Origin of the sequence: Cohnella sp. GCM10027633, assembly GCF_042675445.1 — a bacterium.
GTDB lineage: Bacteria > Bacillota > Bacilli > Paenibacillales > Paenibacillaceae > Cohnella.
This window is the reverse complement of record NZ_JBHTGV010000012.1, coordinates 115343-172302: the sequence shown is the minus strand read 5'-3', so window position 1 is coordinate 172302 and position 56960 is coordinate 115343. Positions and strand designations below refer to the sequence as shown.

At 58.8% G+C, this 56960-nt stretch carries 55 protein-coding genes (2 of these 55 running past the window's edge); 44 read left to right on the top strand and 11 right to left on the bottom strand.

Going from position 1 to position 56960, the window contains the following annotated elements:
* Window positions 1-143 carry the end of a hypothetical protein gene (locus ACFQZG_RS22135; RefSeq protein ID WP_378156504.1) on the top strand. The gene continues 274 nt to the left of window position 1, outside the view, so 143 of the gene's 417 nt are visible here — the last part of the coding sequence; its start codon lies off the left edge, out of view; the stop codon is at window positions 141-143.
* Between the two features lie 21 nt (window positions 144-164).
* Here the strand turns inward: ACFQZG_RS22135 and ACFQZG_RS22130 are convergent, their stop codons facing one another.
* Window positions 165-2126, bottom strand: coding sequence for a methyl-accepting chemotaxis protein (locus tag ACFQZG_RS22130; protein ID WP_378156530.1), 1962 nt, complete (start codon window positions 2124-2126; stop codon window positions 165-167).
* A gap of 191 nt (window positions 2127-2317) precedes the next feature.
* Here ACFQZG_RS22130 and ACFQZG_RS22125 point away from each other — a divergent pair, with 191 nt between their 5' ends.
* The 9 genes from ACFQZG_RS22125 to ACFQZG_RS22085 all read left to right on the top strand — a co-directional run bounded on the left by ACFQZG_RS22125 (window position 2318) and on the right by ACFQZG_RS22085 (window position 14545).
* Window positions 2318-4132 carry a cache domain-containing sensor histidine kinase gene (locus ACFQZG_RS22125; RefSeq protein ID WP_378156502.1) on the top strand — a complete coding sequence of 605 codons (1815 nt, stop codon included), beginning with the start codon at window positions 2318-2320 and terminating at the stop codon, window positions 4130-4132.
* 41 nt (window positions 4133-4173) lie between these two features.
* Window positions 4174-5502 (top strand): response regulator, encoded by a 1329-nt coding sequence (locus ACFQZG_RS22120; protein ID WP_378156500.1) that lies wholly within the window; start codon window positions 4174-4176, stop codon window positions 5500-5502.
* 104 nt (window positions 5503-5606) lie between these two features.
* Window positions 5607-6518, top strand: a complete 912-nt coding sequence (locus ACFQZG_RS22115; protein WP_378156498.1) for a carbohydrate ABC transporter permease — start codon at window positions 5607-5609, stop codon at window positions 6516-6518.
* Complete coding sequence (locus ACFQZG_RS22110; protein WP_378156496.1) at window positions 6518-7399, top strand: carbohydrate ABC transporter permease; 882 nt, start codon at window positions 6518-6520, stop codon at window positions 7397-7399. The genes ACFQZG_RS22115 and ACFQZG_RS22110 overlap by 1 nt, the downstream gene beginning before the upstream one ends.
* 146 nt (window positions 7400-7545) lie before the next feature.
* Window positions 7546-8994 (top strand): ABC transporter substrate-binding protein, encoded by a 1449-nt coding sequence (locus tag ACFQZG_RS22105; protein ID WP_378156494.1) that lies wholly within the window; start codon window positions 7546-7548, stop codon window positions 8992-8994.
* A gap of 114 nt (window positions 8995-9108) precedes the next feature.
* Entirely contained in the window at window positions 9109-11865 is a 2757-nt protein-coding gene (locus ACFQZG_RS22100) for a discoidin domain-containing protein (RefSeq protein ID WP_378156492.1), read from the top strand.
* 202 nt (window positions 11866-12067) lie between these two features.
* Complete coding sequence (locus tag ACFQZG_RS22095) at window positions 12068-12490, top strand: phage holin family protein (protein ID WP_378156490.1); 423 nt, start codon at window positions 12068-12070, stop codon at window positions 12488-12490.
* A gap of 121 nt (window positions 12491-12611) precedes the next feature.
* Window positions 12612-14036 (top strand): NAD-dependent malic enzyme, encoded by a 1425-nt coding sequence (locus ACFQZG_RS22090; protein WP_378156488.1) that lies wholly within the window; start codon window positions 12612-12614, stop codon window positions 14034-14036.
* Window positions 14037-14170: 134 nt separating this feature from the next.
* The gene (locus ACFQZG_RS22085) at window positions 14171-14545 is read left to right on the top strand and encodes a cupredoxin domain-containing protein (protein WP_378156486.1); all 375 of its coding nucleotides are present in this window, start codon (window positions 14171-14173) and stop codon (window positions 14543-14545) included.
* A gap of 69 nt (window positions 14546-14614) precedes the next feature.
* On the opposite strand, the gene ACFQZG_RS22080 is transcribed toward ACFQZG_RS22085, so the two are convergent.
* The gene (locus ACFQZG_RS22080) at window positions 14615-14866 is read right to left on the bottom strand and encodes a hypothetical protein (RefSeq protein WP_378156484.1); all 252 of its coding nucleotides are present in this window, start codon (window positions 14864-14866) and stop codon (window positions 14615-14617) included.
* 179 nt (window positions 14867-15045) lie between these two features.
* Between ACFQZG_RS22080 and ACFQZG_RS22075 the strand changes: the two genes are divergently transcribed.
* From ACFQZG_RS22075 to ACFQZG_RS22025, 11 genes are all read left to right on the top strand, one after another.
* On the top strand, window positions 15046-15333 hold the full coding sequence (locus ACFQZG_RS22075; protein WP_378156482.1) for a Dabb family protein: 288 nt from the start codon (window positions 15046-15048) through the stop codon (window positions 15331-15333).
* Between the two features lies 1 nt (window position 15334).
* Window positions 15335-15475, top strand: a complete 141-nt coding sequence (locus ACFQZG_RS22070) for a hypothetical protein (protein ID WP_378156480.1) — start codon at window positions 15335-15337, stop codon at window positions 15473-15475.
* A 19-nt stretch (window positions 15476-15494) separates the two neighbouring features.
* Window positions 15495-15938 (top strand): DUF86 domain-containing protein, encoded by a 444-nt coding sequence (locus ACFQZG_RS22065; RefSeq protein ID WP_378156478.1) that lies wholly within the window; start codon window positions 15495-15497, stop codon window positions 15936-15938.
* 105 nt (window positions 15939-16043) lie between these two features.
* Window positions 16044-16703: a helix-turn-helix transcriptional regulator gene (locus ACFQZG_RS22060; protein ID WP_378156476.1), complete on the top strand. Its 660-nt coding sequence runs from the start codon at window positions 16044-16046 to the stop codon at window positions 16701-16703.
* Between the two features lie 633 nt (window positions 16704-17336).
* Window positions 17337-17831, top strand: coding sequence for a hypothetical protein (locus ACFQZG_RS22055; RefSeq protein ID WP_378156474.1), 495 nt, complete (start codon window positions 17337-17339; stop codon window positions 17829-17831).
* Between the two features lie 13 nt (window positions 17832-17844).
* The gene (locus tag ACFQZG_RS22050; RefSeq protein WP_378156472.1) at window positions 17845-18168 is read left to right on the top strand and encodes a YtxH domain-containing protein; all 324 of its coding nucleotides are present in this window, start codon (window positions 17845-17847) and stop codon (window positions 18166-18168) included.
* Between the two features lie 167 nt (window positions 18169-18335).
* A complete protein-coding gene (gene racE / locus ACFQZG_RS22045) occupies window positions 18336-19148 on the top strand; it encodes a glutamate racemase (RefSeq protein ID WP_378156471.1) in 813 nt (270 codons plus the stop codon).
* 123 nt (window positions 19149-19271) lie between these two features.
* On the top strand, window positions 19272-20168 hold the full coding sequence (locus ACFQZG_RS22040; protein WP_378156469.1) for a M14 family metallopeptidase: 897 nt from the start codon (window positions 19272-19274) through the stop codon (window positions 20166-20168).
* Between the two features lie 75 nt (window positions 20169-20243).
* Window positions 20244-20486: a hypothetical protein gene (locus ACFQZG_RS22035; RefSeq protein ID WP_378156467.1), complete on the top strand. Its 243-nt coding sequence runs from the start codon at window positions 20244-20246 to the stop codon at window positions 20484-20486.
* An 89-nt stretch (window positions 20487-20575) separates the two neighbouring features.
* Window positions 20576-20878 (top strand): iron-sulfur cluster assembly accessory protein, encoded by a 303-nt coding sequence (locus tag ACFQZG_RS22030; protein ID WP_378156465.1) that lies wholly within the window; start codon window positions 20576-20578, stop codon window positions 20876-20878.
* Window positions 20865-21110 carry a YuzB family protein gene (locus ACFQZG_RS22025; protein ID WP_378156463.1) on the top strand — a complete coding sequence of 82 codons (246 nt, stop codon included), beginning with the start codon at window positions 20865-20867 and terminating at the stop codon, window positions 21108-21110. The genes ACFQZG_RS22030 and ACFQZG_RS22025 overlap by 14 nt, the downstream gene beginning before the upstream one ends.
* A 38-nt stretch (window positions 21111-21148) precedes the next feature.
* On the opposite strand, the gene ACFQZG_RS22020 is transcribed toward ACFQZG_RS22025, so the two are convergent.
* Window positions 21149-23122, bottom strand: a complete 1974-nt coding sequence (locus tag ACFQZG_RS22020) for an LTA synthase family protein (protein WP_378156461.1) — start codon at window positions 23120-23122, stop codon at window positions 21149-21151.
* 119 nt (window positions 23123-23241) lie between these two features.
* Here ACFQZG_RS22020 and ACFQZG_RS22015 point away from each other — a divergent pair, with 119 nt between their 5' ends.
* The 6 genes from ACFQZG_RS22015 to ACFQZG_RS21990 all read left to right on the top strand — a co-directional run bounded on the left by ACFQZG_RS22015 (window position 23242) and on the right by ACFQZG_RS21990 (window position 30087).
* Window positions 23242-23883, top strand: a complete 642-nt coding sequence (locus tag ACFQZG_RS22015; protein ID WP_378156459.1) for an O-methyltransferase — start codon at window positions 23242-23244, stop codon at window positions 23881-23883.
* Window positions 23884-24395: 512 nt separating this feature from the next.
* Complete coding sequence (locus tag ACFQZG_RS22010) at window positions 24396-26093, top strand: peptide ABC transporter substrate-binding protein (protein ID WP_378156457.1); 1698 nt, start codon at window positions 24396-24398, stop codon at window positions 26091-26093.
* A 137-nt stretch (window positions 26094-26230) separates the two neighbouring features.
* Window positions 26231-27160, top strand: a complete 930-nt coding sequence (locus ACFQZG_RS22005; protein ID WP_378156456.1) for an ABC transporter permease — start codon at window positions 26231-26233, stop codon at window positions 27158-27160.
* 3 nt (window positions 27161-27163) lie between these two features.
* Window positions 27164-28078, top strand: a complete 915-nt coding sequence (locus tag ACFQZG_RS22000) for an ABC transporter permease (RefSeq protein WP_378156455.1) — start codon at window positions 27164-27166, stop codon at window positions 28076-28078.
* Window positions 28079-28091: 13 nt separating this feature from the next.
* On the top strand, window positions 28092-29123 hold the full coding sequence (locus ACFQZG_RS21995; RefSeq protein WP_378156453.1) for an ABC transporter ATP-binding protein: 1032 nt from the start codon (window positions 28092-28094) through the stop codon (window positions 29121-29123).
* Window positions 29116-30087 carry an ABC transporter ATP-binding protein gene (locus tag ACFQZG_RS21990; RefSeq protein WP_378156451.1) on the top strand — a complete coding sequence of 324 codons (972 nt, stop codon included), beginning with the start codon at window positions 29116-29118 and terminating at the stop codon, window positions 30085-30087. The genes ACFQZG_RS21995 and ACFQZG_RS21990 overlap by 8 nt, the downstream gene beginning before the upstream one ends.
* A gap of 39 nt (window positions 30088-30126) precedes the next feature.
* Here ACFQZG_RS21990 and ACFQZG_RS21985 read toward each other — a convergent pair whose 3' ends face one another.
* Complete coding sequence (locus ACFQZG_RS21985; RefSeq protein WP_378156449.1) at window positions 30127-31335, bottom strand: MFS transporter; 1209 nt, start codon at window positions 31333-31335, stop codon at window positions 30127-30129.
* 190 nt (window positions 31336-31525) lie between these two features.
* On the opposite strand from ACFQZG_RS21985, the gene hemE reads away from it, so the two are divergent.
* The 13 genes from hemE (at window position 31526) to ACFQZG_RS21920 (ending at window position 45981) form a co-directional block, all read left to right on the top strand.
* Entirely contained in the window at window positions 31526-32581 is a 1056-nt protein-coding gene (hemE, locus tag ACFQZG_RS21980; RefSeq protein WP_378156447.1) for a uroporphyrinogen decarboxylase, read from the top strand.
* Window positions 32578-33507, top strand: a complete 930-nt coding sequence (gene hemH, locus ACFQZG_RS21975) for a ferrochelatase (protein WP_378156445.1) — start codon at window positions 32578-32580, stop codon at window positions 33505-33507. The genes hemE and hemH overlap by 4 nt, the downstream gene beginning before the upstream one ends.
* Window positions 33504-34958, top strand: coding sequence for a protoporphyrinogen oxidase (gene hemG / locus ACFQZG_RS21970; RefSeq protein WP_378156443.1), 1455 nt, complete (start codon window positions 33504-33506; stop codon window positions 34956-34958). Before hemH ends, hemG begins: the two co-directional genes overlap by 4 nt.
* A 106-nt stretch (window positions 34959-35064) precedes the next feature.
* Complete coding sequence (mobA, locus tag ACFQZG_RS21965; RefSeq protein ID WP_378156441.1) at window positions 35065-35676, top strand: molybdenum cofactor guanylyltransferase; 612 nt, start codon at window positions 35065-35067, stop codon at window positions 35674-35676.
* Window positions 35677-36924, top strand: a complete 1248-nt coding sequence (locus ACFQZG_RS21960) for a molybdopterin molybdotransferase MoeA (RefSeq protein ID WP_378156439.1) — start codon at window positions 35677-35679, stop codon at window positions 36922-36924.
* 33 nt (window positions 36925-36957) lie between these two features.
* Window positions 36958-37482: a molybdopterin-guanine dinucleotide biosynthesis protein B gene (mobB, locus tag ACFQZG_RS21955; RefSeq protein ID WP_378156437.1), complete on the top strand. Its 525-nt coding sequence runs from the start codon at window positions 36958-36960 to the stop codon at window positions 37480-37482.
* Window positions 37483-37704: 222 nt separating this feature from the next.
* Complete coding sequence (locus tag ACFQZG_RS21950; protein ID WP_378156435.1) at window positions 37705-39558, top strand: cache domain-containing sensor histidine kinase; 1854 nt, start codon at window positions 37705-37707, stop codon at window positions 39556-39558.
* A gap of 4 nt (window positions 39559-39562) precedes the next feature.
* Window positions 39563-41203 (top strand): response regulator transcription factor, encoded by a 1641-nt coding sequence (locus ACFQZG_RS21945; RefSeq protein WP_378156433.1) that lies wholly within the window; start codon window positions 39563-39565, stop codon window positions 41201-41203.
* Between the two features lie 59 nt (window positions 41204-41262).
* Window positions 41263-42855: a beta-N-acetylhexosaminidase gene (gene nagZ / locus ACFQZG_RS21940; RefSeq protein WP_378156431.1), complete on the top strand. Its 1593-nt coding sequence runs from the start codon at window positions 41263-41265 to the stop codon at window positions 42853-42855.
* A gap of 140 nt (window positions 42856-42995) precedes the next feature.
* Window positions 42996-44297, top strand: a complete 1302-nt coding sequence (locus ACFQZG_RS21935) for a CapA family protein (protein WP_378156429.1) — start codon at window positions 42996-42998, stop codon at window positions 44295-44297.
* The gene (locus tag ACFQZG_RS21930) at window positions 44278-45114 is read left to right on the top strand and encodes a glycerophosphodiester phosphodiesterase (protein WP_378156427.1); all 837 of its coding nucleotides are present in this window, start codon (window positions 44278-44280) and stop codon (window positions 45112-45114) included. The genes ACFQZG_RS21935 and ACFQZG_RS21930 overlap by 20 nt, the downstream gene beginning before the upstream one ends.
* Window positions 45115-45119: 5 nt before the next feature.
* Window positions 45120-45746: a fumarylacetoacetate hydrolase family protein gene (locus ACFQZG_RS21925; protein ID WP_378156425.1), complete on the top strand. Its 627-nt coding sequence runs from the start codon at window positions 45120-45122 to the stop codon at window positions 45744-45746.
* Window positions 45747-45789: 43 nt separating this feature from the next.
* On the top strand, window positions 45790-45981 hold the full coding sequence (locus ACFQZG_RS21920; RefSeq protein ID WP_378156424.1) for a DUF6954 family protein: 192 nt from the start codon (window positions 45790-45792) through the stop codon (window positions 45979-45981).
* Between the two features lie 68 nt (window positions 45982-46049).
* On the opposite strand, the gene ACFQZG_RS21915 is transcribed toward ACFQZG_RS21920, so the two are convergent.
* The 3 genes from ACFQZG_RS21915 to ACFQZG_RS21905 all read right to left on the bottom strand — a co-directional run bounded on the left by ACFQZG_RS21915 (window position 46050) and on the right by ACFQZG_RS21905 (window position 48601).
* Window positions 46050-47171: an HD domain-containing phosphohydrolase gene (locus ACFQZG_RS21915; RefSeq protein WP_378156423.1), complete on the bottom strand. Its 1122-nt coding sequence runs from the start codon at window positions 47169-47171 to the stop codon at window positions 46050-46052.
* A 144-nt stretch (window positions 47172-47315) separates the two neighbouring features.
* On the bottom strand, window positions 47316-47882 hold the full coding sequence (locus ACFQZG_RS21910) for a TetR/AcrR family transcriptional regulator (RefSeq protein WP_378156421.1): 567 nt from the start codon (window positions 47880-47882) through the stop codon (window positions 47316-47318).
* The gene (locus ACFQZG_RS21905) at window positions 47879-48601 is read right to left on the bottom strand and encodes an MBL fold metallo-hydrolase (RefSeq protein WP_378156419.1); all 723 of its coding nucleotides are present in this window, start codon (window positions 48599-48601) and stop codon (window positions 47879-47881) included. The genes ACFQZG_RS21910 and ACFQZG_RS21905 overlap by 4 nt, the downstream gene beginning before the upstream one ends.
* A gap of 245 nt (window positions 48602-48846) precedes the next feature.
* Between ACFQZG_RS21905 and ACFQZG_RS21900 the strand changes: the two genes are divergently transcribed.
* From ACFQZG_RS21900 to ACFQZG_RS21885, 4 genes are all read left to right on the top strand, one after another.
* Window positions 48847-50238 (top strand): extracellular solute-binding protein, encoded by a 1392-nt coding sequence (locus tag ACFQZG_RS21900; RefSeq protein ID WP_378156417.1) that lies wholly within the window; start codon window positions 48847-48849, stop codon window positions 50236-50238.
* A gap of 81 nt (window positions 50239-50319) precedes the next feature.
* Window positions 50320-51198 (top strand): carbohydrate ABC transporter permease, encoded by an 879-nt coding sequence (locus ACFQZG_RS21895; RefSeq protein ID WP_378156415.1) that lies wholly within the window; start codon window positions 50320-50322, stop codon window positions 51196-51198.
* The gene (locus ACFQZG_RS21890) at window positions 51198-52034 is read left to right on the top strand and encodes a carbohydrate ABC transporter permease (RefSeq protein WP_378156413.1); all 837 of its coding nucleotides are present in this window, start codon (window positions 51198-51200) and stop codon (window positions 52032-52034) included. The genes ACFQZG_RS21895 and ACFQZG_RS21890 overlap by 1 nt, the downstream gene beginning before the upstream one ends.
* A gap of 102 nt (window positions 52035-52136) precedes the next feature.
* Complete coding sequence (locus ACFQZG_RS21885) at window positions 52137-52634, top strand: DNA-deoxyinosine glycosylase (protein WP_378156411.1); 498 nt, start codon at window positions 52137-52139, stop codon at window positions 52632-52634.
* A gap of 499 nt (window positions 52635-53133) precedes the next feature.
* On the opposite strand, the gene ACFQZG_RS21880 is transcribed toward ACFQZG_RS21885, so the two are convergent.
* The 4 genes from ACFQZG_RS21880 to ACFQZG_RS21865 form a co-directional block, all read right to left on the bottom strand.
* Complete coding sequence (locus ACFQZG_RS21880) at window positions 53134-53817, bottom strand: hypothetical protein (protein WP_378156409.1); 684 nt, start codon at window positions 53815-53817, stop codon at window positions 53134-53136.
* A 501-nt stretch (window positions 53818-54318) separates the two neighbouring features.
* A complete protein-coding gene (locus ACFQZG_RS21875; protein WP_378156407.1) occupies window positions 54319-54858 on the bottom strand; it encodes a YfiT family bacillithiol transferase in 540 nt (179 codons plus the stop codon).
* Window positions 54859-54890: 32 nt separating this feature from the next.
* The gene (pepF, locus tag ACFQZG_RS21870; protein ID WP_378156528.1) at window positions 54891-56684 is read right to left on the bottom strand and encodes an oligoendopeptidase F; all 1794 of its coding nucleotides are present in this window, start codon (window positions 56682-56684) and stop codon (window positions 54891-54893) included.
* A gap of 238 nt (window positions 56685-56922) precedes the next feature.
* Window positions 56923-56960: the final stretch of a hypothetical protein gene (locus ACFQZG_RS21865; protein ID WP_378156405.1), read on the bottom strand. The gene runs 136 nt beyond the window's last position; 38 of the gene's 174 nt are visible here — the last part of the coding sequence; the start codon falls outside the window, past its right edge — the gene reads right to left on this strand; it ends in the stop codon at window positions 56923-56925.

Sequence of the window (56960 nt, the reverse complement as noted above, 5' to 3'; positions counted from 1 at the left end):
GATCTTATTCAAGTCAAGATAGTAAAAGAATGATTGTAATGGACCCCGGGATTCTACAACGTGTAAACGAGTTATTGCCCGCTGCTAGCATGCCAGTAAGGAAAATGCTTCAAGATTTCCTTTCGAAAATTCATTCAAAATAATAATTTCATCGGCAACCTTACCTACTCCCCCGCCTTAAACCCCGCCAAAGTCTCCCGAAGCGACCCCGACAAGCTCTCCAGCTCCTTGGCGATGCCGACGACTTCCCGGCTTGATTGCAGTTGGCCCGTGCTGAGCGCGGCCACTTGCTCGCTCGTCGCGGACGCCTCCTCCGAGAAGCTGCTGACGGCGGCGATCGAGGCGTTCAGCTTCCGCTGCTTGTCCCCGAGCAAGCCGACGTCCTGCTGGATGCGCCCGACGTCGAGGGCGAACGCCTCGGACTTCTCGTACACCGACGCGAACAAGGCGTTCGCCGTCTTGACCGACTCGATCTGCGACTGCAGCAGCGGGAGCGCAGTCTTGAGCGCGCGTACCGTCTGGACGATCTCCTCCTGAATGACGTCGGTCATCTGGTGGACGGTGTTGATCGACTCGTTCGTCTGGTCGGACAGTTGACCCATCTCCGCTGCGATGACCTTGAAGCCGCCGCTCGCTTGACCGGCCCTCGCCGCCTCGATTCCCGCGTTCAGAGACAATATCTTCGAATCCTTCGTGATCTTGTTCAACATGCCGAGAATGCGCTGCATCGCCTCGGTGCTCTCCTCGAGCTGGCCGACGCGGCTGACGAGGTTGTCGATCGATTGCTCGGACGCAATCGTGCTCGCCACGATATCTTGCATGAATTGCTTGCCTTCGCCCGACGCGCTCCGAACCTCGAGAGACGAGGCGTTGATCCGGTCGGCCGCTTGGATGACGCTGCCGAGGTCGCCGTTCATCGAATCGACGATGCTATACACCGTCTCCGCTTCGGCGGCCAATTGGGAGGAGCCGTCCGCGATCTCGCCGGTCGCCACCGAGATTTCCCCCGCGGCGTTCGCCGTATGCTGCGATACGCCCAGCAGCGTCGAAGACGTCTGCAACACTTGGTGCGCGGACGCGCGGGTCTGCTCGATGAGCCGCGTCATCTGTCCCATCATCTGATTGAAGCTGTCCGATACTTCTCCGATCTCGTCGCGCCGCTTCAGCTTCGTCCGAACGCCGAGATTGCCGCGCGCGCCTTCGTTCAGCATGTTGCGGATGTGCAGGAGAGGCTTGCCGACGTGTAGAATGATGAAGTAACCGAGCAAGATCGCGACCGCGGCGGCGACGATGCACATGACGATCGTGATGTCGCGAATGGCCTTCGTATCGGCCACGAGCTCTTCGAGCGGCGCGATGCCGGTCAGCGTCCACGCCGTCCGCGGAAGCGGCTCGGCGACGACGAGGTTATCCCGCTTCAGCATGTCCGCGGCGAACGCTTGTCCGACGTCTTCGGCGAAGGACGAGAGCAATACCGTGCCTTGCGCGTCCGTCAGCACCATGCGCGACGTCTCGCTGAACTTGATCGCCTCGAGCGTCTGCGTCAGCATCGCGGCGTCGATCTCGAAGACGATCATCGACTTGCCGATCATCCGGGCGAGCGCGAACAGATTGCCCTTGGCCATCGCGGTGTAGCCGTCTTCGCGCACGGGAAGCCACGACGCCTTACCCTTGCCTTCGACGACCTGCTTGAGCCAATCCGCTCCGCGGTCGATCTGGATCAATCCGGTCGACAGCGAATTGATCGTCTCGCCTTCGTTCACCGTATCGAGCAGCGTGATCGACTTGATGAACGCGTTCGTGCGGGCGAGCTGGTTGAGCGTGTCCTGAATGTCGGCTTTGCCGCGCACCTTGTCGGCGGCGTCCGCGTTCGGGTTGAACGTAGCGGCAAGGCTGTCCTGCAAATCACGGCTCGTCGAGAATTGCAGCGACATGTCCTCGAATTGCTTGAGCATCAAGCCGATTTTCTCGGTCGCTTCCTTGACGGTTTGGTGGGATACCGCTTCCATCTTCCCCTTGATGATGGACTGGGACTTGTTGTAGGAGATCATGCCTACGAGGAGTACGGACACGAATGTAGAAACAAATAGAAGCAGGAATAACTTTGTTCCAACCGATCGCAGCATGGCCACACGGAACACTCCCCTTAGGTCGTTGGTCTTAAGCCTATATCAATCATTGTAATCGCCGGAGATTCCGTGATAATGTGTCGTTCTACGAATTCTATGTGCGCTTGTACGCGAATCTATGTAACCGCTCCACAATCCAGCCCGATGCTGGGATACTACGTAGTAGAGAGATTCGACGGGGGGCCCCTATGAAGATTTCCATTCGCAATCCGTTGACCAAAATGAACGTAAGGCAGCAGCTCATCCTCCTGCTCCTCGTCCTGGTCAGTCCCGTGTTCATCCTGAACTGGTACGCGAACATGATGGCAGAGCGCATTCTGACGTCCCAGGTGACGAGCGCCTACGAGGAGCTGAACAAGCAGAACCACTTCCTGCTCAATCGGGACATCGACACGATCAACCGGATCATGTCGACGATTATCCAGAATCCGGTCGCGCAGAAAATGATCATCGAACCCGGAGACGAGCAGATCGATCTCGTGCGCAAGGATTCCGATATGACGAAGCTGCTCCGGAGCAACTCGGTCGGGATTTTCGGCGGCGAAGCCGTCTATTACTTCCTCTTCGTGTTCGACCCGAACGATCGGTTCGACTTCGCGCCGAATAACGTGAACATCGACAAGATGGACACCTCGTCCAACGTCTTCTACTACTCGGACGCCAACAAGCTGCCTTGGATGGAAGCGGCGCTGGCGCAGAAGGGCAAGGGCGTGTTCGCGTACATCGACAGCCTCGGGCCGAAGGGCGACCAGGAGACGCTGGCGTACATGCGGACCGTCAATAACATCTCCCGCGGCAACAGCGTCATCGGCATCCTCGTCGCGACGAAGATGGAGAAGAAGATCGAGGAATCGTTCGGCACCGTATCGTTGCCCGAGGGCGGCGAGATGTACTTGACCGATTGGAATAACCGCGTGCTGTCGTCGACGACCGGCATGATCGGCCGGACGATCCGGCTTCCCGAGCCGATCGGCACGGAGAGCGAATTCGAACGAACGACGAGCGTCATCTCGGACGGCTTCATCTACGTCATGCACGCCAAGTTATCGCTTAACCAGAAGCTGATCTATAAGATCCCGGCGAGCTCGCTGCTTCAGAAGCAGGACGAACTGAAGCGGGTCATCCAGCTCGTGTCGATCGTCTACTCCCTGTTCGCCCTCGTCGTCATGATGTACTTCTGGCGGTCGCTCATGAATCCGCTGCAGAAGCTGGCGACGTTCTCCCGTTCGTACGAGCCCGGCAGGCCGCTGCCGAAGGCGCCTCCGAACGAACGCAACGACGAAGTAGGCGTGCTTATCTACTCGGTTCATAACATGACCCGGCGATTGAACGACATGATTCACGATCAATACGTCATGGAGATCAAGCAGAAGGAATCGCAGCTGCAACTGCTGTATCAGCAGATCAATCCGCATCTTCTGTACAACACGCTGGAGAGCATCTATTGGAAGAGCTCGCTCGAAGGGAATACCGGTTCCGCGGAGATGATCAAGGAGCTGTCCAAGCTTATGCGAATCAGCTTGAGCCGGGGACGAGAGCTCATCACGATCAAGGAAGAGCTGGAGCATGCCAACGCCTACGCCAGCTTGCAGCAGATGCGTTACGAATACGGGTTCCAGGTAATCTGGCGAATCGACGAAGAGGTGCTCGCTTACGAGATTCCGAAGATTACGCTGCAGCCGCTTATCGAGAACGCGATCATCCACGGCGTCATGAACATGGGCGAGGACGGCGAGATCGTCGTGTCGGCCGAGAAGACGGGCGACATGATTCGCTTGGCGGTCGAGGACAACGGCTACAAGGAAGTCGATTACGAAGCGATCAACCGGCTCATTCACGACGCGGACTCCACGTCGGGCTACGGCATCCGGAACGTCGAGCAGCGCATTCGGCTTCACTTCGGCGCCCCGTACGGACTGACGTACGAACCGAGAGAAGGCGAGGGTACGAGGGTCGTCGTGCTGCTGCCGCTCCGTCTGCCCGAGGCTAACGAACCGACGTAACGAACCTATTATCAATATTCCATCCGAGGAGGCAATCATCCATGTACAATATTCTGATCGTCGACGACGAACCGCTCATTTGCCGCGGGCTCGCCAGCCTGCTGAACGCCTCCGGACTCAATATCGAGAACATTTACACGGCGCATAACGGATACGAGGCTTTGGACTATTTGCGCATGGAAAATATCGATCTGCTCGTCACCGACATTCAGATGGGGTCGATGAGCGGCATCGAGCTGATGCAGCAAGCGAAGATCATCAAGCCGTGGGTGCAAGTCATCATCATCTCCGCCCACGAGACGTTCCAATACGCCCAGCTCGCGATCCGGCTCGGGGCGAAGGACTACCAGATCAAGCCGCTTAACAGCGAGCAGTTCCTCTCATCGGTCCGGCACGTGCTGCTCCATATGGATAAGCCCGCCCGCGACCAGGATGAGATGATGTCGGATTTGCGCGAGCACTTCCATATGTCGGAGCCGTATCCGAAGCGGACGGAGCTCATGAACGCGCTGCTCGCGGAAGGAACCGACCGGCGCGAGGCGATCGCGGCCGAGCTGTCCGAGCAGCACGGCATCGCGCTCGCCGGTCCGTATTTCGCCGTGTTGAAGCTCCGGCTCGATCTCGCGTCCGGCGGACGGCACGTGTCCGATAAGGACGGCGTGCTGCTGCAATACGCGGTGCTTAATATCGCGAACGAGCTGCTGGACAAGGAATGGGACCATCAGGCGTTCTATTCGCACGACCGCGAGATCGGCATCGTCATTCAATGGGACGAAGCGCGCTACGGCGACTCGAGCGTCGACAAGATCAACCAGCTCGAGATGATCGGGCGAAGCCTGCACTTCAACGTGCACAAGTTCCTCGGCTTCAACAACGTCGTCGGCATCAGCCACATCCTGAAGGGGCACGCGTTCCTGGGCGAGCTGGGCAAGCAAGCGACGAAGGCGATGCTCTGGCAGCGCGAGCACAAGGACCATCACGTGTTCTATTACGGGGATTTCAAGTGGGGCGTCCTGTCCGAGGAGGATCCGACCGAGGAAGAGATGACCGCGCAGAACAACCTGATCGTCGAGCGGGCCAGCGAATACATTCACCAGAACTACGCGCAGAAGGGCTTGACGCTGAACGAGGTGGCGCAGCGCAATCACGTCAGTCCGAACTATCTGAGCTATCTGTTCAAGAAGAACACCGGGTTTAACTTATGGGAATACGTCATCAAGCTGCGGATGGAAGAGAGCAAGCGGCTCATCCAGAATTCGGACCTGCGCCGGTACGAGATCGCGGAGCGGGTCGGTTACGAGTCGCCGGAGCATTTCAGCAAAATATTCAAAAAATATTTCGGCATCAGCCCGAGCGAAATGAAGAAATAAGATCGAAGTAAGATCGCCTATCATCCGAATAGAACTGCACATGTTCACGAACGGCCTCTTTTTCTACAATTAGGTCAGATAGAAAAAGGAATGAGGGACATCAAATGGAGCAAACAACGGCCGTTCCGATCCAATTGCAGCCGCAGCCGCGAAGAAAATTCAAGCGGCACATCTGGGGTTTCCTGTTCGTGCTGCCCGCGATCGTCACGTTCACGCTATTCTTGTGGTGGCCGATCGGCAAAGGGCTGCTGGACAGCCTGTACAAAATCGACTTCGTCAAAGGCAATTCCTACGTCGGCTTCGATAACTATCGGACGATATTCGACGATCCGGACGTGTGGACGTCGGTCAAAAATACGATTAAGTATATGGCGCTCGGCTTGGCCATCGGCTTCTGGGTCCCGATCCTGTTCGCGATCGCCATCTCCGAGATGCGCAAGTTCCAAGGCTTCGCCCGCGTCGCGGCCTACTTGCCTTACGTCGTGCCGTTCGTCGTCCTGTACGGCGTATGGAGATGGCTGTACGATCCGGTCGGTCCGATCAACGCCTTGCTGAAGGAGCTCGGGTTCGACCAAGTGCTGTTCATGACGGATAAGTCGTGGTCGATGGCTTCGATCGTCATCATGGAGACGTGGCAAAGCTTCGGCTCCGCGATGTTGATCTACCTGGCGGCCGTGCTCAGCATTCCGCGCGACTGGTACGAAGCGGCGGAGATCGATGGCGCCGGCATCTGGCAGCGCATTCGCCACATTACGCTCCCGGCGATCAAGAACCAGATCCTGCTGCTTCTGATGCTGCAACTGATCGCGACGTCCCAGGGGTTCCAGACGCAATACGCGATGCTGGACGGCGGACCGAACAACGCGACGCTGACGTATGCCTTGCTGCTAACCCGCTACGCGTTCGTCCGTCAAGATTACGGCGTCGCTTCCGCGATGGGCGTGCTCATGTTCTTCGCGCTTAGCGTTCTCGCCATCGTCCAATACAGACTGAACAAGAAAGGCGGGATCGACTAATGAAGACGACGCAATCGTTCGATAGAGGGATCCTGTCGGCTTACGATCACAAGAAGCTGTCGACCAAGCTCGGCTACTACTTCATGAACCTGATCATCCTCGTCATGATGTGCTGCATGGTGTATCCGCTCGCCATCTCGCTGTTCAACGGGTTGAAGGTCAACAAGGAAGTGGTTACGTTCCCGCCGACATTCCTGCCGAGGGACGGCTGGCACTTCGAGAATTACAAGAAGGCATGGGAATATATCGACCTGCCGAAGTACTTGAAGAACACGTTGCTCATCTTCGGCGGCAACATGCTGATTACCGTGCTCGTGCTCGGTTTCGCCGCGTTCGCGTTGTCGAAGATGAAGTTCCCGTTCCAGAAGGGCATCTACTACTACTTCCTGCTGACGCTGTTCGTGCCGGCCACGACGTACGCGATTCCGAACTTCGTCAACCTGAAGGAGCTCGGCCTCATGGGCTGGTTCTGGGCGATCTGGCTGCCTGCCGGCGCCAACGCGTTCTTCCTGCTCCTGCTCAAGACGTTCATGGACGGCATCAACAACGAGACGTTCGAATCCGCGCGGATCGACGGCGCTTCCGAGGTGCGAACCTTCTTCCAGATCGCGTTCCCGCTCTCGATACCGATCTTCGCCACACTCTCGATCTTCGTGTTCGCGACCGCTTGGAACGACTGGTTCTGGCCGAACTTCATGCTCGGCCAAGACTATAAGCCGCTGTCGGCGGCGATCAAGAATTTCGTCATCGACGCACGGAGGCTAGATCAGAACATTAAGTTCGCGATCCTGACGATGGTTATGATTCCGCCGGTCATCATCTTCCTGTTCTTCCAGAGATTCATCTTAAGAGGTCTCTATCTGGGTGGCGTAAAAGGATAATGAAGGAATTATTGTAACAAGTTGATAAATTACGACAGAGCGTAAAACTGCACACGATCGAAATAGAACTACACATCGCCCTAATGAATACGCCTCCATTATGATGAGCGTGTAAGCTAAAATCTTAAACGAAAAGGGGATTTACAATGCGTAAGAGCTCACTCGTCATTACTTCTCTGCTCGCGCTCAGCACCGTGCTGGCGGCTTGCGGCGGCAACAACGACAACAACAATACCGCTTCGCCGAGCGCCTCCACTCCGGCGGCTTCGTCGGATGCGCCGGCCGAGAGCAGCGCGGCTCCTTCCGAAGACATCACGCAGAAGAAAGTCACGATCAGCATCTACTATCCGACGCCGGACCGCGTAGAAGACCGCAAGCTCGAAGACGACAAGATCGCCCGCTTCAACCAAGTGTATCCGAACGTCGAAGTCGTCAAGAGCGACTGGCAATACAACCCGAACGAGATCGGCATCAAGATGGGCGCGAACGAAGCGCCGACGCTGTTCAACACGTATGCGACGGAAGGCAAGTTCCTGGCGGAAAAAGGCTGGGCGGCCGACATCACGGACCTGTGGAACGCGTACGAGAAGAAAGAACAGTTCAACCCGATCCTCGCGAACCAATTCATCCTCGACGGCAAAGTATTCGGCATTCCGCAGCGCGGCTACGTCGTAGGCACGGTCGTCAATACGAAAATGCTCAAAGACAAAGGCATCGCGGTTCCCGCTTTCAACTGGACTTGGGACGACATGCTGAACACGGCTAAAGCCGCAACCGACGCCGGCGCCGGCATCTCCGGCATCGCGCCGATGGGCAAAGGCAACGAAGCGGGCTGGAACTGGACCAACTTCCTGTTCGAAGCGGGCGGCGAGATCCAAACGGTTGCAGACGGCAAAGTAACGGCGGCGTTCAACTCCGACGCGGGTCTGAAAGCGCTCGAGTTCTACAACAAGCTGCAATGGGAAGCGAAAGCGATCCCTGCGGACTGGGCACTCGGCTGGGGCGACGCGGTCGGCGCATTCGCTCAAGGCAGAACGGCAATGGTTATCGCGGGTCCGGACGGCCCCGTCGACCAAGGCCTGAACCAAGGCGGCATGAAGCCGGAAGATCTGGCCGTCTATCCGATGCCAGCGGCGCAAGCCGGCGGCAAGCACACGGGCGTTCTCGGCGGCGACTTCCTCGTCATCAACCCGAACGCATCCAAAGACGAGCAACAAATCGCGTTCGCTTACGCCGTATTCGACTACTTCTCGGATAAAGGCCTTGCTTCCCTTGACGCGAACATCCAAGCGCGCAAAGGCGAGAACAAGTACTTCATCCCGCCGGTCATCGAGTACTTCAAGATGGATTCCGAATACGGCCAGAAGGTCAAAGCCGTATACGACAAGTACGACAACGTATACCAATACAGCCCGGACATCATGACTTTGTTGGACGGCAAGCCGGAAGCGCAATACAACACGCAAGACTACTACGCCGCGATGACGAACGTCATTCAAGAAGTGTTCTCCAAAGAAGGCGTAGACCTGAAAGGCCAACTCGACGCTGCCGCGAAGCTGGTACAAGAGAAGTTCTACGACACGATCCAGCCCTAATAATTGAATGAACGCCGAGAGGAGGGTTGCCCGAGAGTAGATGGATCCATCATCTACGGGGGCAATCCTCCTTTCTTGCGAACGGACAGTCCATATCGAACGGGTGGTGTTCACGTGCTCCAAGTGTCCAAGCGCAAGCTGCGCAGCAAGTGGGTTTACGTCGTCGCGAGCGCCGTCATCGTCGTCGTGCTCGGCGCGGTCGCGCTCTTCACGGATTTATTCGGCGGGAAGGAAGCGAACGCGAAGCTGGCCGAGAAGGACGGCTTGCTCGTGCTCGGCAACTCCGATTACGAGATCGCGTTCGATGCCGGTCACGGCGGCATCGCGTACTTGAAGGACAAGACGGCGACCGGCGACTTGACGATCGGCAACCGGCAAGGCGCGCTCTGGTGGGCGATCTTGAAGGACGATACGTCGGTCAACAGCGCGAAGACGACCGACTTCTCCTATGAGTGGGACAAGGGCAAGAGCGAATTGACGTTCCGGTACGGCGGCGACGTGAAGGTCGACGTCACGACGAGGTTCGGCGACGACAAGCGGATCTATATGAACGCATCGCTCGCGAACGGAAGCGCGCAGACGATCAAGTCGTTCCGGTTCCCTTACGAGCTGAAGGTCGAGGCGGACGGCGTCAAGGACGCGATGCTGCCGATGCTGCCGGGCGCGAAGCTGAAGGATGCCTTCTTCAAGGAGAGCAACTCGTTCGCCGATCAATATCCCGGCGTCATGTTCGCTTCATACCTTGCGATGCGCACCGGAGCGGGCAACTTCGCGATGTACGACATCGGAGGCGCGACGACTGTACTGACCGAGATCGGCTACAAGAACCAGGTGAACGAACCGGGCAAGACGTCTTTCGTCCACAACTACAAGACGTGGATCGATCCGTCGAAGCAATGGGCGAGCCCGACGGTCGTGCTCGAGGTCGGCGGGGATTATCCGACTTCGATGACGAGCTACCGGACGCTGAACGCCATCGACAAGTACCGTTCGCTCGCCGACAAGCTCGGAGACAAGGCGAAGCAGTATTACGAGCTGCCGCTCTACAAGACGGACATATCGGCCATCGTGGACGGAAGCTGGAGCAATCTGACGGATAACTATATCAACAAGATGAATTATCCGGGCATGATCCATCTCGTCGGCTTCCAGACCGGGGGACACGACGAGAATTATCCGGACTTCATTCCGCCGGATCCCAAGTGGGGCACGGACGCGATTTTCCAACAATTCGTAACGAACGCGAAGAAGAAAGGCAACATCGTCGTTCCGTACACGAACATGTCTTGGTGGGGCAAGAGCTCGCCGACGCTCGCGAGCTTGCCTTCCGGGACGACGCTCGATAGTCTGGTCGTGCAGAAAGAGAACAAGACGATCGCCGTCGAATCCTATGGCATGCACGAAGGCTACGTGGTCAATCCCGGAGATCCGTTCTTCCTGAAGCGGACGGCGGAGGAGCACGAGAAGCTGACGAAGGTCGCCGGCTTCGACGGCGTGTTCGAGGACCAGTGGGGCATTCGGAACTCGCCTTACGTGTACAACGAGAACAAGCCGGCGGGCACCGATCCGTCGACCGCGTATTTCCAAGGCGTGCGCGACTACTTCAACGGCTTGAACTTCAATATGTACATGGAGGACGGCACGGACGTGCTCGCCGACGATTCGATCGGCTTCATGGGCGCGACGTACTTGTGGGACATTCTGGGCTACCGGAAGAATACCGCGACCTATACGGAGTATTATCCGTTGTCCGGCATGCTCGTGCGGGATAAGGTCATGTTCTACCAGCACAACCTCGCAGGCGAGACGATGACCGACGACCAGGACATGCTTCGTTGGAACATCGCGATGGGCTACAACTTAAGCGCCGACTTCTACAACGGCGTGAGCAGTCCATGGGTGGACGCGATCGGCATCTTCCAGAAGCACGTGCTGTCCGGTTACGCGGACGCGCTCGTTCAAGGGTTCGAGCAAGTGACGCCGTCCGTGACGAGGACGGACTTCGGCGCGCGCAAGGTGACGACGAACTGGGACAAGGAGCAGCCGTACGCGCTCGATGCGGACACCTCGCTGTCGCCGGGCGGCTTCGACGTCAGCGCAGCGGACGGGTCGGTCAGGGCGGGCAACTATTCGCGATACAACGGACTCGATCTGGACTTGGGAGAGCACGATCTCGTGGAAGTACGCTCCGCGGATTCGGTTCGGGTCTACCAGCCGATCGGCTCCGATACGACGCTGCGGATCAAGAAAGGCGACAAGTGGCCGCACGCGGTCGCCGCCGCGTACGAGGCGAACGGCACGAAGATCGCGGAGCTGGTCGTGAAGGAAGACGGAGACTTCGCGACGTTCGACTACGTGGCAACGATCAAGGAGAAGAAGGTCGGCTACGTCGAGCTGACGAATTCCGAGCAGCCAAGCTCCGCGACGGAGACGTTCGCGAAGGTGAAGCTCGAGACGAACCTGGCGATCGGAGCGACGGCGACGGCGACGTCCATGACGGCGGACGCGTTCGATCCGAAGCTGACGCTCGACGGCGATCCGTTCACGTATTGGGAGAGCACGGCGAAGAAGTTCCCTCAATCGCTTACGATCGATCTCGGCGAAGAGAAGAAGTTCGCGAAGCTGAAGCTGAGACTGCCCCCGCAAGACGCTTGGGGAGCGCGCGACCAGGAGATCGAGGTGCTCGGCGGCAACGACGGGGAGACGTTCGCCACGCTTCTCGCGGCTAAGCCGTACACGTTCGATCCGAAGGACGATAATATCGTGGAAATTACGCTGGACGGCGAGGCAAGCCAACGCTTCGTCCGCGTGACGATCACTTCCAACACGGGGTGGCAGGCGGCGCAAATTTCGGAATTCGAAGTGTATTGAGAGGTTTCGAATCTATGAATTCCGAGTAATAATCAAGGAGATCTTCGCCCAGCCGAAGGTCTCCTTGAATCGTCTCAAGAGGCGACGCCGGAAGTCCTCGAACCCGCGCCCCGCTTGAAAATCGTGCGATTGCACATGGTCATCCACCGTCACAGTCTTGTCCTCCTAGCATACGATAATGCGAGAATAGGAGGAGGTAGAATTGAACATCTATTTAGCTTCGATAAGCATCGTATTAGGATCCGTAATCACGTTCGCGTATGGGTCATGGTCGGAACCGCTCACGTTCCTCTTGGTCGTGATGGCGATCGACTACTTGACGGGGATTACGGCCGCGATCCGGGAAGGCACCGGGCTCGACAGTTCGGTCGGATTCTGGGGATTGCTCAAGAAGGGGTTCATCTTGCTCGTCGTGCTGCTCGCCCACCGAGTGGACTTGCTGGTGGGTCAAGAGCTCGCGATGGGCGGCGCGATCATGTTCTATACCGTGAACGAGCTGTTGTCGGTCATCGAGAACATGGGGCGCATGGGTTTGCCGATGCCTCCGCAATTGCTCGCCGTCGTAAGGGTGCTTCGGGAGCGGTCGGCGGGGCAGGAGAAACCGGGCGACGACTCGAAATCCTAATCTGAGAGTAAGCCAGTCCACGGTTACGTAACCGCAACCTCCGAAGCGCCGCTATTCGGGGGTTGCGATGCTTTGCCGTTGGACAAGCTTATACATAGCATGGAAAGGTGGATGGTTGCGCATGCGTCTAGAGGGCGGTACGAGCGTCATTCTGCGCGTTGAGATGGACAAGCATACGGTTACGTTCGGCGAGCTCGTCTCGGTCATCGGCGACAACGGAGGAGACATCGTCGCGATCGACGTCATCGGACCGGGTAAGCGCCACGAAACCCGCGATCTAACGGTGAGCGTGCAGGAGCCTCAAGTGGTGGAGCGGTTGTCCGAAGCGGTGCGGGCGATTGCGGGCATACGGCTCGTGAACGTATCCGATCGCACGTTCCTGCTTCATCTGGGCGGGAAAATCCAAATCCAATCCAAAGTTCCGATCAAGAACCGGGACGATCTGTCTCGGGTATATACGCCTCACGTCGCCAACGTCTGTCTGGCCATCCAAGAAGACGTCTCCAAGGCGTTCACGCTGACGATCCGCCGCAATACGGTCGCCGTCGTCTCCGACGGCACGGCGGTGCTCGGGCTCGGCGATATCGGGCCTCACGCCGCGATGCCGGTTATGGAAGGCAAAGCGATGCTGTTCAAGGAGCTGGCGGGAGTAGACGCGTTCCCGATCTGCCTCGACACCAAGGACCCGGACGAGATCGTCGCCATCGTGAAGGCGCTCGCGCCGACGTTCGGAGGGATCAATCTCGAGGATATTTCGTCCCCGAGATGCTTCGAGATCGAGAGCCGACTGAAGGAGATGCTCGACATCCCGGTATTCCACGATGACCAGCACGGCACGGCGGTCGTATTGCTGGCGGGCTTGATCAACGCGCTGAAGATAGTCGGCAAGCCGATCGACCGGATCAAAGTCGTCGTCTGCGGCATCGGGGCGGCGGGCATCGCATGCTCCCGGATTCTGCTGAGCGCAGGCGTGACGAACTTGATCGGCGTAGACAAGGAAGGGGCCATTCACCGCGGGGTTACGTACGACAACGAGGTATGGAACGAATACGCCATACGGACGAATCCGAACGGCGAGACCGGTCGCTTATCGGACGTCATCCAAGGCGCCGACGTGTTCATCGGGTTGTCACGGCCGAAGGTGCTGACGGCAGAGGACGTGAAGCGAATGAACGCCGATCCGATCGTATTCGCCATGGCGAATCCAGAGCCGGAAATTTCGCCGGAAGAGGCAATGCCGCTCGTGCGCGTCTTCGCGACAGGCCGTTCGGATTACCCGAACCAGTTGAACAACGTGCTAGTGTTCCCGGGTATTTTCAGAGGCGCGCTGGACGCGCGGGCGAGAACGATCAACGAGGAGATGAAGCTGGCTGCCGCACAGGCGATCGCGTCGATCGTCACCGAGCAGGAGCTGAACGAAGATTACATCATCCCGAGCGTGTTCAACGACAAAGTCGTGCCGGCCGTCCGCAAGGCGGTCGTGCAGGAAGCGATCCGCACCGGCGCGTCGCGCAAAGTGCCCGGCGATTTTCGCGTCCGCGATTGAACGCGCAATCGTTCAACATTTTGTCATAAGTTTGATAAAGTTGTCCGTATACGCTTTCGAACCACTTGAGTTGTATCGCGGATTTTAGGTATTATATGAGGTAGACAATTCGTAGGAAGCAGGGGAGCAGACAAATGCAAAAATGGCTCATGTCCACGTTACTCGTAATCGCGTGCGCGTTCGGCGTGTACTTGATGGCGACTGGATTGCCCGAGAAGCCTGAGAGCGAGACGGCAGGCTTGGCGGAAGGTCAGGAGCTGCTCAAGATTACGATGACGAACTTCGAGTTCGACAAGAAAGAGTACCACGTCAAAGCGGGTACGCTGTACAAGGTTAAATTCGCGAACAAGCTCGGTAATCACGGCGTAAAGGTTCAAGACGTTGACTTGTCCAAGGACGTTCCGGAAGCGGATATGACGTTCGACACGCCGGGCGAATACGAGATCCGTTGCGAAATCCAATGCGGTCAAGGTCACGGCAACATGATTGCCAAGATTATCGTAGAGTAAGGCATACGCGCGCAAAAGGAGCCGAACCGGCTCCTTTTTTACCATTGGCGACGTATTGGGGACAGGTTATCACAGGTGGCGCCAGGTGCGGATGCGGGCGACGCCGAGATCTCCGAGATACCCGATCAGCATCCAGCTTAGCACGGTCAGAACGTACATGAACCATACGTTGACTTTGTGGATGTCCGTGAACAGCTCCACGAACCAAGCCGGCACGCTGAACATGAATAGGAACAAGTTATGGGGATCGTAGCCGCTGGCGTTGAACAGGCATAACGCGACGCCGATCAACGTGCATGCCATAGTTATGGGATAACGCATGCTGTACTCCCTTCCGCCTCTTATCGTGACAACCGAATCGCGACGTCTGAGACGCGCACATTCGGTTGCACAGTGTTCGTATTATGCGCGGCGGACGCGCTTCTCATGCGGATAGGACACGGCAGGGCAGTACGAGGCAGACAGCGCCAATTCATCACCCGAAAGGATGGAATCGTATCATGATTACGCACATCGTTATGTTCAAGCTGAAAGATCGCAGTCCGGAGAGCGTCGCCCGCACGGCGGCGGTCCTTCGCGACATGGAGGGCAAGATCGACGTGCTTCGGCACCTCGAAGTCGGTACGGACGTGCTCCATTCCGAGCGTTCGTTCGATATCGCGCTGTATACGAAGTTCGATTCGATGGAAGACTTGAATGCTTACCAAGTCCATCCGGTGCACAAGCTCGTCATCGCGCATATGGCCGAAGCGCGCGAATCGTCGTTCAGCGTCGACTATGAGAGCTGATATGCTGTACGCGGCTGCGGAGAAGGATCCGCAGAATATGGGCGACGTATACGAGATGATGACGTACTTGCTCGTCATTATTCTGAGCGCGTTCATCATGGTTGTCTGGTTGAAACGCCGAGCGAAGCGCAAGCGCAAATGAAAGGGGCTCGTATTCGCCCATGTATGACGTGAACGAAACATTGATTCAGGAGCGGTTGGCTTGCCTGCCGGAGCTTGCGGACGCGCTGAGCGGAGCCGCTCGGTCGTGGGGCGGGACGGTAACCGAAGGGCTCGTCCAGGAACGCGCCTTGCACCTTGCGGCGGAGATCGTGACCGACGTCGGCCACGCGCTGATCGACGGCTTCATCATGCGCGACGCCAGCAGCTACGAAGACATCGTCGACATCATCGCGATGGAGAACGTCATCGAGGAACGGCTGGCGGCCCCGCTAAGGGAACTCGTGCTGTTACGCAAGACGCTCGTGCAGGATTTCGCGAATTGGCCGCGGGGAGAGCTGCATCGGTTAACGCCCGGATTGCCGGCGCTGCTGGCCGAATTCACGGCTCGGGTGAATGACTATTTGGACAGGGAACTTCGCGGGCAGACGAGCGGTAACCAATAGGTGCCGATTTACGTCCTCTGCCGATTCCGTTACAATAGACCCATACGGTTATCGCCGAGGGCTGGCGTAACGTCAATCGCGCAAGGGACGAGGTGGAGTGACATCATGGCTATGCCGAAGGAAGAAGGTTCGACGAGAAGCCGGTTGCTCCATCTGCTCCGAACGGGCGGCTCTTGCGCCGTGAACGAGCTTGCCGGCGCGCTTGGCATTACGGAGATGGCGGTACGGAAGCATCTGAACGCGATGGAACAGGACGGTCACATTAGCGTAACCGCCGTTCGCCAGACGATGGGCCGGCCGATCTACCGGTACTCGCTGACGGAGAAGGCGGACGATCTGTTCCCGAAGAACTACTCGCAGCTGACTCTCGACCTGCTCGCGGAGCTGGAAGAGGACGCGGACGGCGCGGCGGTCATCGATCGCATGTTCCAAGGCAGGCGCGACAAGCTGGCCGCGCGGTACGAGGAACGGATGAAGGAGCGGCCGCTCGAGGAACGCGTGCGCGAGCTCGCCGTGATCCAGAACGGCGGAGGATACATGGCGACATGGGAGCGGACGGAGGACGACGGCGGCTATGCGCTGCACGAGTACAACTGTCCGATCGCTCACATCGCGGACCGGTTCCGGCAAGCGTGCCATTGCGAGAAGCAGCTGTTCGCGCAGCTGCTGGACGCCGACGTCGAGCGTACCGAATGTTTGGCCGAAGGCGGCGGACGCTGCACGTACGCGATCAAGCCGCGGCACGAGGCCGCGTCGGCGAAGTGAATACTGTGGGTAGAACCGTCTTGCGCGTTGCGCTGGTCGGTTTTCGTATTATCAGGTCAACCGGAGTTTTCTGGTTGGCCTATTTTTATAGGCGTTCTATTGTGTTTGTTTGTGGGGCCGCGTCGCCCCGGTGCGCATGCAGCGGCACGTGGCGCCGTTGGAGCGCGAGAAGCCGGGAATGCGAGAGTGTAACGGTGCGTGGTACCGTTAGAGCGGGAGATGGTGCGCCAACTCGCTGAATAAGACCCTCTGAGGCCTCTATCCGCACGAAACTCATCAATTATCCGGAATAAGGGCCTCTGAGGCCTCTAAACCGCATCCAACTCACCAACTCGCCGGAATAAGGGCCTCGGAGGCCTCTATACCGGAACCAACTCTCCAACTCGCGGGAATAAGGGCCTCGGAGGCCTCTATACCGGAACCAACTCACCAACTCGCCGGAATAAGGTCCTCTGAAGCCTAGGCCCCTATTTGATGCGCCGCATTTTCCATCATTCACGCCCCCCGCCGCAAAAATCTACCCGTCCGCAGTGTCAAGCCAAGCCCATGCTTCTTATACTATCTTAACCGCATGGGCATTCGCCCGGGTACCGCAAGCCGGCTGCGCGCAAGCAGCTGCGAGGAGGGATTCGCATGGCTTGGAACATTGCCGCGTACGCGATCGCGCTGTCCGTGCTCGCCGTGGCGTTCGCCGTCGTCTTCGGCGTCGTCCGCGCCGTTCGGGCGCTCGGCAGAGCGGAACGAACGCTGGCGCGAGTCGGAGACGAGACGGAAGCTTCGCTTCGACAGGCGAGGCGACTGGCGGAGGAAGCGACGGCGATTACCCGCAGCGGCAGGGAGACGTTCGAGAGCATCGCGGCGTTCGCGGAGGGGGCGCGGGCGCTAGGCGAGGCTGCGCAGGCGGCAGGGGATGCGGCGGCGCAGGTGACGTCCTTCTGGAGAGACCGACTGATCTTCAAGCGCAGGACGGAATCGGATTCGGCCGAGGAAGAAGAGCGCGCGACGGAAGCGCGAGCCGAATGGCCGGACATCCTAAGGCAGCTGTGGAAGGCTTGGAAGAGCCGTCATGCGGCCGAAGCCGACGCGGAAGGCTCGCGGTACTCGGGAACGAGTGCGGATCAACATTAGGAGAGTGAATGCAATGAGCAAAAAAGCATTCCTGTTAGGCGCGTTGACGGGCGCTGTCACCGGTGCCGTTACCGCTCTGCTGCTGGCGCCGAAATCCGGCCGCGAGCTGCGCAAGGATATCGGAGATACTGCGGTTAAAGTCAGCGAGAAAACGGTCGATCTGAGCCGCCAAGCCGGCACTGCCGTGCAGTCTCTGGCGAAGCGCGCGTCCGGTTTCGCTTCGGATACGAAGGAAGCCGCCGGCAAGCTGTTCCAATCGCGCAAACCGAACGGGGCCGCGGCGATCGAAGAAGGAACCGAAACGACGTACGAATACGAGGATTCCGCGACGCAATAATCCATCGATAGCGTTCGAATAGCGAAGAACCGCCCGCTCCCGCTCGGCGGTTCTTTCGCTATGCGCGACGACTCGTCCGAAATCGGGCCGGCCGGAGGTACCTTTTCCTTCGGACGCTCATAATGTATAGAGTCGATCTCATCAACGATGAAGAAAGCGGTGTTCTCGTGCAGCGAGCGATTGCGGTTCTAGACTCCGGCGTGGGTGGACTGACCGTTGTCAAGGAACTGATGAGACAGCTCCCCCGGGAAAGAATCTGTTACTTTGGCGACACCGCGCGTACGCCTTACGGACCAAGACCGGCAGAAGAGGTTATCGCGTTCACCCGCGAACTCGTGGATTATCTCGTGCAATACGAGCCGAAAATGATCGTCATCGCCTGCAACACGGCGACGGCGGTCGCGCTCGAGGATATACGCCGCCGGGTAGGGTTGCCCGTCGTCGGGGTCATCGAGCCGGGAGCCCGCGCGGCGATCGAATTGACGAATACCGGACGGATCGGCGTGATCGGAACGGAAGGAACGATCAAAAGCGGAGCTTATGCGGCCGCGCTTCGGCGGTTGGCGCCAGACATCGAGGTCGTCGGACTCGCGTGCCCGACGTTCGTGCCTCTCGTCGAGAACGGAATGTTCCGGTCCAGAGAAGCCTATCGGGCAGTCTCCGAGGCTTTGCAGCCGCTGCTCAGGAGCGAGATCGATTGCTTGATTCTCGGATGCACGCATTACCCGTTCTTGGCGGCGCCGATTTCGGAAGCGATGGGCGGCGAAGTATCGCTCGTCCATTCGGCGGAAGAGACGGCGAGGGAGATCTCGTCCATTCTGAGAGCCCGCGGTCAATTGTCGGAAGAGGACGTTACGCCGATTCATCGTTTTTTCTGCAGCGGAGATCCGGTGAAATTCCATCATATCGCGAACGATTGGCTCGGCGATCCGATTCGCCTGACGCCCGTCGTCTGGCAAGTTCCCCACATACGGGCTTAACCGACGAGCAAGGCCATGCAACGCCGACACCACGCGGCATGCATGGCCTTCTTCCGTTGAAGGCATAAGGACGGGCCGAGCGTCATACATGAATACAACCGCACCGGAAGGGGAGGGAAAGCCATGGGCAGGAGCAAGACCTTATACGGACCGGCGCGTCTGTCCGAAGACGTGCGCAGGCTGGCGAGAGGCTATCCTTTCGTCGAGGCCGGCATGATCGGGCGCAGCGTGCTGGGCAAGCCGATCCATGCGATTCGAATCGGGGACGGTCCGTTCCGTTGGCATTTCAACGGCGCTTGTCACGCGAACGAATGGATCACCTCGCTATTGCTCATGAGGTTCGCGAACGATTATGCCAAGGCATGCCGCGGCCGCTCGCAGATCGGGGGCAAGCCGGCGAGGGAGCTATACGCGAAGTGCACGCTATGGATCGTGCCGATGCTCAATCCCGACGGCGTCGCGCTCGTTCAGGAAGGCGTCACGCCGAAGCATCCGTTCTATAAGGAGCTGATCGCGTGGAACCGCGGGACCGATCTGTTCCACCGCTGGAAGGCGAACGTGCGCGGCGTCGATCTGAACGACCAGTTTCCCGCCTATTGGGAGGAAGAACGGGAGCGCCGCGGCGTGGAACGTCCGGGACCGCGGGATTACGGGGGGGCAGGCCCGCTGACCGAACCGGAGGCGATCGCGCTCGCGGAGTGGACGGAGCGGATGGACTTGCACGCCGTGCTGGCGGTCCATACGCAAGGCGAGGAGATCTATTGGAACTACCGGGAACAGGAGCCGCCGGAATCGTCCGATTGGGCGAAGAAGCTGGCGCAGGCGGCGGGCTACCGCGCGGTATGGCTGGAAGGGAGCGACGCGGGCTATAAGGATTGGTTCATCCACAAGTTCCGACGCCCCGGCTTCACGGTCGAAGCGGGGTGGGGACACAATCCGCTTCCGCTGGACGGCATCGAGGAGATGTACGACGACTTGAAGAAGCTGCTCGCGGAAGCGCTGGACTTGTCTCCGTCATAATCGGAAGGGTATACTGACGGAACAAGCCCATCGCTCCGCCGGACAGTCCCGGGCGGGAAAGGACGTGAGACCGGCATGCGCAAGTCGAAGTTCGTTACGCTCTACCGTTGGCGGCGCCTGCCCGCCCGATTATGGCGAGTGCTGCGCTCGCGGAAAGTTCCCGCGAAGTATAAGCTGTCGTTCATCGTTCCGGTCGCGCTCTACTGGGTATTGCCCGACCTGATGCCCTTGCTGCCGATCGACGACTTGGCGGTTACCGCGATCGCCGCGAATTGGTTCGTCGGTTCGATGGAGAGCAAGTATCGAATCGAAGAATGAGCGGCCGCGGAGCGAAAACGAATGTTGCATGACGCATACCGTTACCTTACAATAGCGTATGAGGATATTGACGGGAGTGGACAGCCGATATGAATTGCAAAATCACGCGCAACGCCGCGAACGTGCTTCGCCGCGAATTGGACAAGCCGGAGAACGCCGAACAGAAGCTTCGCGTTTTCATTACGCATAGTCACGGAGACCATGCGCATTACGGCATGGATTTGACGACGCCTACCGAAGCGGACGAAGTCGTCCCGACGGACAAAGGCATCGACGTCGTATTGGCCAAGGGCCAAGAACTGCTGGACGGCGTGAAAATCGATTACTTGTATTTCCCGAAGGAAGGGTTCGTCATTACGAATCCAAGCAAGGGCAATCATGGAGACCACTGAGGTTCCCGCGCAGGCGAACGATATTCGCATCTGCGACAAGTGCAAGCATACGCGGGTCAAGACGATGCTGCCGAAGCTGAAGAAGCTGGATCCGGCGGCCGACGTTAAAGTCGCCTGCAAGTCTTATTGCGGTCCTTGCTCCAGATACGCGTTCATCTACGTCAACGGCCGTTACGTTACCGCGCCGACCGAAGACGAAGCGATCGAGAAGGCGCGCAAATACTTGAAATAAACGAAAGGCTGTCCCTGCGAACAGGGCAGCCTTTTCGTTTATTCATCGTCGTTCCGGAACGACGCGATCAGATCGTTCTCGATGACGCGGTCGGAGATCGACAGATCGTTCCTTGCCGATTCTGCGCCGGCTTTGCACGAGTTCGCGTCCGCTTGCTTCTCTCCCGAAGGGAAGGCGTAGCAGGATCCATGGTCGATGATACCGTCGGAGCTTGGAACGAAGTAGACGTTGCCGTCGGTGAAGCCGCCGTTCCGGAAGACGACCGACTTGTTCGCCTCGGACAGCATGCTTACGCCCATCAAGTATTTGTCCGAGGCGGAGATACCGAGCAGATGCATGAGCGTCGGCAGCGTATCCATCTGGCCGACGGCCTTCTCGTTCACTCCGGCATGCTCGTCGTTCGGCAAGTGAACGAAGAACGGCACCTTGCGAATGATCGCGTCCTTCTCCATGTCGTTCAGCGGACGGCCGTAGAATTGCTCGTACGTCTTCATATCGTATAGCGAGTTGTCATGATCGCCGTAGAAGGCGAGTATCGTGTTCTCCCATAGGCCGGCTGCCTTCAGATCCTCGATCAGTTCGCCGACGGCCGCGTCGACGTAGTGAGTCGCCTGCAAGTAATCGCCGAATGTCGTTCCAGCGAACGGCGCGACGTTAAGCGGCTTATGCGAGGACGGCAAGCGGAACGGGTGGTGGCTGGACAGCGTGATCGCCATCGCGTAGAACGGAGATTCGTCGCGCGTCGTCAGCTGGTTGACCGTCTGCCTGAAGAACGACTTGTCGCCGATCGACCAACCGAGCGGTTCGTCGTTTTTGAAACTTTTCAACTCGTAGAACTGGTCGTATTCCATGTTGTTGTACATGTTGTACCGGTTCCAGAAGCTGCCGTCGTAGGCGTGGTGTATCGTCGTATCGTAGCCTTGCGTCTTCAGGATCGACGGCGCGCAGTCGAACTCGTTGCTCGAGAACCGGATGAACACGGAACCGGTCGGGAGCGGGTGCATCGAACAGCTGGTCAGGAAGTCCGCGTCCGACGTCCGTCCCTGCGCGGTCTGATGATAGAAGTTCGGGAAATAGACGCTTTGCCCGATCAACTTGTTCAGGTTCGGCGTAATCTCCTCCCCTCCGATCGATTGGCCGATGACGAATTGCTGGAACGCCTCCGCCTGAACGACGAGCACGTTCTTTCCTTTGTACTCGCCGAACAGCGGTTCGGATTCCATCTGCTCCTGCAGCTTCCTGCGGTTGTCGTACCAATCGCTCGCTTGCTGCTTCTCTTCCTTGGAGATGCCGCCGCCGAACCAATTCTCCTTCGCGTACCGCCAGGTGTCGTACCCGTGGAACCCGAGCAATCCGGTTACGTTATAGATCGGAATGTTCCACCAGTTGCCTACGAACAGCCCGCGCGCCCATCCGTCCTTCTGTTCCTCGACGGGGAAGTAGACGAGCGACCATCCGATCGAGAAGGCGATCGTAACGGGAACGAGCCGGAGCAGATACCGGCGCTTCCGCGATGGCGCGCCGACTCTCGTCAACTGACGCTCCCTGCGCTTGCGCCAGACGATCCAGGCGATGCCCGCAAGGCCGATCGGAATGTCCGCGAACAAGACGAAGTCTCCCGCGCGGATCAAGTTCCAGATGCTGTCGCCGAGCGCGCCGACTTGCCCGGCTTGGAACAGTACCGGAATAGAGATGAAGTCCTTGAAGTAGCGGAAATAAATCAAGTCCGAGAAAATCAGCGCGGATAAAGCCAGGTCGAGCGCGACGAGCGCGATCCAACGCGCCCGGCGCCCGAGCAACAGCGTCCAGAAGGCGGTCAGGATGACGGCTCCGTAGATGACTTTCTCCTTCCAATCGTTCATGGCGCCGACGTTGAACTGGCGATCCAGCCATTCTAGTTTATAGTACATCGACGCGACGAACAGCATGAAGCCCCAATAAGGCCAATTCCTAAGCCCGACCCAGATCCAGCGGCCGGCTTGTCGCGCGGTATGCTTCCACCGCTCCCCCATCTTGCGTCTTCCCCTCGTTCTTCATATATAAATAAGGTTTAGTATAGCTCTCTATTATGGCGATTTCAAATGAAGATCAAGGTAAGGTAAAATGGTACGCATATACGGAGGTGTTGACGATGGAGCGAGAATTATCGCCGGATGATTATTTCGAAAGTTTGTTCCCCCCGGACGAAGCGCTTGCGCGCGTGAACGAATCGATCGCCCGGGTGGGGATGCCCTCGATCTCGGTGGCGCCGGGCTACGGACGCCTGTTGACGATGCTCGTCCGGATATCGGGCGCGGCCAGCGTTCTCGAGATCGGAGCGCTTGGAGGCTATAGCGGCATATGCTTATCGCGCGGGTTGCCGGAATCGGGGCGCCTCGTATCGCTCGAACTGCGCGAGGACTATGCCGCGGTCGCGCGGGCGAACGTAGCCGCGGCGGGCTACGGCGAGCGATCGGAGTACGTCGTCGGGGACGCGGCGGAGAGCTTGGCGAAGCTGGAAGCCGGCGGGGAGAGGTTCGACTTCTTCTTCATCGACGCGGACAAGGAGAACTATCCGAACTATCTGGAAGCGTGCATCAGGTTGGCGAATGACGGCGCGATCATCGCCGCGGATAATACGCTATTAAGAGGAAGGACCGTCGATCCGACTAAGCAAGGGCCGTCCGTGCAAGCGGTGCGGGAGTTCAATCGATCGATCGCGACGGATTCGCGCTTGACAGGGGTACATCTCCCGGCTTATGATGGACTAGCGCTGGCACGCGTTAAAGCATAGCACCTGCACAGAAGCAGAGCGATTCAGGCCGAATTTTTCGCTATGAACCACTTATATAGAAGCCTCCAACAATGACTATTAATGTCGTTTTGGAGGCTTTTTTAGGTATGTATATCCAATACAGCGCTTATCTGAAGATTTGCTTAGAATCATTCAAAAAAATTTACCAATTTCGCGTATCTTCAGGTATCGCATTCCAAAATTTCAATCAGAAATGAACAGAATTTCAACTAGAAAATTATGGATTGAACAACGCTATCAAAATCGGTGAATACTTATTCATCGAATTCAAGGAAAATCGCATAATGAAAGCGTTACCTGTCACAGATGAGTTATATTACATAACCCTTAACGTTATTAAAGCTTACATTGGCAATATCTTTCATTGCGAAATCCGAACGACGCATTGTAAGATGTGTGATGTTATCGTTCTCGAGATTGATCAACCTTGAATTGGGACAATGTAAAGGGAGCGAAAGACACAATTTTATAGAAATCGGGGAGGCAACAACATGAAGTTGAAGAAAGTTCTAACTTCGGCAATGGCGGTAACGCTCGTTGGTTCGGTACTGGCGGCTTGCGGCAACAACAACGAGAACAACGCTTCTTCGCCAAGCGCTAGCCCTAGCGCGAGCGCAACCGCTACGAACAGCGGCGAAAACAGCAACAGCAAGCAAGAACTAGTGATGAACTACCGTGCCGATCCTCCGGCTCTGGACGTATCGATCGCGGAAGCGGCCGCATCGTTCACGATCCTCGGCGCAGTCAGCGAAGGTTTGTACCGTCTTGACAAAGACATGAATCCGCAACCTGCGCTCGCGGCCGAGCTTCCTCAGATTTCCGAAGACGGCCTCACTTATACGATCAAGCTTCGCGACGGTCTGCAATGGGCGAACGGCGAACCGCTGACGGCCCAAGACTTCGTGTACTCCTACCAAAGAACGCTCGATCCTGCTACGAAAGCTTCCTACGCGTTCATTCTGACGTGGCTCAAAGGCGGACAAGCGGTACAAGACGCGAAAACGCCTGAAGACCTCAAGAAAGCGAAAGAAGAACTCGGCGTTAAAGCAATCGACGAGAAGACGCTTGAAATCACGCTTGACCAACCGCGCGCTTACTTCACGGCACAGCTCGCGTTCTTGAACTACTACCCGCAAAACGAGAAGTTCGTATCCGCCCAAGGCGAAAGCAGCGGCGGCGACGCGGACAAAGTGCTCGGCGCAGGTCCGTTCGTTCTGACGAAGTGGGATCACGAGCAACAACTCGTTCTCGAGAAAAACCCTAAATATTGGGACGCTGCCAACGTGAAGCTCGACAAAGTCACGCTGAACATCGTTAAAGACCAAGCTACGGGCCTTAACCTGTACGAATCCGGCAAAACCGACTACGCCGACATCAGCGGCGACGACATGGCGAAATACGACGGCAAGCCAGAACTGACGATGAAGAGCGAACTCGTAACGGGCTACCTGAACTTCCAACAAAAGAAAGTTCCGGCGTTCGCCAATATCAAAGTTCGTCAAGCGCTTAGCATGGCGATCGATCGTTCCCTGATTCCTAACCTCGTCCTTAAGAACGGTTCCGTACCTGCTACGGGTTACGTTCCGAACGGTAACGGCGACGGCAACAACCAAGAGTTCCGTAAGCTGGTCGGCGACACGGAAGTGGCGTTCGACAAAGAGAAGGCAAAAACGCTTCTTGCCGAAGGCTTGGCCGAAGCAGGCATCTCCGCGCTGCCTGAGCTCGAAATCATCGGCGACGACACGGCGAAGGGCAAGCAATTGCTCGAGAACCTCGCGATCCAATGGAAAGCGAACCTCGGCATCACCGTTAAGCCGCAGCCGTTGCCGCACGCAACGCGTCTGGAGCGCGAGCTGAACAAAGACTACCAAATCGTATCCACGCTGTGGGGCGCCGACTACAACGACCCGATGACGTGGCTCGACATGTACTTGACCGGCGGTCCGTTCAACACGCAAGACTGGTCCAACGCCGAGTACGACCAACTGGTGAAATCCGCTCAGAAGAACCTCGACAACGCGAAACGCTCCGAAGAGCTGCAAAAAGCCGAGAAAATTCTGATGGACGAAGCCGCGGTATTCCCGCTGTACTTCCGTTCGTCTCCGTTCTTGATCAACCAAAAAGTACAAGGCATCATCTTGCCTCCGTACGGCGTTGACTTCGAACTGAAATGGGCTTCCATTAAGTAAGCGAGTTAACCGCAACGATACGACCAATCGACTATACATGGAAGAGGCCGTTGTCCAACGGCTTCTTTCATGTCGATTGTCGTTTAAACGACTGCATGCAAATGGGAAATAATTCATTCCTGAAAGGAGGATCCACCGTGCTGAAATACGTGCTGCGCCGTTTTATCTACATGATCATCACTCTCTGGGTAATCGTCACGGCCACATTCTTTCTCATGAAATTGCTGCCCGGAAATCCTTTTGGTGAAGTGGCTGCGAAACTGCCTCCCGAGAATCTGGCGATCTTGAAGGCGCAGTATGGGTTAGACAAACCGGAGTGGCAACAATATTTGATCTACCTAGGCAACGTCGTGCAAGGAGACTTGGGCGTATCGTACCAATTCCCGACGCGTTCCGTCGTGAGCGTCATCAAGCAATCGTTCCCGGCTTCCCTGGAGCTCGGCATCGAATCGCTGATCCTCGCCATCATCTTCGGAATGACGTTCGGCATCATCGCTTCGCTTCGCCATAACAAATGGCAAGACTATTCCGCGATGTTCATCGCGCTGATCGGCATCTCCATTCCTTCGTTCGTTATCGCGCCGTTGCTGTCCCTGTACGTGGGCAACAAGTGGGGGATTCTGCCTCCGGGTTTGTGGGAAGGTCCGGAGAACCGGATACTGCCCGCGATCGCGCTCGCATTCGGTACCATCGCCATCTTGGCGCGCATGATGAGAGCTTCCATGCTCGAAGTAGGCAGCCTCGACTACATTAAGACCGCTAAATCCAAAGGCCTATCGACAAGCACGATCGTCTGGGGCCATATGCTACGCAACGCCATTCTGCCTGTCGTGACGATTCTCGGACCGATCGCGGTCAACGTCATCACGGGTACGCTCGTCGTCGAGAACGTATTCGTCATTCCCGGACTCGGCTATCAGTTCGTCAGCTCCATTACGACCTTGGATTACACGATGATTACGGGCCTCACGATCTTCTACGCGGCAATCCTGATCGTCGTTATGTTCCTAACCGATATTGCTTACGGCTTTATCGACCCACGAATTCGCATGTCGGGGAGGAGGTAAACGATGGAATCTCTCTCGAAAGAAATGTTCCAACCGGCTGAGAAAACGACAAACGCCGAAGCCATCGTTCGTCCTTCGCTTACGTATTGGCAGGACGCTTGGCGGCGTTTGAGAAAAAATAAAATGGCGATGATCGGCTTGTTCGTGCTCGCCGTCATTACGCTTCTCGCGATCTTCGCGCCGATGTTCAGCAAGCACACCATCTACGAAATCAACTTCGAGGACGTGAACGAGAAGTCTTCCTGGAGCCACTTCTTCGGCACGGACGACTTCGGCCGCGACCAATGGCACCGCATCTGGCTAGGTACGCGGATCTCGCTCTTCATCGGTCTCGTGGCCGCGTTGCTCGACCTCGTCATCGGCGTGCTGTACGGCGGCATCTCCGCTTACTTCGGCGGCAAAGTCGATACCGTCATGCAACGGATTATCGAGATCATCTATTCGATTCCGCTCCTCTTGCTCGCGATTATCCTGATCGTATTCATGGGACCGGGCATAAGCTCGATCATCATCGCTTACGCTTTGACCGGATGGGTAGGCATGGCGCGGCTCGTGCGCGGTCAGATTCTGCTCATCAAGGAGCAGGAATTCGTGCTCGCGGCCCGCACGCTCGGAGCCAAGCCCGCTCGGATCATCCTGCAGCACTTGATTCCTAACGTAATCGGCCTCGTGATCGTGCAAATCACGTTCATCGTGCCGACCGCGATCTTCTTCGAGTCGTTCCTGAGCTTCATCGGCGTCGGCATTCGTCCGCCGATGGCGTCCTTGGGCAGCTTGATCAACGACGGCGCGCGCGCGATGCGCAACTATCCGCACATGCTGATCTTCCCGACGGTCATCTTCAGCTTGATCTTGCTGAGTTTCAACATCGTCGGCGACGCGTTGCGCGATGCGCTCGATCCGAAAATGAGAAAATAAGGAGGGATGCCGGATGGCTAAACCTTTGCTAGAAGTCAACAATTTGCGCGTATCCTTCAAGATGTACGCCGGCGAGGTACAAGCGGTACGCGGCGTCTCTTTCACCGTCGATAAAGGGGAAGTGCTGGCGATCGTCGGGGAATCCGGTTGCGGCAAGTCCGTGACGGCCCAGACGCTCATGCGGCTCGTCCCTTCGCCGCCGAGCGTCATTAAGGATGGCTCGTCGATTCTGTTCGACGGCCGTCATCAGATCGCCAAGATGTCGGAGAAGGATATGCAACAGATTCGCGGCCAAGAGATCGGCATGATCTTCCAAGACCCGATGACGTCCTTGAACCCGACGATGACGATCGGCGACCAGATTACGGAAGGCATTCTGAAGCACCAGAAGGTGTCGAAGAAAGCCGCGCTGGCGCGCGCCGAAGAGCTGCTGACGCTCGTCGGCATGTCGAACGCGCAAGAGCGTCTGCGCCAATACCCGCACGAGCTGTCGGGCGGCATGCGCCAACGCGTCATGATCGCGCTCGCCCTCGCCTGCGGTCCGAAGCTGCTCATCGCGGACGAGCCGACGACCGCGCTCGACGTGACGATCCAAGCCCAGATCATCGATCTGATGCGAGACATTCAGAAGAAGACGGATACGTCCATCATTCTGATCACGCACGACCTCGGCGTCGTTGCCGAGATGGCGCACAAAGTCATCGTCATGTACGCGGGCAAAGTCGTAGAGAGAGGCACGCTTGACGAGATCTTCTACGAGCCTCGCCACCCGTACACGTGGGGCTTGCTCCGTTCCGTTCCGCGCCTCGACAGCGACAAGAACAGCGAGCTGGCTTCCATTCCGGGAACGCCTCCGGACTTATACGCGCCGCCGGTCGGCTGCGCGTTCGCGGCCCGTTGCCCGTACGCGATGAAGGTGTGCCAAGAAGTCGATCCGGATCACTTCGTGATCCGCGGCGATCATACGGCCGCCTGCTGGCTGAACCACAAAGACGCGCCGAAGGTAGAAATGCCGGTCGGCATTGGGAGGGGAGCTCATGGCTGAAGACAATATCCTTGAGGTCAGAAATCTGCAGAAGCATTTCAATCTCAGCAACAACCGCGTACTGAAGGCGGTCGACGGCCTGAACTTCTCGATCAAGCGCGGCGAAACGTTCGGACTCGTCGGCGAGTCCGGCTGCGGCAAGTCGACGACCGGCCGCACGATCATCCGTCTGTACGAAGCGACGGGCGGAGAAATTCTGTTCAACGGCGAGAACGTTCAGAAGATGAAGGGCGAGAAGCGGAAGAAGTTCAACCGGGACATGCAGATGGTGTTCCAGGACCCGTACGCTTCCCTGAACCCGCGGATGACCGTCGGCAAGATCATCGCCGAAGGCATCGAGATTCACGGCTTGTATAGCGGCAAGGAGAAGAAGGAACGCGTCAACCAGTTGCTCAAGGACGTCGGTCTTCGTCCGGAGCACGCGGAGCGGTTCCCCCACGAGTTCTCCGGCGGTCAACGCCAACGGATCGGCATCGCCCGCGCGCTCGCGATCGAGCCGCAGTTCATTATCGCGGACGAGCCGATCTCGGCGCTCGACGTATCCGTGCAGGCGCAAGTCGTGAACCTGTTCAAGAAGCTGCAGAAGGAACGCGGCCTGACGTACTTGTTCATCGCGCACGACTTGGCGATGGTCAAGCACATCTCGGACCGGATCGGCGTCATGTACCTCGGCAAGCTCGTCGAAGTCGCGACGTCCGAACGGTTGAACGCGAATCCGCTGCATCCGTACACGCAATCGTTGCTCTCGGCGATTCCATTGCCGGATCCGGAGATGCAGAAGCAGCGTCAGCGCATCATTCTGCAGGGCGACATTCCGAGCCCTCTCAACCCGCCGAGCGGCTGCCCGTTCCGCACGCGCTGTCCGCTCGCGATGGACGTGTGCGCGCAGCAAATGCCGGAGATGCTCGAGGTCGAACCCGGACATCACGTGGCTTGCCACGCGGTAGCGAAACAAATCGTCTAAGAATAGAAGAAAGGCTGTCTTCCCGAAGGTTATACGACCTTAGGGGAGACAGCCTTTTTGTCTGCGACGGAGCGCCCTGGACGCCCATAGGCTCGTCATGGCGAGCAACGCGGCGGACAGGAGGAACAGCCCTTCGATTCCGATGAAGCCGGACAGGGCGCCGCCGACGACCGGCCCGGCCATGTTGCCGAGCGCGAGTGCGCTGCCGTTGAAGCCGAACGCCCGGCTTTCTTTGCCGTCCGGCGTATGGCGGCGGATGAGCGCATTAACCGTCGGAATGAGTCCGCCCATGAAGCAGCCCTGCAGGAATCGGCAGACGAGCAGCTGGCCGACCGTTCCGACGAACGCTTGCGGGACGAGCATGACCGCGGCTCCGACGATCGAGACGAGAAGGATGCGGGTCGATCCGATTCGGTCGCTCAACCGCCCGAGTACCGGCGAGCTGATGAGGTTCGATAAGCCCGTGACGGAGCCGACGAAGCCGGCATAGAAGGCAAGGTCGTCCGTCGTTCCGTGCAGTCGCTCCACGTAGAGCGGAATGAGCGGCATCGGGCTCAGCATGGCGAATTGGATCAGGAACGTGATCGCGAGCAGAACGGGCAGCTGCGGGATGACCATCAACTCGCGAAGTCCGGCGAAGACGCCGGCTTGCGGGCGAGCCGCGGCGGCTTTCCGGTCGAAATTCTCCTTCACGAGAATCCACGACACGGCGGATGCGAGGAACAGCAACGTGCCCGTTATATAGAAGATCGGCCGGAAGCCGAAGCTGTCGGCCATCAATCCGCCGAAGAACGGTCCGAGAATCGAGCCCGCGATGCCGCCCGACTGCAGCGTTCCCATCGCGAAGCCGATCCGATCCTTCGGCGTCGTCGACGCGACGAGAGAGACGGCCGCGGGCTGGAAGCCGGCGATGACGCCGTTCAGCATCCGCAGCGCGAGCAGATGCCACGGCGCGGCGGCGAAGCCCATCAGCACCATGACGACGGACATGCCGAAGCCCGAGCGGAGCAGCATCATTTTCCTGCCGTAACGGTCGGCGAGCTTGCCCCATAACGGTTGGAAGACGAACGAGGTAACGAAGTTGCCGGCGAAGATGATTCCCGCCCACACCCCGATCTCGTGCTCGTCCGTCAATCCGAGGTCTTGCTTCAGATAGAGCGACAGGAACGGAATGACCATGGTCATTCCGGCCATGACGAGAAAATTGCCGAACATGAGAACGGCCAAATTGATCTTCCATCGTTGCAATGTGATCACCTTCACAGACTGACTTGCGCGTTCTGCTAGTATATCACATAGGCGACGAGGCGCGATTCGCCCCTTTGTCAAACTATTGTCATACTCCGGACGTCCCGCAAGGTTGTTCCGACTTGTCAAAAAGGGCATAATGAAAGCAATGAAACCCATTCTATGTCACGATCAAAATGAGGATGTTCACATGAGCTACAACGACGTATTCCTGCGCGCGTGCAGGGGAGAAGCGGTGGAGCGCGTGCCCGTATGGTACATGCGCCAAGCCGGACGGTACGATCCCGATTATCGCAAAATCAAAGAGAAATATTCGCTGCTCGAAATTTGCCGGCAGCCGGAGCTCGCGGCGGAAGTGACGCTGATGCCGATCCGCAAGCTTGGCGTCGACGCCGCCATTCTTTATTCCGATATCATGAATCCCGTCGCCTCGATCGGCATCGACTTCGACATCGTCAAGGACGTCGGTCCGGTCATCGCGAACCCGGTCCGGTCCGCGGCCGACGTGGACAGACTGAAGCCGATCGACGTCGAAGGCGACCTGTCGCACGTGCTCGAGACGATCCGGATCTTGGACCGCGAGCTTGAAGCGCCTCTCATTACGTTCGGAGGAGCACCGTTCACGCTCGCGAGCTATATCGTGGAGGGGCGCCCGTCGAAGTCGTACGCCCGCACCAAAGCGCTCATGTACAGCGAACCGGACGTCTGGCATCGTTTGATGGGCAAGCTGGCCGACATGCAGGCTACTTATTTGCGCGCGCATATCGGCGCGGGCTCGAAGGCCGTGCAGCTGTTCGACAGCTGGGTCGGATCGCTTGCTCCGCACGACTTCAAGACGTTCGTGCTGCCGCACGTGGAGAGCATCTTCGAACAGATCGCCGACCTGGACGTGCCGAAGATCTACTTCCCGGGCGTCAGCTCGGGCGAGCTGCTGCCGCATCTGACGAATCTTCGCGCGAACGTCATCGGCCTCGATTGGCGCGTGCCGATCGCGGAAGGAAGACGGAGATTGCAGGGCAAGTTCGCCGTGCAAGGCAACCTGGATCCGTTCGTGCTGGAAGCTCCGTCATCGGTCATTCACGAGCATGCGCGCCGGATATTGGACGAGGGCATGAAGGAACCGGGCTATATTTTCAACCTGGGACACGGGCTGTATCCGGAAGCTTCGCTCGACAAGCTGCGGGAGCTGACGTCGTTCATTCACGCGTATAGCGAGGAGAAAATTCGTGCGGGGGTGTCGGTATGAGCGCGATCGGAGTACTCGTCATGTCGTACGGCACGCCGGAGAGCCTGGACGGAGTAGAGGCGTATTACACGCACATTCGCAGAGGGCATCCGCCAACCGCGGAGCAGCTCGAGGACTTGACGAGCCGGTACCGCGCGATCGTCGGCGGCGTGTTCCCGCTGCGGGAGAACACGAATCGTCAGGTCGCGGCGTTGCAGCGTACGTTGGACGAACTGGCGGGCGAAGGCAAGTTCGTCTGCTATCAGGGACTGAAGCACGCGGCTCCGTTCATCGAGGACGGCGTGGCGGCGATGGCGGCGGACGGAATCAAGAGCGCGGTCGGCATCGTGTTGACGCCGCATTATTCGATCATGAGCGTCGGCGGCTACATGAAGCGGGCGAAGGAAGAGGCGGAGAAGCACGGCATCGCCTTCGCTACGATCGAGGAATACCATCTCCATCCGGAGCTGATAGACGCGCTGAGCAAGCGCGTTACGGAAGGGTTGGAGCGGCTGGGCGACGCGAACGGCGAGGCGATGGTGCTGTTCAGCGCGCATAGCTTGCCGGAGAAAATCCTGGAGATGAACGATCCGTATCCGGAGCAGCTGCTGGCGACGTCGCGCGCGGTCGCGCAAGCGGCGGGCGTAGGCAAGTGGCAGTTCACGTGGCAAAGCGCCGGACAGACGGGCCAACCGTGGCTCGGGCCGGATATTCTGGAGACGATCGAGCGCCTTGGCCAAGAAGGCGTGAAGGCGATGCTCGTCGCGCCGGTCGGCTTCGTGTCCGATCACCTCGAGGTGCTGTACGACATCGATATCGAAGCGAAGCGGTTCGCGTCGGAGCGCGGCGTGAAGCTCGAACGCATCCGGATGTTGAACGACGACCCGCAATATATGGCGGCGATGGCGGAGTCCGTGCTGGCGGCCGCCCGGGAGCGTGCGCTGTGACGCGGCGCAAGGTGGCGGTGTTGGGCGGCGGAATTACCGGCCTCACCGCCGCTTTTTATTTGACGTTGGAGGCGCGCGCCCGAGGGGAGACGGTCGAAGTGACCGTGCTCGAAGGCTCCGAGCGGCTCGGCGGCAGGGTCAATACGCTGCGCCGCGACGGGTTCGTCATCGAACGCGGACCGGATTCGTTCCTCGCTCGCAAGCTGCCGATGATCCGGCTCGCGGAGGCGCTCGGCATCGCGGGAGAGCTGACCGGGACGAATCCCGCGGCGAAGAAGACGTACATCTCGCGAGACGGCGAGCTTCACGCGATGCCGCCGGGCCTCGTGCTCGGGGTGCCGACGGACGTCGAGGCGTTCATGGAGACCGCGCTCGTCTCGGAGACGGGCAAGGAGCGGGCGTTAGAAGACCGGGCTATCGCTCCGGGCGAAGCGGTCTCGGGGGACGAATCCGTCGGCGCGTTCCTCGAGCGGCATATGGGCGCGGAGATGGTAACGCGTATCTTCGAGCCGCTGCTGGCGGGCATCTATGCCGGCGATCTGTACGGGCTGAGCTTGCAGGCGACGTTCCCGCAATTCAAGGAGATGGAGCGTCGGTACGGCAGCTTGATCGAGGGATCGGTCGAGGGCCGGAAGGCGCAGGCCGCGGCGGGGACAACCCCACGATCCGAACCTTCGCCGTTGCCGGCTTCCGTCTTCTACACGTTCAAGAACGGGCTCAGCACCGTCATCGAAGCATTGGAAGCCCGTCTCCGCGAATACGGCTGCGACATTCGGCTCGGCGCTCGCGTCGAGGCACTCGAGAAAGCCGCGACGGACGGCGGGACTGAGGGAGCGGGATATCGGCTATCGCTGTCGGGCGGCGATCGGCTCGACGCCGACGCGGTCATCGTCGCGCTGCCGGCAGCGGCGATGGCGGAGCTGCTCGCGCCGCACGTAGACGTGTCCGCGCTGACGAGCATCCGCTACGTCTCCGTCGCGAACGTCGTGTTCGGTTACGATGCGGAGAGCCTCGGCCGCGAGCTCGACGGTTCGGGCTTCCTGGTGCCGCGCGGCGAAGGGAGAACGATTACCGCGAGCACGTGGACGTCTGCGAAGTGGCTTCACACCGCGCCGGAGGGCAAACGCCTCATCCGCTGCTACGTCGGCCGCGCCAAGGACGAAGCTCGCGTGGAATTGTCCGACGAGGAGATGACGGAGGCGGTACGCCGCGACCTGCGAGAGTTAATGGGCGTAGACGCGGAACCGGCGTTCGTGGAGATCACGCGATTGCGGCAATCGATGCCGCAATATCCGGTCGGACATAAGGAAGCGATCGGCGCGTTCGTCTCCGGCCTCTCGGCAAGCTTGCCGGGCGTCATCGCCTGCGGCCAGCCGTTCGGCGGCGTCGGGCTGCCGGATTGCGTCGCCCAAGGCATGGCAGCGGCGGAGCAAGTATGGCAGTCTAAATAATCGAATATTGTCACGGATACGCTATGAGAGCTAAAATGACATCATAGCGTATTTTGTTGTCGTTATCCCTTCGGATCAGGGATTGACGAGGAGGCGACCATTCCCCATGAAGATCGCGGCGATCATACTGGCCGGCGGCGAAGGCCGTCGCATGGGCCATATCAATAAGGCGCATCTCACGTTCGGCGGCGAACGGTTCATCGATCGTCAGTTAAGAACCGTCGCCGATTGGGCGGATGAGAGAATCGTCGTCGTGAACGGCTCGGAGAGGGCGGCCGAGCTCGACTTGCCGTCCGACGTTCGCGTCGTCGCGGACCATTACGCCGGCGAGGGCCCGTTGGCGGGCTTGCAGGCAGGGCTAGAGGCGGCTAGCAGTCCGTACGCGTGGGTCATCGGCTGCGACCAGCCATTGCTCGACGCGGAAGCGGCGAAGCTGCTGCTCTCGCGACTCGAGGATGGCGATTGCGAAGCTGCGCTTCCGGTCATCGAAGGAAGACCGCAGCCGTTGCATGCCGTCTATCGCCAAGAAGTCGGCGCCATCGCCTCCAGATTGCTTGCGGCCGGGCAACGAAGATTGATGGCGCTTGTCGAAGAGATTACGTGGATCGGCGTGGAGGAAGAGACGTTCGGCGCGCGAGGGATCGCCCGCGCGTTCGCTGCCGACGTCGACACGCCCGAGCAATACGAGAAATTGACGGTGACGAAGGAGCAACGATAGATGCAGCCAGATACGCTCCCCGATCGCTTCCGCAGACATACGGTCCAACCGGAGGAAGCGCAGCGGCTAATCATGGAAGAAGCTCGGACTTTGGAAGCCGAGCGCGTCTCTTTGCGCGAGGCATGGAGCAGAAGACTCGCGGAGCCGCTCGTCGCCTCGCATCCGTTCCCGCCGTTCCGCAGATCGGGCATGGACGGTTATGCGGTTCGCGCGGCCGATATCGCCGAAGCGACGCCGGACCGGCCGGCGATTCTCGCCGTCGTCGAGTCGCTGCCGAGCGGCATGCAGCCGACAAGCGCGATAGGTCCCGGGCAAGCGTCGCGGATCATGACCGGCGGCATGGTGCCGGAAGGCGCCGATGCGGTCGTCATGCTTGAAGCGACGACTTCGACCGAAGATAGCGTCCGGATCGGCAAGCCGATCCCGGCAGGGCGCAATATTGCCGACATCGGCTGCGAGATCGCCACCGGCGAGTTGCTCCTGCCCGCAGGCAGCCTCATCGGAGCAGGCGAGAGCGCGTTGTTGGCTTCCTACGGCTGCGAGACGGTTGCCGTTGCCAGACGTCCGCGCGTCGCGATTCTATCGACCGGCAACGAGTTGGTTCAGCCGGGCGAGCCGCTCGCGCCGGCCAAGATCCGCAACAGCAATCTGCCGATGCTCGCCGCGATGGTGCGGGAAGCGGGCGCTGAGCCGATCGTGCTCGGTCAAGTTCCCGACGACGCGGAAGAGGCGGATCGGATCGCGCGCGAGGTTCTGTCGCATTGCGATCTGCTCTTGACGACGGGCGGCGTCTCCGTCGGCGATTACGACGTCATGGTCGACGTGCTGGCCGCCACCGACGTCCGGTTGCTCTTCAATAAAATCGCGATGCGCCCCGGCAGCCCGACGACCGCCGCGCTGCTCACCGGCAAGCTCATCGTTGCCTTATCGGGCAATCCCGGCGCTTGTTTCGTCGGGTTCCAACTGTTCGCGCTGCCTGCGATCAAGCGAATGTTAGGCGTCGGCGAACCGTACGCGGAGAGCTTCCAAGCCCGTCTCGGCGTGCCGTTCCCGAAGGTGAACGCCTACCGGAGATACATTCGCGGACGAACGGTGCTCGAGAACGGCTCCGTGAGCGTCGTGCCGAACGGAGACGACAAGTCGAGCCTGATGAAGACGATCGTCGGCGCGGATTGCCTCATCGAGATTCCGCCGCTCAAGTCGGGGCTCGAAGCAGGCGAGCTCGTAACGGCATGGAAGCTTGGGTGAACGTTCACAATGAGTCGAGGAGGCGGTAATTGCATGATCGTACTGCAAATCGTCGGTTACAAGAACGCAGGCAAAACAACGCTGGCGACGGCGGCGATCTCGCGGCTCTCCGGCCTCGGATACAGCGTCGGGGCGGTCAAGCGCGACGCCCACGATTTCGAACCGGACGTACCCGGCACCGATAGTTACAGACACCGGCAAGCCGGCGCCTACATGACGGCGATCACGTCCGATTCCCGCACCGCGTGGACGATCGAGCGTCCGAACGAGCTCGACGAGCTGCTGGCGAACATGCGGGTCAACGGCGTGGAAGTCGCGATCGTCGAAGGGTTCAAGACGGCGCCGCATCCGAAGCTCGTCCTTCTCCGCGACGAAGCGGACATCGAGCTCCTGAGATTATCCAACATCGTCGCCGTCGGGCTGCGCGAGCCGAACGAACGCCTCGTTGCGGCGGCCGCGAGAGCGGATCTGCCGATCTTCGACATCGGAGACAAACAACTTGACGAGCTGCTTATCTATATCAGTTCGATCATCGCTGCCGCTATTCATGAGACTTAAATGATCGCCACTCCGTAGGAGCAGGCGATTTTTCATTTTCCGAGACGCAATCCCCCAACCCACAATCCGATTTTATCCCCCCATTATCGGAATGAAGACTTATTGCATCGGCGCATCCTCTCTATAATGGGATTATGCGACGCGATTCGATCGCCGTATCTTCATCCGGCGACTCCTCCTGTTATAATGAGAGCAACATACGCGAGAGGACGACTTCGTAGGATGAGCTTAAGCAAACGCATATTCGCCGCATTCCTGGCTTTCATCATCGTGCCCTTGTTCGTGCTCGGCACGGTATCCTATCTCGTCTTCCAGAACGTCACCCAAGAGAAATACGCCGAGCAGACCGAGCTCACGCTGAAGGCGATCGGCCGCAACATCCATAACATGGTCAAGGAAGCGAACTACTTCTCGGACTTCTGGGTCACGACCGAGGACAGCGTCGAGACGGTCGAGCAAGCGCTCGATCCGAACGCGCCGCCGATCGTCGAGACCGATCCGGACGTGCTCGCCGGCAACGAGACCTACGAGGCTCTCAAAGAGCGGGAGAGACTGCGCCAACGCGTGCTCCTGACGTATCCGGGCATTCAGTCGGTTACGCTGTACCGCAACGACGACCGCACCGTCAACGTCAGCTTCAGCAAGGACGAGCCGATCGCCCGGGAGGATCTCGAGGCGAATTCGATCTACCCGGAGGTGCTGCGCAAGTTCGGCCAGCCCGTATGGATCGGCCCGAACGAGGATCCCGTCCTCAACGGGCAATTCAATCTGTTCACCCAGATCCGGGTGCTGCTCGACGTCGACACGTTGACGAGCAAGGGCATACTCGTCACGCGCTTCCAGATGAACGAACTGTCCCGCATATTCAGCTTCTACAACAGCCAAGGCGCGGCCGACAGGCGATATATGATCGTCGGACGGGACGACAAGATCGTGTTCGACAACCAAGGCACCGCGCAAGGACGGAAAATCGCCGAATTCATGGACACCCGCAAAGGGATAGACATTCATAGCACGGACCGGTATCAGAGCAAGGCGCTCTCGTTCGACGGGCACAAGAGCCTCGTCTCCGTGCAGGATCTCGAGCTCGAACGGCTCGGCGTCGGCGATTGGAAGCTCGTCATGGTGACGAACTGGTCCTATCTGTCCGGCGACATGGTCCAAGTACTCCGTTGGATGGTCGCGATCACGGCGATTACGCTGCTGTTCGCGCTCATCTTCAACCTGATGTTCGTCCGCCGCACCGTCACGTTCATCGTGCGCGTCGTTCGCGCGATGCGCCAGGTGGAACGGGGCGACCTGTCCACCCGCGTGCAGGTCGTCGGCAAGGACGAGACGTCGACGCTCGCGCGCGGCTTCAACAGCCTCGTGGCGCGGATTTCCGAGCTGCTTAACGACGTGACCCAAGAGCAGCGGCGCAAGCGCAAAGCCGAGATGATGCTGCTGCAAGCGCAGATCAAGCCGCACTTCCTGTTCAACGCGCTGGAGTCGATCAACATTCTCGCCGTGCAGAACGAAGGGCGCAAAGTGAGCAAGATGGTGCAGCGTCTGGCGAATATTTTCCGGATCAGCATCCAGCAGAAAGAAGAGATTAACATCGAGCAGGAGCTCGAGCACTTGACGAGCTACTTGGAAATCCAGAAATACCGGTTCGAGGAGCTGTTCGAATACGAGATCGACGTGCCGGAGAAGCTGCGGACGAACCCGATTCTGAAGCTGACGCTGCAGCCGCTCGTCGAGAACAGCATCCAGCACGGCTTCGAGGGCATCGATTACCTCGGGCGCATCCACGTCCGGGCGAGGGAAGAGGGCCGCAACATCGCGATCTACATCGAGGACAACGGCATAGGCATGTCGAACGAGAGGATCGCGCAATTGACGGAGAACGGCATCTCCTCCCTGGATGAAGCGCAGGAGGATTCTCCGGAAACCGGAGAACGCAGAGGTCTCGGCGTCGGCAACGTCGCCGATCGTCTGCGGATCCATTACGGCAACGGGTACGGCATTCTGCTGTGCAGCGCGCCGGGACAAGGAACGGTCATTAAATGCATCATACCGAAGGCGACGGGGGAGTGATCCGATGAGGCTTAAAGCGCTTCTGGTCGACGACGAGATCAACATACTGAAAAACCTGCAGGCGGTCATTCCGTGGGATAGCCTCGATATCGAGCTCATCGGTACGGCGAAGAACGGGCAGCTCGCGCTAGACATCGCCAAGGAGCACCGCCCGCATCTCATTCTGTGCGATATCCGGATGCCGGTCATGGACGGGATCGAATTCTTAAGCTCGCTTCGCGACTTCGACGCCGACGCCGAAGTCATTATGCTGACCGGGTATCAGGACTTCAATTACGTCCGCTCGGTCATGCGGTACGAAGTCAAGGATTACATCCTGAAGCCGATCGATTACGAGGAGCTCGAGAACACGATCGATCGGCTGGCGAACGGCATCCGGGAACGCAACGTGGAGCAGATCACCATTCAGCAGGAATGGAAGCAAGTGTTTCATCTGGCCTACGAGAAAATCCTGTACGACCGGCTCGTCGACTTGGGCGGAGGTTCCACGAAGCCGTTCGCGAAGCTGCACGAGATATCGGAGGAGTCGCTCAGCTTCGCGATGATGCTCGTCGACGTCGCCGACTACACGAAGAAGGAACGGACGTGGGAGGAGAAGGAGCGCAAGCTGTGGAACTTCGCGATCCATAACCTGCTGCAGGAGAATCTCGCCTCGTTCGGCGTATCGAGCTCGGTGCTGCAAGTACGGAGCGGGGAATGGTGCGTGCTCATCGAGACGATGCCGCCGGAAGTGTTCGACCGCGAGCAGTGCAAAGCTTGGGGCGAGCAGCTCCGCCAGGCGGTCGAAAGCTACTTGAAGCTGACGATCCGCGTCGCGCTGCACCCTTCGCCGGTGTCGCTCGATCAGCTGGCCCGGACGTACAAGAGCTTGCAGCGTTCCTTGAACTTGTCCGGCGGCGCCAACGAAGGCGTGGTACTGTCGGAGAAGGCGCGCGGCGGTTCGGATACGCCGGAGCAGCTGTGGGACCGGATCGAGGAGATGGTGACGGGCCTCAAGCGCTGCGACCGGCGCAGAACCGAGACGGCGCTCAAGGAGCTGAACGACAGCTTCAAGCAACTGCCGGAGACGTCCTTCGAGCGGATCGCGCCGATTCTTCATTACTTGTGCATCCACCTGCTGCGCGAGATGCGCGGCATGGACGTCATGACCCCCGGGGAGGAGGCGGCGATCTGGCGGCAGATCGACCGCAACCAAGGCATTCGCGAGACGCTGTCGGTCATCAACAAGCTCGTCGACCTGTCGCTCGACAGCGTCATGAAGAAGAAGACGAGCGACGTCCTCATGCTGTCCGCCAAAGATTACATCGAACGCAACCTGTCGACGGAGCTGAGCATCGACGCGCTCGCCGATTATCTCGGCATTAGCGGCAGCTATTTCAGCTTGCTGTTCAAGCAGCATTACAACGAGACGTTCGTGGAATACGTGACGAAGCAGCGGATGGAGATGGCGAAGTCGCTGCTCGCGCTCAGCGACAAAAGCGTCACCCAAATCGGCCAGATGGTCGGTTACGTCGAACGGCGGTATTTCACGAGGGTATTCAGCAAGTATACGGGCATGCTGCCGTCCGAATTCCGCGACCGGCACCAGAATCAATCCGGCGAGGCGGAAATGCCCGCATGGGCGATGCAACATCGGGAGAAGTGAATCGACCTGTTCGTACGGCATGCACAATCTAGTCGTCAACATATAGGGGGAACGAAGCAATGAACGCAGCATCCGGGTTCGAACGGCTCACTCTGAAGGAAAAGATCGGCCAGCTCTTCATGTGCGGATTCGAAGGCTACGAGCCGACGGAGGGCATCGAGGGGCTAGTGAAGGAATACGGTCTCGGCGGCATTATCTACTTCCGTCGCAATTTGCGGGACGCGCCGCAAGTCGAAGCGCTGTCCGCCAAGCTGCAGTCTTCGGCCGGCGTGCCGCTCTTCATCGCGATCGACCAAGAGGGCGGCATGGTCGTCCGGCTCGAGGAAGGCGTCACCGTCATGCCCGGGGCCATGGCGCAAGGGGCGGCGGGCAACGCCGAGCTTAGCCGCGAAGCGGCGAAGCTGTCCGGCGCGGAATTGCGCAACGTCGGCATCAACATGAACTTCGCGCCATGTCTGGACGTGAACAACAACCCGCTGAATCCGGTCATCGGCGTCCGGTCGTACGGCGAAGATGCCGCGCATGCGGCCCGCATCGGCATCGCTGCGATCGAAGGTTATCGCGCAGGCGGGATCAGCGCGGTGGCGAAGCATTTTCCGGGACACGGGGACACGTCGGCGGATTCCCATCACGAGCTTCCGGTCGTGCCGCACGGCGTAGAGCGGTTGAACGAAGTCGAGCTGTACCCGTTCCGCGAGGCGATCGCCGGCGGGGTGGACGCGATCATGACGGCCCACGTCGTCTTCCCGGCGTTCGAGCCCGATCAAGTTCCCGCGACGTTGTCGCGCAAAATATTGACGGGTCTCCTTCGCGAGCAGCTCGGCTTCGGCGGCGTCATCGTGACGGACTGCCTGGAGATGAACGCGATCTCCGAGACGATCGGCGTCGCGCGCGGCGCGGTCGAAGCGATCAAGGCCGGCGCGGATCTCGTGCTCGTCTGCCACCGGCTCGAGCGACAGAAGGCGGCGCTCGAGGCGGTGCTCGAAGCCGTCCTGACGGGAGAGATCCCGGAGGCGCGCATCGAGGAATCGGCGAAGCGCAACTGGGAGCTGAAGCACAAGAGCGGGCTGTTCGGCGCCGAGAAGCCGGCGCTGGACGCCGCGCGGGCCAAGGAAGTCATGACCGAGCTGAGCGAGTCCGCCGTCACGGTCGTGAAAGGGCAGTCCGCGCTGCCTCTGTCCAAGGCGGGGCGCACGGTCGTCGTCTGGACGGAAGCGCGCGTCGGCACCGAGGTCGTCGAGGTGATCGAGCAAGCGTGGACGCTGGGAGCTGCGCTTTCCGCGCGCGGCTATGACGTCGAAGAGGTGCGAATCGGCTTGAACCCGTCGGCGGACGAAGCGGAAGCGGTGCGGCAAGCGGCCGCCGGCAGCGGCACGCTCGTGTTCGCCTCTTACGACGCCGCCTTCAACGAAGCGCAGACCGCGCTCGTCGCCGAGCTTGCGGAAGACGCGAGCCGCACGTTCGTCTGGGCCGCGATGCGCACGCCGTACGATCTGCTCGGAGTGCCCGACGCGCCGATATACGTCGTCTGCTACGAGAACAAGCCGGCCATGATGACCGCGCTCGCGGGCGTGCTATCCGGCGAGCTCCCGGTTAAGGCGAGGCAGCCGATAACGATCGGCGAACATCCGCGGCACGGCAAGGGGAACTAACCGAACTTATTCATGCGCAATCCGATCGAGACGATCGCCGGGACGGCTTATGGGCCGAACGGTTGATCGTCTTTTTGCTTGCCATCCTGTATAATACGGGCAGGGAGATCGAGGATCGAGGATCGGGGAGAATCGCCGTTATGACGACTTATTCGCGTACGCAGACGAACGATAGGAACAGACAACGCAAGAACAAGCGCAAGCGCAGGCTGATGGCGCTTAATCTCGCGATGCTCGCATGCATCGTCGCGGTGGCGGCGATCATATGGATGGTCCGGCGGGACGAGCCGGCGACGGCCGGCAAGGAAGCGAGCGGTCCGTCCGCTTCTGCTTCGGCCGATGCGACCTCGACGCCGGTGGATAGCGGCGGAACGGACGAGCCCGCCGGCACCGCGGAGAGCGAGCCGGACGGGGAAGAAGCGGGAGCGAGCGCGGGGACGGACGAAGACGACGCGGAAGCCGGAGGCGATGGCGCCGAAGCGACCGAAGGCGATGGCCAGGTCACGCTCGCGCTCGTCGGCGACATCCTGCCCGCAGCCCGGGTTCTCGATTATATGAACCAATTCGGCTTCGATTATCCGTTCCGGGAGACGAGCGGACTGCTGCAGGCGGCGGATATCGCGGCCGGCAACCTCGAGACGTCGATTACGACGCGCGGGACGCCCGAAGAAGATAAGCAGTACGTCTATCGCGCTCCTCAGGAGACGCTCGCGCCGATCAAGGAAGCGGGCTTCGACTTCCTGTCGCTCGCGAACAACCACACGCTCGACTACGGTTGGGAAGGCCTAAGCGACACGATGGACGCGTTGGACGACGCCGACCTGGTTCATGCCGGAGCCGGTATCGACGACCGGGAAGCGTACACGCCGGCCTATATCGACAGCAAGGGCATGACCGTCGGCTTCGTGGGCTTGACCCGCGTCGTGCCCGACACGTCATGGAAAGCGGACAAGAATAATCCGGGACTGGCCGAGGCGTATTCGACCGCTCGCGCCGTCGCGGCGATCAAGGAAGCCCGGGAGCACGCCGACGTCGTCGTCGTCATGGTCCACTGGGGAGAAGAACGCAAGGATTTGCCGAACGAGTTCCAGAAGTCGCTCGCCTACGCGTTCGTGGACGCGGGCGCGGACCTCGTCGTCGGCAGCCACCCGCACGTTCTGCAAGGGTTCGAGTCGTACAAAGGCAAATGGATCGCCTATAGCTTGGGGAACTTCGTCTTCCCGGGCATGTCGCCCCCGACGACTGCGGAGACCGGCATCTTGACGGCGACGTGCAAGCCGGGCGGCGACTGCTCGCTGCGGTTCGCGCCGATGATCTCGAAGCTGGCACAGCCCGTTCCGATGGAAGCCGAGACCGGCAAGGCGTTGCTCGCGCGCTTGTCGTCGATCTCGTTCGGGGCGAAGATTGAGGAGGATGGCACCATTGTGGCAAGCAGTCCGTAACGCGATCAAACGCATGCTTCGCAACACGCCTCGCGAGCCCGCGGTTCCGATCGGCTCGGGGCAGCGCGCCGCCCGCCACCCTTGCGTCGCGCACCGGGGATTCTCCGGCGCCGCGCCGGAGAATACGATGGCGGCGTTCAAGCTGGCGCTGTCGCAGCCGTTCGTGACTTGGATCGAGCTGGACGTCCATCTGTCCAAGGACGACGTTCCGGTCGTCATTCACGACAGCACGCTCGGGAGAACGACGAACGGCAAAGGAAACGTTCGCGACAAGACGGCCGAGCAGCTCGGCAAGCTGGACGCCGGCAGCTGGTACCACCGGCGCTATGCTTCCGAAGGCGTGCCGACGCTGGATCAGACGCTCGCGTTGGCGGCCGGCCGCTGCAAGCTGAACGTGGAGCTCAAAGGCCACGAAGAGGCGACCGAAGACGAGACGAAGCGGTTGGCCAGGCGTGCGGTGGACGCGATCCGGGCCCGCGGCATGGCGCCGGACACGGTCGTAACGTCGTTCCGTCCCGCGCTCCTGCAGGCGGTTCGGCAATACGACCCGACGATGAATATCGGTCTCATCATCGACGCCGCGCCGGCCGATTTGTTCCCGCGCATGCTCGCTCTCGGGGCGACGACGCTGTCGATCGGCCATCGCCACCTGTCCAAGAAGCTGCTCGCCGATGCCCAGCGCTCGGGTATCGCCGTCATGGCATGGACGATCAACGCGCCAGGCGACTTGCGTAAGCTGACTCGCCTAGAGGAGCCGTTCCAAATCTGCACGAACTATCCGGACCGCTGGGACGCGGCCGTCAGACAAGGAGATTGAACGAGATGGACATACGCAACATTTACTGCGTCGGACGCAATTACCGGCTTCATGCCGAGGAGCTGGGCAACGAGGTGCCGACGACGCCGATGTTGTTCACGAAGCCGACGCACGCCATCGCCGCTATGGATGGCGGCAAGCTGATCATTCCCGCGGATCAAGGAGCGGTGCACTTCGAGGCGGAGCTCGTCTTCGCCGTCGGACGCGCGTACGAGCCGGGCATGCGTTGCGACGAGCTGTTCACCCATTACACGGTCGGCCTCGATCTGACCTTGCGCGACGTACAGGATACGATCAAGAAGAAAGGTCTTCCTTGGCTGCCGGCCAAGGGCTTCCGCCATTCGGCCGTTCTCGGCGAATGGCGCGCGTATCCCGGCCTTGACGCGGTGGCGGCGCATCCGTTCGGACTGCGGATCAACGGCGCCGAAGCGCAACGAGGCGAGATGAAGGACATGGTGTTCGGCCTGCAGACGCTCGTCGACTTCATCGGACGGGCTTACGGCCTTGGCCCGGGAGATCTGATCTATACGGGAACGCCGGCCGGCGTCGACGCGCTTCGCGAAGGGGACGATCTCGAAATCTGGTGGAATGAAGAGGCGCTCGGACGGGCAACAGTAAAGATGGAGGATTAACCGCCTAACGGCTCGGGGAGCCTTCCGGATTGGAGGGATTAGGGTGGGTAAATGGCTTGTGAATACGGTGTTCGGCGCGATTTACGTCGCGATCGCCGTGTTCGGCGTCGGTCCGGTGCTGTTCGCGGACGGCTCATGGACCGAGAGGTTATGGACGGCAATCGTCGTCATCGTCATTCTGATCATCGCGATAGTCGTGCATTTCGCGCTATTGAGACCCAAATATCGGATGTAACGCGCATAGATAAGGCTGCCTGTCCCGGATGAACCGGTGCTCGGGCAGCCTTCTTGTCTTATTGGCCCTTAATGAGGTTCCGTATCGGTCAACCGTTCGCGGATTTCGAGCAGCTTGGGCAGCTCCGCGAAGAAGACGTCGATGATCGCCGGATCGAAGTGGCGGCCTCTCTCTTCGCGGAACAAGTTCTCGATCTTCTCGATCGGCCAGGCGGCCTTGTAGACGCGCTCCGCGCTTAACGCGTCGAAGACGTCGGCGACGGCCGTAATGCGACCGAACAGATGGATATCCTCGCCCTTGCGACCGGCCGGATAGCCCGTGCCGTCCCATTTCTCGTGATGCTGCTCGGCGACGATCGCCGCGGTGCGGAGCAGCTCCCGCTTGGAACCGCGCAGCAGCTGGTGTCCGATCTTCGTGTGGGACTTAATGATGTCGTATTCTTCCTCGGTGAGCTTGCCGGGCTTGTTCAGGACGGCGTCCGGAATCGCGACTTTGCCGATGTCGTGCATCGGGGAAGCGGTCCGGAGAAGCTCGGCTTGACCGACGTCCAAGCCGAGGCCGAGCGCGAGCACGTACGAATATTCCGCGACGCGCTTGACGTGGTTGCCCGTCTCCTTGGAGCGAATCTCGCCGACTTCGCCCATCGTAGAGATGATCTCGCGCTGCGTGTCGACGATTTCCTGGTGCAGCATGACCGATTCGAGCGATTTGCCCGCATACGAAGCGGCGAGGGACAGCAACTCGAGGTCGCGCGTCGTGAAGTAGTCGACTTCGGTCATTTTATTGATCGCTTGGTAAGCGCCGATGATTTCGCCGTCGTTGTTGCTGAAGGGAACCGTAATGATCGACTTCGTATGGTACCCGGTTCTGCGGTCGTTCTCGGCGTTATGCCTCGGATCGTTGTAAGCGTCTTCGATTATGATCGGCTCTCCGTTCAAGATTGCGGTGCCGACGATGCCGGTGCCGAACGGAATCCGGATTTCCTTGACGCCGTGGGCGACCGTCGTGTATAGCTCGTTCTTCGGTTCGTCGATGAGCCAGACGGTACAGCGGTCGGACAGGATCATTTCCCGGCCCATGTTCGCCATATGGACGAGCACGGCGTTCAAGTTGCTCTCGCCGGCGATTTTGGCCGTGTATTCGAATATGATTTTCAGCAGCTCTTCCGGAGAGAGCTCGGCTCTGGACATTCGGGAATTCACTCCTTCTGCGTATCACCTCTCTTTTATTCGCGAGAAAAATGTCGAATCCTTCCTGATCGCGTAGTTTCCAACAACAAAAATCCATGTCCCGGCACCGAACGTTCGGTTTTGGGGCATGGATCGAGGCTGCGTTCATCGATCGGAAGGGGATTGTATGCCTTCCATATAGCGAACGATAATAAAACGGAGGCTGACGTCCTTATCGACGGACATCCGGAACCCTTCCGCCGCCTCGAGCGAGGCGAAGCCGTGGAGCAAGCTTCTTAACCCGCGCACGGCGTGGACCGCTTGCTCCTCGTCCAGCTTGAACGGCTCGAGAAGCCGGTAGAGCAGCTGAAGAATGCGTTGCGCGATGTCCTCGTATTCGGGCGGCCTCACGGCGCCGATCCGGTAGAAAGCCTCGTACAGACCAGGCTGCTCTCTGGCGAATCGCACGTACGAAGCTCCGACCGCGAGGAACGCTTCCGTGCTTGTCTGGCCGACGGCCGCATCGATCATCCGGTCGAACAGCAGCCGGGAAGCGTGAACGGCAAGCTTCTGTCGCAAATCGTCCAAGCCCGAGATATGATTATATAAGGAAGGCGTCTTAATGCCGAGCAGCCCCGCGACGTTGGCGAGGGTCACTTCACCCCAGCCGCTGCGGTTCGCGATATCGGCCGCCGCCGAGACGACGGATTCCGGCTTCACGCCCGCCCTCATCGCGAAACCTTCTTCCGCAAGTAAGTTTCCGCGGCTTCAATCGCGTCGTTCATGAGCGCAACGGGGCCGTCGATAGCCGCGCCGTGTCCGACGGCGAGCCTATCGGGGGTCAGCGCGGCCAGCTTCCGGGCGCTAAGGATGGCCGTCGGCGCATGCCAAGTCGCCAGCGCGGGAAAGGGGAAGCGGAGCTTCATATGGCCGGAGACGGCCAAGCCGCCTTTCGTCTGGAACGCGTCGCCCGCGATCAACGTGTTCGTCGCCGTCTCCAGGAAGGCGAGATGTCCGGGCGTATGTCCCGGCGATGCGATCGCGACGAGCGAGCCGATTCGTTCGCCGTCCTCGATGAGGAAGTCCGGTTCGAAGGGCGAACGCTTCGGAACGCTCCCGCGAACGGGAGATGCCGGTTCGCCCGGCAGCAGCGACCGGTCGCCCTTCAGTAGGGCGGCATCCCGTCGCGAGATACCGATCCGGGCTGTCGGGAATGTCTTCTTCAACGCCGGAACGGTGCCGATATGGTCCCCGTGCGCGTGCGTCAGAACGATGCGCGAGAGCGGCTTGCCGGTCGCTTCGATCGCGGCCGAGATCGACTTGGCCATCGCGGGCATGCAGGCGTCGATCAGCGTTAAGCCGTCGCGTTCTTCCACGAGATATGCGTTCATCGGAAACAGGGCCGGCAGGAATTGCAATTGCCTTACGGGTCCCCATACGTTCGTTTTCATGTTCATCGCTCCTTGACTAATTATATTATCATAATAACTAATGCTATTAGTTTTTGCAACACCTCAAAAAGCCTGCGCAGCCCGTATGTTCGCGAACAGAAGACAATAAAGGGCAAAAACCTACATTACGCGCTAGATGATCTTATCCCCCTTTTAGCCGTTTGACTCCCTTACGCGGCTCGCGTTTGCATCTACAATAAGGGTGTAAGCAACAACAACCTAAAGATCACTGGGAGGTCTACCGCGTGAAAAAGAATTTCAAACTCGCACTTACGATGGTCGTCGCAACTTCCGCATTGCTCGCCGCTTGCGGCAACAACGATAACAACGAGCCATCCCCGGCTGCATCGTCCGGCGCTCCGGCAAGCGAATCCGCTTCTCCATCCGCCGAACCGAGCAAAGAGGTCGAACCTTTCACGGTATCGCTTCGCCACATTCAGATCGGCGAACCGCAAAAATTCCGCAAAGCGATCCTCGACGAAGTCGTTAAGCGCTCCGAAGCGGAAGTTCCAGGCTTGAAATTCGAGCTGGACGGCATCGAAGACGCTGCGAACCGTTTCACGAAGCTGCCTGCCGAAATGGCAGCCGGTAACCAACCGAAGATCTTCGACTTGTTCGGCGGTAACGCCGACGCGCTGAAATACGCGAAAGCAGGCCGCTTGCTCGACCTGACTCCGATCCTCGACGAGTTGGGCATCAAGGATAAGTTCTTGAACGTATTCGGCCAATTCACGCTCGACGGCAAAATCTACGGACTGCCGATCGGCGGCTCCGTGGAAGGCGTATTCTACAACACCGATCTGTTCTCGCAGAACGGCCTGAACGCTCCGACGACGTGGGACGATTTGGTTAAAGCCGCCGATACGCTCAAAGGCAAAGGCATTACGCCGTTCGCGATGGGCTCCCAAGCGGCATGGGTACCGAACATGCTCGTCAACACGTTCATCGGACGCTACACGAACGGCTTCCCGAACGGCATCGTAACGGGCGAAGTGAAATGGAACCAACCCGAAGTCGTATCGGCGTACTCCCTGTACGGCGACTGGGTCAAGAACGGCTACTTCACCAAAGGCGAGCTCGGCAAATCGTACGACGATATGCTCAACGATTTCGCGGCCGGCAAAGCAGGCATGATGTTCGACGGCAGCTGGCGTTCTTCCGCCTTCAAAGAAGGCGCGGTAGCGGCAGGCATGGCCGGCAAAGTCGGATTCGTGGCGCTTCCGGCGCTGCCTAACGCGGCAGGCGACCAAACGTCCCTGAACGCGAACTACTCCAACGGTTACGGCTTCTCTTCCGATCTGAACGACCAAGAGCTCGCGGCGGTCAAATCGTTCATCAAGAACCTGTACAGCGACGAAATGCAGCTTCGCGGCTTGCTCGAAGACGGCGTTCTTCCTTCGATGAAGCTGTCCGACGAATCGCTCGCCAAGGTTACCGATCCTGTCGTGAAGCAAGTTCTCGACGTGATGAAAGCAGCCGGCACGACGTTCGTTCACTTCGACGCGATCGCTCAAAAAGCGGTGTACAGCGAAACCGAGCTTCAACTGCAAAAGCTGATCGGCAACAAAGCGTCCGCGCAACAAGTCGGCGACGCGATCCAAAAGCTGCAGGAGCAAGAAAACGCGAAAACGAAATAAGGTTATTAGACTAGACAAGGAGGCACCACCCGCCTGCGAGTGGTGCCTTTCCTTTTAGATAGTAGGGAGTGGGGAGGATATATGAAAAACACGCTTAGAAATCCCGCTATATACTTAATGTTCATTATTCCTACGATCGCGCTCTACGGTTTGTTCTTCCTGTTTCCGATGTTCTCGTCCGTCTTCTACGCGTTCACGGATTATTCCGGCTTGGACGCGACGAGCTTCGTCGGGTTCGACAACTTTCAACGTGCTTTCGAGGATCAAAGCTTCCGCGATTCGATCGTAAACAACTTGTATTTCATCGTGTTCTCCGTGGGCATCCAGGTGCCGATTATCATTCTCTTCGCGCTCTTGATCAGCAACGTGAAGAAGCTCAAAGGCTTCTACAAGACGACGGTATTCATGCCGTCCGTATTATCCACATCCGTAATCGGGATCCTGTGGAGCTTCATCTATGATCCGGACATTGGACCGATTTCCGAGTTCTTGAGCTGGTTCGGCATCGATCCGATCTATTGGCTCGCCGAGTCTCCTTGGGCCATGATCGCGATTCTGCTGACGAACGCCTGGCAGTGGGTCGGCTTCTATATTGTATTGATACTCGCCGCGATTCTCGCCATCCCCAGAGACATCGACGAAGCCGCGGAGATCGACGGCGCGAACGCGACGCAGCGCGCTTGGTACTTGACCGTGCCGCTCATCAAGCCGATCGTCTCCGTCGTCGTCATGCTATCCATCGCGGGCGCGATGCGCGTCGTCGACATCGTTCTCGTCATGACGAACGGCGGCCCTTACGGCTCGACCGAGGTCATGGCCTCCTACATGGTCAACAAAGCGATGAAGTACGGCGAATACGGCTACGGCACATCGCTCGCCATTATTATTTTCGCGTTCGCGCTCGTGTTGACGGCGATCTATCAGCTCACCTTCGGGAAGACGGAAAGGATTGAATACTGATGACGCTGACGAAACCGCTCCAAAAATCGCTGCCTCACATCATCCTGTTGGTTTATGTCGCGATCATCTTGTTCCCGTTCGTATTCGTGCTGTTCTCGTCCCTGAAGGCCGATAACGTCGAGATTTCGCAAGCGCCGTTCGCGTTCCCGACGAAGCTGTATTTCCAGAACTACGTCGACGCTTGGGTGCAAGCGAAGATCGGCACGTACTTCCTCAACAGCGCTTATCTGGCGTTATCCTCCGCCGTCGTAGGCGTGCTCGTGGCGGCCGGCACGGCGTTCGCGTTGACGCGCATGAAATTCCGCATCACCAGCAAGATGGTGTACGGGCTCGTTCTGATCGGGATGCTGATTCCGGGCAACGTGCTGTTCATCGCGCAATATAAGCTGATGATGGACCTGAGCATTCTGAATACGCATTGGTCGTTGTTCCTGCCGTACACGGCCGGCGCGCTCCCGTTCAGCGTGCTGCTCATCTCCGCGTTCATGAAGTCGATTCCGAGCGAGCTGGAGGAAGCGGCGATCATGGACGGGCTTAGCGCGGTAGGGCTGTTCGCGCGCATCATTCTGCCGCTGACGATTCCGGCGCTCGTCACCGTGTTCATCATCAACTTCCTCGGCAACTGGAACGAATACTTGCTGGCGAACTTCTTCATCAGCAAAGACGCGCTCCGCACGTTGCCGACCGGGATGGTCGGGTTCCGGGACGCTTACCAGACGAACTACGCGCTCATCAGCACGGGTATCGTATTCAGCGTCACGCCGGTCATCGTCATGTACTCGGTGCTGCAGAAGCAGATTATCGAAGGCTTGACAGCCGGCAGCGTAAAAGGATAAAGCTATCGCAGGTTCAGGTTCGCGAGGCGTTCGTTCCCGATTTGGGAATGGACGCTTTTTACGTTTATAATGGAGGCAATCGAGCGAATGGAGGCCTTTGCGATGCGCGTACATAGCTTTCCGCCGGTCATCGACGAACGGTCGCGGGTGCTCGTGCTCGGCAGCATGCCCGGCGCGGCGTCGTTGAAGGCGCATCAGTATTACGGCAACGAACGGAACTATATGTGGCGGGTGCTGTACGGATTGTTCGAGGGGCGCGAGCCGGACGAGGCGTACGAGGATAGGTTGGCGTTCGCGCTTCGGAACGGCGTCGCGCTATGGGACACGATCGCGGCTTGCGATCGCCCGGGCAGCTTGGACAGCGATATTAAGGACGCGGTGCCGAACGACATCCCCGGCCTGCTGGCGGCCTATCCGAACGTGCGGACGCTCGCTTGCAACGGCGCGAAATCGCATGCGGAGCTTATGCGGAATTTCGGCGGGCATCCCGAGGTTGCCGGGCGACGGGTACTGAAGCTGCCGTCGACGAGCCCGATTCCGACGCCGAAGTATCGCGGGTTGGCGGAGCGGCTGGAGGCGTGGAAGGCGATCGTGGAGTAGGATGTGCGGCGGGCAGATTTCGGATACTCGGTAAAGACAGGTTTTGGATGCGCGGGACGGGGATACGCGTCGCAGTTGAGTTGGTTGCGCGGTATGCGGGTTGATGTGTTCGGATTTTCGAGTACATAGGTATTGAGCATCGTGTGAGTTGCGCCGATTGCGGAAATATCGGGGCATGTGTTCGGTTTTTCGAGTACAATGTGGTCGATTGGGCTGGAATGGTTCGATATACTTGATAAATTGAATACATCTGTCGCGTTTCTCGAAACTTCGGAGGATATGTATGAAAAATCAATTACAAATACGAATAATGCCCAGTTGGTGTGATTTATGTTCGGTTTTTCGAACGCATGTGCCCCCGCAACCCCGCAACCCCGCAACCCCGCAACCCCGCAACCCCGCAACCCCGCAACCCCGCAACCCCGCAATGCCAGTACACATTAACTTTTCAAACTCGCATCGTCGGTCAACCGATACGTGATTCTTGTTCGATACATAGTCAAACTAAATCCGGACTTTGCAGCGAGCCGATGTATTCATAGGAGGTGACGCGCCCGGAAGCTCCTCGTGCAACCGCTCGGAACTTTCCTTTCGTCACAAGCAGACGGCAGTATTTAATGACCGTCGTAACATGGAGTTCGAGTTGTTTGGCCGCTTCCGCCGGACGAAGAATTCGATTGTTGCGAATCGCCGCACGCATCAGTTCTCGTTCTATCTTGGAGTATGTACTAACGCCAGATCCGACAGTCCTGTTCTCTGCCAGCAGGTAAGGAGTCAGCGAGTTCCGCAAAGCGGAGATCACGAACCCGGGATTCTCCTTCAATTCATCCAGGGAAATAAAGAAGACGAGGCAACCATGGGATTGCAGATACAACCCTCGGTTCAGATCTTTCCGGTAATTGCTGCGGTCGGTTCCGTGAGTTCCGAAGTCCATGATCTCGAAGACGATGCGAATCATGCCCACGATCCACATGAAATCGACGTAGTAAGGTCTACCGCGCCAATCCTTAACCTCAAACTCGGGATGTAGTCCCTCGAAATGTCCGACCATCGGCCACCACGCTTTCTCGATGAATAATCGGTTGCCGAAACCATGTCCGCGTCGCAGAGCATCCAGCCTTTCTCCCGTTCTCCTTTTCAGATGGTCCTTCACCCATTGTTCGTGATTACTATCGAAGCTCATCGTCGCCGCCTCCGTATTCGAATGAAATACAAAATGCCCGCTCTCTCCCAGGGGAGAAAACGGGCATTCTTTGCCGTTTGTATGTGATATAAGTAACATTTTATTGCAATTCGTTCGGGATGTCTAGGTGTGCTGGCGGGTGATTTGGACCGGAGTCATTCAGCGGTTATGAGTTGTATGCGATATTTCGAATATATTATTTCAGTAATCGAAGGAATGACCAGATATGTTCGAAATTTAATATACATTTTATATTTGATTCAACGATTCGTAAAATAAACATGATTTTTCGAGTATAGGTGGAGATTTTGCTTAGACGTCGAAAATTATATGTGAAAAATCAATTATGTTGACCTCGCGCCACGACGCCTACCACGCCTACCACGCCTCCATCCGCGCCACCGTTCCCAGCATGCAACTGCTAACGGCAATTAAAACGCCCCCGACGGAGCACGGCGCGATTGATCTCGCCGTTCACCTCGGGGGCGCCCTTGCGCCGAATTACCAGCCGCTGCGCTCGCGGAGCGCGGTAATCTGCGCCGTATGGTGCTTGCCGTGCCAAGCGAAGTAGGAGAGCAGCTGGTCGAGCGTCATCTCCCCGTTCGCGGGATGCAAGAACGTCGTAGAGAAAGCGGAAGCCGGCAGCGAGCGCAGCACGGCGTCGATGCGCGCGTGAAGGCCGTCCAGCATGAGCAGGGCAGGCTCCACGGGCAGCTTGGCGGAGTCGACGAGCTTCACCCACTCGTTCTCCTCGAACGTCTTGACGAGCGGCTTCTCTTCCGTCAGCGCCAGCTTGAACCGGGTGTACATCGTCATCGACGCGTCCGCCGTATGGTGAGCCACTTGGCGAACCGTCCAGCCGCCCGGGCGATACAGCGTATCGAGCTGCTCGTCGTTCAGTCCCGCGACGGCCGCGCGCAGACCCGCCGGAATGGCAGCGGCGCCCTCGATTCTTGACGCGCGAGCCTCCTCGGTAACGTTCGGATCGAATGACACGCGTCCGATCGGGTATTTCAATCGTTCGAGTTCTTGTTCGCTCATCGTAAGTTTCCCCTCTCCGATAAGTGCTCCGACTATTTCGACGTCAGTTGCTCCATCTGCTCGATCAATCCTTCGAATACGCTCATCGCTTGGCGAATCGGCTCGGGGGACGACATATCGACGCCGGCCTTCTTCAGGATGTTGATCGAGTAGTCGCTGCCGCCGCTCTTCAGGAAGCCCAAGTAGCGTTCGACCGCCGGCGCGCCTTCGTCGAGAATTTGCTTCGCGAAGCTCGTCGCGGCCGAGAAGCCGGTCGCGTACTTGTAGACGTAGAAGCTCGTGTAGAAGTGGGGGATGCGCGCCCATTCCATCTCGATGTCTTGGTCGACGACCATGCCCTTGCCGTAATACTGCACGTTCAGGTCGTAGTAGATTTTGCTGAGCTCCTGCGGCGTCAGCGCCTCGCCGTCCTCGGCTTTGGCGTGAATGATTTTCTCGAACTCGGCGAACATCGTCTGACGGAACACCGTCGTCCGGAATTGGTCGGCGTAATACGTCAGCAGGTACATTTTCTCCTTCGGATCGGTCGCCTTCTCGAGCATGTCGTGCATGAGCAGCGCTTCGTTGAGCGTGGAGGCGACCTCCGCCAGGAAAATCGTATATTGCGCGTCGCGGTAGTCTTGGGTCGTGTCCGAATAGTACGAGTGAAGGGCATGGCCCATCTCGTGCGCGAGCGTGAACATGCTGTTCAGGTTGTCCTTGTGGTTCAACAGCACGTAAGGGTGCGTGCCGAACGCGCCCCAGCTGTACGCGCCGCTGCGCTTGCCTTCGTTCTCGTAGATGTCGATCCAGCCTTGGTCGAAGCCTTCCTGAAGCACCTTGCGATAGTCGTCGCCTAGCGGCGCCAAGCTGTCGTACACTCGCTTCTTCGCGTCCTCGTAGGAAATCTCCATGTCGAACTCTTCGACGAGAGGGGCGAACAGGTCGTACATATGAAGCTCGTCGAGCTTCAACAGCTTCTTGCGCAGCTCCATGTACCGGTGCATGAGCGGCAAGGACTCGTGAATCGTGCCGATCAGGTTATCGTATACCGACTGCGGAATGTTGTCGCCGAACAGCGACGATTCGAGCGCGGACGGATACTTGCGGGCTTTGGAGTAGAACAGGTTCTTCGTCACGTTGGCGTTCAGCGTGGCGGCCAGCGTGTTCTTCCACTTGCCGTATGTATCGTACATCGCCTTGAACGCGTCCCGGCGAACCTCCTGCTTGCGGCTCTCGAGGAATTGGATGTAGCGGCCGTGGGACAGCTCGATTTCCTCGCCCTTGTCGTTCTTGACCTTGGGGAACTTCAGATCGGCGTTGTTCAGCATGCCGAAAATCGTGTTCGGAGCCTGGGAGATGTTGCCGACTTGCGCGAGCAACGATTCCTCGTTCTTGGATAGAATGTGCGGCTTCTGGCGAAGCATCTCGGTGAGCGTCCGCTTGAACTTCGCGAGCGCGGGAGCTTCGATCAGCGCCTTCAGCTCGGCTTCGGACAGACTGAGAATTTCCGGCGTAACGAAAGAAGTCGCTTCGCTGACTTCGACGCTCAGCTTCTTCGACTTGTCCGACAGCGCTTGATACGCAGGCTCTGCCGTATCCTCGTGATGGCGCATGTTCGCGTAGACGTACAAGCGTTCCGTTAGTTGGGAGACTTCGTCATCGAGCGAGAAGCAACGCGCGATGGCGTCCGCATCCTTCAGCTTGCCTTGGTAAGCGACGACTTCGCCGACTTTCTTCTTCACTTGCGCGTATTCCGCGTCCCAAGCGGCTTGGTTAGCGTACAGATCTTCCAGCTTCCAACGATGCTCCTGCGGCGTCTCGTTTCGTTTAGGTACTTGGCTCATCGGATTCGATGACCTCCTTATAGGTTGTACGCTGTCGGCCTGCGACGAGGGAAGAGCGGTCGCGCCGGCCGGCGCGGATAACGCGGATGAGTGCTGGAGCGTGCCAGCGAGCAGCGCCGCGGCGGCGGTCGCGGCGAAGAGGCGCAGTGGATATTGCTTCATGGGAACCTCCGTTGAAGGGAATGGTTACCTGCAACAGTATGCCCCCGCGCGTATCGTTCTTAACAGGGAAGCGGCGTTAACTGCCCGCCTTCGCGAAGCTGTACACGATGAGGA

Excerpts from the sequence above, each read along its gene's own strand:
- pepF (WP_378156528.1), bottom strand. The coding sequence starts at position 56,684 with ATGAGCCAAGTACCTAAACGAAACGAGACGCCGCAGGAGCATCGTTGG.
- ACFQZG_RS21895 (WP_378156415.1), top strand. The coding sequence starts at position 50,320 with ATGAAAAACACGCTTAGAAATCCCGCTATATACTTAATGTTCATTATT.
- mobB (WP_378156437.1), top strand. The coding sequence starts at position 36,958 with ATGATCGTACTGCAAATCGTCGGTTACAAGAACGCAGGCAAAACAACG.
- ACFQZG_RS22125 (WP_378156502.1), top strand. The coding sequence starts at position 2,318 with ATGAAGATTTCCATTCGCAATCCGTTGACCAAAATGAACGTAAGGCAG.
- ACFQZG_RS22090 (WP_378156488.1), top strand. The coding sequence starts at position 12,612 with ATGCGTCTAGAGGGCGGTACGAGCGTCATTCTGCGCGTTGAGATGGAC.
- ACFQZG_RS22110 (WP_378156496.1), top strand. The coding sequence starts at position 6,518 with ATGAAGACGACGCAATCGTTCGATAGAGGGATCCTGTCGGCTTACGAT.
- ACFQZG_RS21890 (WP_378156413.1), top strand. The coding sequence starts at position 51,198 with ATGACGCTGACGAAACCGCTCCAAAAATCGCTGCCTCACATCATCCTG.
- ACFQZG_RS22105 (WP_378156494.1), top strand. The coding sequence starts at position 7,546 with ATGCGTAAGAGCTCACTCGTCATTACTTCTCTGCTCGCGCTCAGCACC.
- ACFQZG_RS22065 (WP_378156478.1), top strand. The coding sequence starts at position 15,495 with ATGTATGACGTGAACGAAACATTGATTCAGGAGCGGTTGGCTTGCCTG.
- ACFQZG_RS22120 (WP_378156500.1), top strand. The coding sequence starts at position 4,174 with ATGTACAATATTCTGATCGTCGACGACGAACCGCTCATTTGCCGCGGG.
- ACFQZG_RS22040 (WP_378156469.1), top strand. The coding sequence starts at position 19,272 with ATGGGCAGGAGCAAGACCTTATACGGACCGGCGCGTCTGTCCGAAGAC.
- ACFQZG_RS22010 (WP_378156457.1), top strand. The coding sequence starts at position 24,396 with ATGAAGTTGAAGAAAGTTCTAACTTCGGCAATGGCGGTAACGCTCGTT.
- ACFQZG_RS21990 (WP_378156451.1), top strand. The coding sequence starts at position 29,116 with ATGGCTGAAGACAATATCCTTGAGGTCAGAAATCTGCAGAAGCATTTC.
- ACFQZG_RS21880 (WP_378156409.1), bottom strand. The coding sequence starts at position 53,817 with ATGAGCTTCGATAGTAATCACGAACAATGGGTGAAGGACCATCTGAAA.
- nagZ (WP_378156431.1), top strand. The coding sequence starts at position 41,263 with ATGAACGCAGCATCCGGGTTCGAACGGCTCACTCTGAAGGAAAAGATC.
- hemH (WP_378156445.1), top strand. The coding sequence starts at position 32,578 with ATGAGCGCGATCGGAGTACTCGTCATGTCGTACGGCACGCCGGAGAGC.
- ACFQZG_RS22020 (WP_378156461.1), bottom strand. The coding sequence starts at position 23,122 with ATGGGGGAGCGGTGGAAGCATACCGCGCGACAAGCCGGCCGCTGGATC.
- ACFQZG_RS22060 (WP_378156476.1), top strand. The coding sequence starts at position 16,044 with ATGGCTATGCCGAAGGAAGAAGGTTCGACGAGAAGCCGGTTGCTCCAT.
- hemE (WP_378156447.1), top strand. The coding sequence starts at position 31,526 with ATGAGCTACAACGACGTATTCCTGCGCGCGTGCAGGGGAGAAGCGGTG.
- ACFQZG_RS22085 (WP_378156486.1), top strand. The coding sequence starts at position 14,171 with ATGCAAAAATGGCTCATGTCCACGTTACTCGTAATCGCGTGCGCGTTC.
- ACFQZG_RS22070 (WP_378156480.1), top strand. The coding sequence starts at position 15,335 with ATGCTGTACGCGGCTGCGGAGAAGGATCCGCAGAATATGGGCGACGTA.
- mobA (WP_378156441.1), top strand. The coding sequence starts at position 35,065 with ATGAAGATCGCGGCGATCATACTGGCCGGCGGCGAAGGCCGTCGCATG.
- ACFQZG_RS22035 (WP_378156467.1), top strand. The coding sequence starts at position 20,244 with ATGCGCAAGTCGAAGTTCGTTACGCTCTACCGTTGGCGGCGCCTGCCC.
- ACFQZG_RS21925 (WP_378156425.1), top strand. The coding sequence starts at position 45,120 with ATGGACATACGCAACATTTACTGCGTCGGACGCAATTACCGGCTTCAT.
- ACFQZG_RS22030 (WP_378156465.1), top strand. The coding sequence starts at position 20,576 with ATGAATTGCAAAATCACGCGCAACGCCGCGAACGTGCTTCGCCGCGAA.
- ACFQZG_RS21960 (WP_378156439.1), top strand. The coding sequence starts at position 35,677 with ATGCAGCCAGATACGCTCCCCGATCGCTTCCGCAGACATACGGTCCAA.
- ACFQZG_RS22115 (WP_378156498.1), top strand. The coding sequence starts at position 5,607 with ATGGAGCAAACAACGGCCGTTCCGATCCAATTGCAGCCGCAGCCGCGA.
- ACFQZG_RS22075 (WP_378156482.1), top strand. The coding sequence starts at position 15,046 with ATGATTACGCACATCGTTATGTTCAAGCTGAAAGATCGCAGTCCGGAG.
- ACFQZG_RS21885 (WP_378156411.1), top strand. The coding sequence starts at position 52,137 with ATGCGCGTACATAGCTTTCCGCCGGTCATCGACGAACGGTCGCGGGTG.
- ACFQZG_RS21905 (WP_378156419.1), bottom strand. The coding sequence starts at position 48,601 with ATGAAAACGAACGTATGGGGACCCGTAAGGCAATTGCAATTCCTGCCG.
- ACFQZG_RS22130 (WP_378156530.1), bottom strand. The coding sequence starts at position 2,126 with ATGCTGCGATCGGTTGGAACAAAGTTATTCCTGCTTCTATTTGTTTCT.
- ACFQZG_RS21945 (WP_378156433.1), top strand. The coding sequence starts at position 39,563 with ATGAGGCTTAAAGCGCTTCTGGTCGACGACGAGATCAACATACTGAAA.
- ACFQZG_RS22025 (WP_378156463.1), top strand. The coding sequence starts at position 20,865 with ATGGAGACCACTGAGGTTCCCGCGCAGGCGAACGATATTCGCATCTGC.
- ACFQZG_RS22050 (WP_378156472.1), top strand. The coding sequence starts at position 17,845 with ATGAGCAAAAAAGCATTCCTGTTAGGCGCGTTGACGGGCGCTGTCACC.
- ACFQZG_RS21915 (WP_378156423.1), bottom strand. The coding sequence starts at position 47,171 with ATGTCCAGAGCCGAGCTCTCTCCGGAAGAGCTGCTGAAAATCATATTC.
- ACFQZG_RS21935 (WP_378156429.1), top strand. The coding sequence starts at position 42,996 with ATGACGACTTATTCGCGTACGCAGACGAACGATAGGAACAGACAACGC.
- ACFQZG_RS21875 (WP_378156407.1), bottom strand. The coding sequence starts at position 54,858 with ATGAGCGAACAAGAACTCGAACGATTGAAATACCCGATCGGACGCGTG.
- ACFQZG_RS22055 (WP_378156474.1), top strand. The coding sequence starts at position 17,337 with ATGGCTTGGAACATTGCCGCGTACGCGATCGCGCTGTCCGTGCTCGCC.
- ACFQZG_RS22080 (WP_378156484.1), bottom strand. The coding sequence starts at position 14,866 with ATGCGTTATCCCATAACTATGGCATGCACGTTGATCGGCGTCGCGTTA.
- ACFQZG_RS22000 (WP_378156455.1), top strand. The coding sequence starts at position 27,164 with ATGGAATCTCTCTCGAAAGAAATGTTCCAACCGGCTGAGAAAACGACA.
- ACFQZG_RS21950 (WP_378156435.1), top strand. The coding sequence starts at position 37,705 with ATGAGCTTAAGCAAACGCATATTCGCCGCATTCCTGGCTTTCATCATC.
- ACFQZG_RS21995 (WP_378156453.1), top strand. The coding sequence starts at position 28,092 with ATGGCTAAACCTTTGCTAGAAGTCAACAATTTGCGCGTATCCTTCAAG.
- ACFQZG_RS21910 (WP_378156421.1), bottom strand. The coding sequence starts at position 47,882 with ATGAGGGCGGGCGTGAAGCCGGAATCCGTCGTCTCGGCGGCGGCCGAT.
- ACFQZG_RS22015 (WP_378156459.1), top strand. The coding sequence starts at position 23,242 with ATGGAGCGAGAATTATCGCCGGATGATTATTTCGAAAGTTTGTTCCCC.